The sequence below is a fragment of the Niabella terrae genome (assembly GCF_054783135.1).
In genome coordinates this window covers 1-57671 of the sequence record NZ_BAAGRD010000004.1, presented here as the reverse complement: position 1 = coordinate 57671, position 57671 = coordinate 1, and the positions used below count along the sequence as shown (strand labels likewise).

The 57671-nt window shown below is 48.1% G+C and carries 45 protein-coding genes (1 of these 45 running past the window's edge); 8 read left to right on the top strand and 37 right to left on the bottom strand.

Annotated features, from left to right (window positions below):
• From ACYVI9_RS05665 to ACYVI9_RS05580, 18 genes are all read right to left on the bottom strand, one after another.
• Positions 1-63, bottom strand: the 5' portion of a protein-coding gene (locus ACYVI9_RS05665) for a RagB/SusD family nutrient uptake outer membrane protein (protein WP_460761820.1). The gene continues 1638 nt to the left of window position 1, outside the view; only the first 63 of its 1701 coding nucleotides appear in the window; the start codon lies at positions 61-63; the stop codon falls past the left edge of the window.
• A 94-nt stretch (positions 64-157) separates the two neighbouring features.
• The gene (locus tag ACYVI9_RS05660; protein WP_460761818.1) at positions 158-3190 is read right to left on the bottom strand and encodes a SusC/RagA family TonB-linked outer membrane protein; all 3033 of its coding nucleotides are present in this window, start codon (positions 3188-3190) and stop codon (positions 158-160) included.
• Between the two features lie 213 nt (positions 3191-3403).
• Positions 3404-4717, bottom strand: coding sequence for a BNR repeat-containing protein (locus ACYVI9_RS05655; protein WP_460761815.1), 1314 nt, complete (start codon positions 4715-4717; stop codon positions 3404-3406).
• A gap of 157 nt (positions 4718-4874) precedes the next feature.
• Positions 4875-7358, bottom strand: coding sequence for an alpha-L-arabinofuranosidase C-terminal domain-containing protein (locus ACYVI9_RS05650; protein WP_460761813.1), 2484 nt, complete (start codon positions 7356-7358; stop codon positions 4875-4877).
• A gap of 73 nt (positions 7359-7431) precedes the next feature.
• A complete protein-coding gene (locus ACYVI9_RS05645; protein WP_460761811.1) occupies positions 7432-9627 on the bottom strand; it encodes a family 43 glycosylhydrolase in 2196 nt (731 codons plus the stop codon).
• Positions 9628-9677: 50 nt separating this feature from the next.
• Positions 9678-10736 carry a glycoside hydrolase family 43 protein gene (locus ACYVI9_RS05640; protein ID WP_460761808.1) on the bottom strand — a complete coding sequence of 353 codons (1059 nt, stop codon included), beginning with the start codon at positions 10734-10736 and terminating at the stop codon, positions 9678-9680.
• A complete protein-coding gene (locus ACYVI9_RS05635) occupies positions 10733-12691 on the bottom strand; it encodes a glycoside hydrolase family 97 protein (RefSeq protein ID WP_460761806.1) in 1959 nt (652 codons plus the stop codon). The genes ACYVI9_RS05640 and ACYVI9_RS05635 overlap by 4 nt, the downstream gene beginning before the upstream one ends.
• A gap of 167 nt (positions 12692-12858) precedes the next feature.
• Complete coding sequence (locus tag ACYVI9_RS05630) at positions 12859-14100, bottom strand: DUF4998 domain-containing protein (protein ID WP_460761803.1); 1242 nt, start codon at positions 14098-14100, stop codon at positions 12859-12861.
• A 102-nt stretch (positions 14101-14202) separates the two neighbouring features.
• Entirely contained in the window at positions 14203-15399 is a 1197-nt protein-coding gene (locus tag ACYVI9_RS05625) for a DUF5000 domain-containing lipoprotein (RefSeq protein ID WP_460761801.1), read from the bottom strand.
• Between the two features lie 26 nt (positions 15400-15425).
• Positions 15426-17390, bottom strand: coding sequence for a RagB/SusD family nutrient uptake outer membrane protein (locus ACYVI9_RS05620; RefSeq protein WP_460761799.1), 1965 nt, complete (start codon positions 17388-17390; stop codon positions 15426-15428).
• Between the two features lie 89 nt (positions 17391-17479).
• Positions 17480-20704 (bottom strand): SusC/RagA family TonB-linked outer membrane protein, encoded by a 3225-nt coding sequence (locus ACYVI9_RS05615; RefSeq protein WP_460761796.1) that lies wholly within the window; start codon positions 20702-20704, stop codon positions 17480-17482.
• Between the two features lie 503 nt (positions 20705-21207).
• Positions 21208-23238, bottom strand: coding sequence for an alpha-L-arabinofuranosidase C-terminal domain-containing protein (locus tag ACYVI9_RS05610; RefSeq protein WP_460761793.1), 2031 nt, complete (start codon positions 23236-23238; stop codon positions 21208-21210).
• Positions 23239-23450: 212 nt separating this feature from the next.
• The gene (locus ACYVI9_RS05605) at positions 23451-27644 is read right to left on the bottom strand and encodes a hybrid sensor histidine kinase/response regulator transcription factor (protein WP_460761790.1); all 4194 of its coding nucleotides are present in this window, start codon (positions 27642-27644) and stop codon (positions 23451-23453) included.
• A 75-nt stretch (positions 27645-27719) separates the two neighbouring features.
• Positions 27720-28880 (bottom strand): glycosyltransferase, encoded by a 1161-nt coding sequence (locus ACYVI9_RS05600; RefSeq protein ID WP_460761787.1) that lies wholly within the window; start codon positions 28878-28880, stop codon positions 27720-27722.
• Positions 28881-28884: 4 nt separating this feature from the next.
• Positions 28885-29646 carry a triose-phosphate isomerase gene (tpiA, locus tag ACYVI9_RS05595; protein ID WP_460761784.1) on the bottom strand — a complete coding sequence of 254 codons (762 nt, stop codon included), beginning with the start codon at positions 29644-29646 and terminating at the stop codon, positions 28885-28887.
• Positions 29643-30770: a putative sugar nucleotidyl transferase gene (locus ACYVI9_RS05590; RefSeq protein WP_460761781.1), complete on the bottom strand. Its 1128-nt coding sequence runs from the start codon at positions 30768-30770 to the stop codon at positions 29643-29645. Before ACYVI9_RS05590 ends, tpiA begins: the two co-directional genes overlap by 4 nt.
• Before the next feature lie 125 nt (positions 30771-30895).
• Positions 30896-31144, bottom strand: coding sequence for a type B 50S ribosomal protein L31 (locus ACYVI9_RS05585; protein ID WP_460761778.1), 249 nt, complete (start codon positions 31142-31144; stop codon positions 30896-30898).
• A 186-nt stretch (positions 31145-31330) separates the two neighbouring features.
• Positions 31331-31822 (bottom strand): YajQ family cyclic di-GMP-binding protein, encoded by a 492-nt coding sequence (locus ACYVI9_RS05580; protein ID WP_460761775.1) that lies wholly within the window; start codon positions 31820-31822, stop codon positions 31331-31333.
• 183 nt (positions 31823-32005) lie between these two features.
• Here ACYVI9_RS05580 and ACYVI9_RS05575 point away from each other — a divergent pair, with 183 nt between their 5' ends.
• Genes ACYVI9_RS05575 through ACYVI9_RS05560 form a run of 4 tightly spaced genes read left to right on the top strand, consistent with a single transcriptional unit; the run spans position 32006 to position 34903 of the window.
• Positions 32006-33025 carry a threonine aldolase family protein gene (locus ACYVI9_RS05575; RefSeq protein ID WP_460761772.1) on the top strand — a complete coding sequence of 340 codons (1020 nt, stop codon included), beginning with the start codon at positions 32006-32008 and terminating at the stop codon, positions 33023-33025.
• A gap of 4 nt (positions 33026-33029) precedes the next feature.
• Positions 33030-33404 (top strand): DoxX-like family protein, encoded by a 375-nt coding sequence (locus tag ACYVI9_RS05570; protein ID WP_460761771.1) that lies wholly within the window; start codon positions 33030-33032, stop codon positions 33402-33404.
• Positions 33405-33419: 15 nt separating this feature from the next.
• A complete protein-coding gene (locus ACYVI9_RS05565; protein ID WP_460761768.1) occupies positions 33420-34166 on the top strand; it encodes a DUF2071 domain-containing protein in 747 nt (248 codons plus the stop codon).
• Positions 34154-34903, top strand: coding sequence for a methyltransferase (locus ACYVI9_RS05560; RefSeq protein WP_460761765.1), 750 nt, complete (start codon positions 34154-34156; stop codon positions 34901-34903). Before ACYVI9_RS05565 ends, ACYVI9_RS05560 begins: the two co-directional genes overlap by 13 nt.
• 98 nt (positions 34904-35001) lie before the next feature.
• Here the strand turns inward: ACYVI9_RS05560 and ACYVI9_RS05555 are convergent, their stop codons facing one another.
• A complete protein-coding gene (locus ACYVI9_RS05555) occupies positions 35002-35175 on the bottom strand; it encodes a hypothetical protein (RefSeq protein ID WP_460761762.1) in 174 nt (57 codons plus the stop codon).
• A 142-nt stretch (positions 35176-35317) separates the two neighbouring features.
• On the opposite strand from ACYVI9_RS05555, the gene pgi reads away from it, so the two are divergent.
• The 3 genes from pgi (at position 35318) to ACYVI9_RS05540 (ending at position 37982) form a co-directional block, all read left to right on the top strand.
• The gene (gene pgi, locus ACYVI9_RS05550) at positions 35318-36973 is read left to right on the top strand and encodes a glucose-6-phosphate isomerase (protein ID WP_460761760.1); all 1656 of its coding nucleotides are present in this window, start codon (positions 35318-35320) and stop codon (positions 36971-36973) included.
• A 34-nt stretch (positions 36974-37007) separates the two neighbouring features.
• Complete coding sequence (locus tag ACYVI9_RS05545; protein WP_460761757.1) at positions 37008-37448, top strand: RDD family protein; 441 nt, start codon at positions 37008-37010, stop codon at positions 37446-37448.
• A gap of 102 nt (positions 37449-37550) precedes the next feature.
• Positions 37551-37982: a hypothetical protein gene (locus tag ACYVI9_RS05540; protein ID WP_460761754.1), complete on the top strand. Its 432-nt coding sequence runs from the start codon at positions 37551-37553 to the stop codon at positions 37980-37982.
• Here ACYVI9_RS05540 and ACYVI9_RS05535 read toward each other — a convergent pair.
• The 11 genes from ACYVI9_RS05535 to hppD form a co-directional block, all read right to left on the bottom strand.
• Positions 37948-38643, bottom strand: coding sequence for an SIR2 family NAD-dependent protein deacylase (locus ACYVI9_RS05535; protein WP_460761752.1), 696 nt, complete (start codon positions 38641-38643; stop codon positions 37948-37950). The genes ACYVI9_RS05540 and ACYVI9_RS05535 overlap by 35 nt on opposite strands.
• Before the next feature lie 157 nt (positions 38644-38800).
• Positions 38801-39283: a methyltransferase family protein gene (locus ACYVI9_RS05530; RefSeq protein ID WP_460761750.1), complete on the bottom strand. Its 483-nt coding sequence runs from the start codon at positions 39281-39283 to the stop codon at positions 38801-38803.
• A 202-nt stretch (positions 39284-39485) separates the two neighbouring features.
• On the bottom strand, positions 39486-40367 hold the full coding sequence (locus tag ACYVI9_RS05525) for a DUF4349 domain-containing protein (protein WP_460761747.1): 882 nt from the start codon (positions 40365-40367) through the stop codon (positions 39486-39488).
• A gap of 172 nt (positions 40368-40539) precedes the next feature.
• The gene (locus tag ACYVI9_RS05520; RefSeq protein ID WP_460761745.1) at positions 40540-41466 is read right to left on the bottom strand and encodes a formimidoylglutamase; all 927 of its coding nucleotides are present in this window, start codon (positions 41464-41466) and stop codon (positions 40540-40542) included.
• A gap of 43 nt (positions 41467-41509) precedes the next feature.
• A complete protein-coding gene (gene hutI, locus ACYVI9_RS05515; RefSeq protein ID WP_460761742.1) occupies positions 41510-42742 on the bottom strand; it encodes an imidazolonepropionase in 1233 nt (410 codons plus the stop codon).
• Between the two features lie 37 nt (positions 42743-42779).
• Positions 42780-44444 carry a urocanate hydratase gene (gene hutU / locus ACYVI9_RS05510; protein ID WP_460761740.1) on the bottom strand — a complete coding sequence of 555 codons (1665 nt, stop codon included), beginning with the start codon at positions 44442-44444 and terminating at the stop codon, positions 42780-42782.
• Between the two features lie 3 nt (positions 44445-44447).
• On the bottom strand, positions 44448-46016 hold the full coding sequence (gene hutH / locus ACYVI9_RS05505) for a histidine ammonia-lyase (RefSeq protein WP_460761738.1): 1569 nt from the start codon (positions 46014-46016) through the stop codon (positions 44448-44450).
• 21 nt (positions 46017-46037) lie between these two features.
• Positions 46038-46898: a flavin reductase family protein gene (locus ACYVI9_RS05500; RefSeq protein WP_460761735.1), complete on the bottom strand. Its 861-nt coding sequence runs from the start codon at positions 46896-46898 to the stop codon at positions 46038-46040.
• A gap of 72 nt (positions 46899-46970) precedes the next feature.
• The gene (locus ACYVI9_RS05495; protein WP_460761733.1) at positions 46971-48008 is read right to left on the bottom strand and encodes a fumarylacetoacetate hydrolase family protein; all 1038 of its coding nucleotides are present in this window, start codon (positions 48006-48008) and stop codon (positions 46971-46973) included.
• A gap of 92 nt (positions 48009-48100) precedes the next feature.
• Positions 48101-49336 carry a pyridoxal phosphate-dependent aminotransferase gene (locus ACYVI9_RS05490; protein WP_460761730.1) on the bottom strand — a complete coding sequence of 412 codons (1236 nt, stop codon included), beginning with the start codon at positions 49334-49336 and terminating at the stop codon, positions 48101-48103.
• 108 nt (positions 49337-49444) lie between these two features.
• Positions 49445-50572: a 4-hydroxyphenylpyruvate dioxygenase gene (hppD, locus tag ACYVI9_RS05485; protein WP_460761728.1), complete on the bottom strand. Its 1128-nt coding sequence runs from the start codon at positions 50570-50572 to the stop codon at positions 49445-49447.
• Between the two features lie 436 nt (positions 50573-51008).
• Between hppD and ACYVI9_RS05480 the strand changes: the two genes are divergently transcribed.
• Positions 51009-52166, top strand: coding sequence for a homogentisate 1,2-dioxygenase (locus ACYVI9_RS05480; protein ID WP_460761726.1), 1158 nt, complete (start codon positions 51009-51011; stop codon positions 52164-52166).
• A gap of 17 nt (positions 52167-52183) precedes the next feature.
• Here ACYVI9_RS05480 and ACYVI9_RS05475 read toward each other — a convergent pair whose 3' ends face one another.
• The 7 genes from ACYVI9_RS05475 to ACYVI9_RS05445 all read right to left on the bottom strand — a co-directional run.
• Positions 52184-52786: a phosphorylase family protein gene (locus ACYVI9_RS05475; RefSeq protein ID WP_460761723.1), complete on the bottom strand. Its 603-nt coding sequence runs from the start codon at positions 52784-52786 to the stop codon at positions 52184-52186.
• Between the two features lie 42 nt (positions 52787-52828).
• Positions 52829-54676, bottom strand: coding sequence for an outer membrane protein assembly factor BamB family protein (locus ACYVI9_RS05470; protein ID WP_460761721.1), 1848 nt, complete (start codon positions 54674-54676; stop codon positions 52829-52831).
• A gap of 750 nt (positions 54677-55426) precedes the next feature.
• A complete protein-coding gene (locus tag ACYVI9_RS05465; RefSeq protein WP_460761718.1) occupies positions 55427-55744 on the bottom strand; it encodes a DUF3817 domain-containing protein in 318 nt (105 codons plus the stop codon).
• A 2-nt stretch (positions 55745-55746) separates the two neighbouring features.
• Positions 55747-56211 (bottom strand): hypothetical protein, encoded by a 465-nt coding sequence (locus ACYVI9_RS05460; protein WP_460761717.1) that lies wholly within the window; start codon positions 56209-56211, stop codon positions 55747-55749.
• A gap of 76 nt (positions 56212-56287) precedes the next feature.
• Positions 56288-56878, bottom strand: coding sequence for a TetR/AcrR family transcriptional regulator (locus tag ACYVI9_RS05455; protein WP_460761714.1), 591 nt, complete (start codon positions 56876-56878; stop codon positions 56288-56290).
• A gap of 90 nt (positions 56879-56968) precedes the next feature.
• Positions 56969-57115 carry a transposase domain-containing protein gene (locus ACYVI9_RS05450; protein ID WP_460761711.1) on the bottom strand — a complete coding sequence of 49 codons (147 nt, stop codon included), beginning with the start codon at positions 57113-57115 and terminating at the stop codon, positions 56969-56971.
• A gap of 185 nt (positions 57116-57300) precedes the next feature.
• Positions 57301-57671: IS66 family transposase (locus ACYVI9_RS05445; protein ID WP_460761709.1), on the bottom strand; the 371-nt coding region annotated here is incomplete at its 5' end.

The following is a 57671-nucleotide window of genomic DNA, read 5'->3' as shown; positions in this document are numbered from 1 at the left end:
ACAGGAAATACTTGCTGTCAAAGCAAGTATCACAATCATAATTTTATATATTGAATATTTCATTTGTCGATTTTTTATGGTTCTTTACTTATTCGGTAACAACCTTCACATCAACAGAACTGTAAAAAGCTGTCATAGATGTTCAGTCAGGTCGCTGTTACAAAGTCAGGTTCAGTCCTACTATATAACTACGTACCATCGGGTAATTTAAATTATCGTTGTTGGAACCGCGGGTAATATCACGTGCTTCCGGATCCCATCCGAACCAGTTCGTCCAGGTATAAAGGTTTCTTCCACTGGCATAAATCAGCAGGCCATTGATACCAATTTTTTCGGTAAGGGCTTTGGGTAGGTTATAGCTCAGTGTAATGTCCTTCAGGCGGGTAAAACTGGCGTTGGAAGGAAAACCGTAACCATGGGAATTGGAATGATTGCCCAGGGACCGCCATTCATTGCTTTGATTCTCTGGTGACCAGAAGCCGAGTGCAGCAGGCGTACTACGGCGGCCCATTTCATCGGAAGCACCGCCAATCTGCGGATTATTTCTCAATGCTCCCTGAACCGTATTGACAAAAATGCTTAGTGAAAAATCTTTGTAGGTAAAACTGTTGGTAAGACCCGCTGTCCATTTCGGTGCGGTTTGTCCCAAGATCGAGCGGTCATTATCATCCACATTTCCATCGGGCACTCCCTCGGGACCGCTGATATCGGCCAGTTTGAGGTCACCTGCCAAGGCCACATCATCCCATCCCTGATTGGCGCCGGATTCAATTTCAGCTTCCTGCCAGATTCCCACTTTGGTATAATCATAAATCACACCAACGGGATGACCTATAAACCAACGGTTGCCAATATCATCCTTTCCGTTACCATAGACATCAACGATCTTATTTTTATTACTAGCAAATACAGCCATCGTATTCCAGCTAAAATTGGTCGTCCGGATATTGCGGGAATTTAAAGTGAACTCGATTCCTGTATTGGCTACTTCCCCGATATTGGTCCAGACATCCGCATAACCGGTGATGCGTGGTATCCTTTGTAAAAGCAGCATATCGAAAGTATTGGTCTTATAAAAGTCTACGGAACCGCTAATCCGGTTGTCCCAAAGTCCAAAATCGATACCAGCGTTCAATCCTGAAGTCCGTTCCCATTTCAGGTCATCATTCCCCATTCGGGTTTGTACCTTAAGGGCCGTTAGGGATTGTCCCCCCATGGCCAGTGAACTGGAATTCATCAGTGCAAGGGTCTGATATATACCGATGGCTTCATTTCCGGAAATACCATAAGAGAGCCGCAGTTTCAGGTTGGACAACGTGGGTCGGTAGGCTTCCATAAAAGCTTCATTATGGAGGTTCCAGGCGAAGGCCGCCGAAGGAAATGTACCGTATTTATTGTTCTTGCCAAAGACAGATGCACCATCACGACGGACCGTAAATGTAAACAGGTAGCGGCTGTCGTAACCATAGTTCAATCGGCCCATCTGGGAAATAGACCGGTACAGGTCGGCCTGTGAAGACACCGTCTGCGTGGCGGCAGACTCCAGATTGCCCCATTCCAAATCATCATTGGGGAAAATCTGTCCCGTCGCTACAGCCTGCTGCCAGTATTTCTGTTTGGAGGCATAGAGGCCGGTAAAATCCAGGTGATGAAGTCCTATATCCCTGGTATAAGTCAGGATATTCTCGAAAGTTTTTGTCTGGGATTCACTGTTGGAAATCTGTCCCCAGCCATTTTGATTGTATACCGATGCACCCTCATATTCATTGGTACGTGTCGGTACATAGGAAAAGCCTGCATTAAAACGGTATTTCAAACCCTGAAGGGGCTTCAGGATATTACCAAAATCAACTTCCCCATAACCATTCAACGACAGGTTGAACTGCCGGCGTTGCGGATCCAGTGTCGTCGGCAATAAAGGATTGGCCCATAATTGCTCTGAATACATCGGATACTGTGTCAGACTGCCGTCTTCGTTATACATTTCCGCCCAGGGCGTCATGGCTGCAGCCTGCAACAGACTGGCCCGTCCCCCGTCGCGGTTATGGCCTACGATAAAGGCCGAAGTCCCCACGGTAATATATTTGGTCGCTTTCACATCCGTATTAATACGGAAGGAGTAGCGTTTGTAATTATAACCCAGCAATATCCCTTTCTGATCCAGGTAATCTCCGGAAATATAATACTTAGCCGTTGCACTACCTCCGGAGACACTGATATTATGATTCTGTATCCGGCCTTTCTGCATGACGGCGTCCAGCCAGTCCGTAGTAATCCCATTCTGATAATTATCTGATTCAAACTGATTCCGGACAGGTCCGCCATTGTAGAGGCTGGTTTTGGTTATCCTCGCGTATTCCGCATAACGCTCCAACATCTGCTCCGGACTGGCCGGTTCCAGAATATGGGCCGCTTCCTCCCGACCGGTATAACCGCTGTAGCGGATCTGGGGTTTGCCGTTGGCGCCCCGTTTTGTAGTAATCAGCAGTACGCCGTTGGAGCCGTTTACACCATAAATCGCAACGGCAGAGGGATCTTTCAGTATTTCTACCGATTCAATATCATTGGGATTAATGTCATTGATAGACCCGTCGGTACGGGATAAAGGAATACCGTCGACAACTACATAGGGCTCTGATGATGCATTGATGGAATTACGTCCCCTGACCTGGGTTGAAGGCGCATCTCCCGGGATGGACGAAGCCTGTGAAACGGTGACATTGGCCACAGCCCCCTGAATCGCCTGTAATACATTATTCACCGGCAGCTTCGAAAGTCTTTCCTTGGGGACGGAGGCGACGGCGCCCGTCAGGTCCGCTCTTTTTCTACTACCATAACCTACAACCACCACTTCATCCAGATTCGTGGGTGCCGAAGGTTCCAATACGATATCCGCCAGGTCCGCATCACCGACAAGATATTCCTGGGTCGCATAGCCGACTCCGGAGAACTGAAGACGGGCGCCTTTACTCGCCGTTATCGAATAACGCCCCTGAACGTCCGTAGTGGTTCCGACACCGCCGGGAATTACCGTTACAGAAATACCTTCAATACCCGCACCCTCGGAATTCCGTACCGTTCCGGTAATCGGACCCTGTGCCCAAACCACCATACAAAGGGGTAGCAGCAAGCCCAGCAAACAACCTTTCCGCCAGAAAGCCGGCAGCCATGATTTTGATTTTTCACGCATAAACAATCGCTTTAATAAATTAAATGAAGTAAAAAAAGCACGCAGGCAAAGCCTCCGTTGATAGCGTGAAATTAGCAGCGCCCCCAGCCGAAACGGGTTATAAATTGGTATAAAAAGAGGGAGAAATTAGTATTTTTTAGGGAGAAATTCGGCAAGCGGGCAACACAAACTAAGTACAATAAACTAAATATCAATTATTTATCTTTTTGCTCGCTACCGGTAGATGGAATCGGGACATTCCAGTACCATTACCGGTTGGGGTGGCATATTGGAAGTTCCTTCCTGATCGGCCTGATCGGTACGTTGCACAAAGAGTTGTAGTTTCCGTGATTTTTCCCAAAGCTGACTGTCATAAAGCGGCTCATAGGAACCGCAATCTGATGCCAACAGGTCGGTCAACTGCCACTGGTTCTGCTCCAGATTTCGGTTTACCGCCATTGAAATATAATTTTGTCTTTCCTCGTCCCGAAAAATCAGGCCTGCGGCCGTCTTACCCCGATGTTGCCAGGTGATCACCTGGGGACGGGAAATCGGAATTCTTTTGGTGCCGCCTCCGCTGAGACTGAATGCGGTCTTTCTGAAACCCAGTGTCTGTGATTGCCAGCCCCTGCCGGCATTAAAGACCAGGTGATACTGGGGTACGGAATCGCCCTGCTGGCGCCAGTAAGTGGCAATCAGGGGAAGACCTGCTTCGGTGGTAGTCATCGATGTCTGATTGATCAGCTCGGCACCCTGGGATATGCGACAGGCATACTCGGCGTTTGCAGCAGTTATGGGCAATCGGTACCGGGCGCCGGTTGATTTTTCCCAGGTCCTGCCCCCGTCACGGGATCGCGCATAACAAAGATCATGATTAGAAGCCACGTCCGGGGATTCGCGCCATACCCAGGAAATATGAATCCTCCCCTTCCGGTCCACAACAGCCTGCCAGTAGGCATTACGCTGTCCCTCTCCGTCAATCAGGTTTTGTTGTATCTGACTCCAGGTACGGACACGCTTATCATAGCGATTGATGATGAGGGAGCCATTGCCGGAAGCGCCGTCCCGGTATAAAAACAGTAAGCCACCGTCCGGAAGATTGTAAAATTCGGGATAAGTCACTCGCTGCTCATTCTTACCTGTCATCGATTCGGGTGCTCCCATCTCGAGCGACAGGGGCCTGAGACTGCGGGCGTAATTCAGTTTTGAATCATGATGATCCCAGCTCACGTGTAGATAACCATCACCATCTACGGCAAGGCTGATGGAACGATGTGCATCGCTTACCTGTCCTTTGAACCGGGTCTTAAGCACTTTCCAATCGCGGTCGGTCAGCAACCGCTTGGCCAGGACCACCGCACCTGTGCTGTCATAATAAGCGGTAAATTGGTAACCACTTCTACTGGTCAGGGCATTTTTCCGGAACACTACGGTATTCACAGAATTCGCGGCCCAGCCGGTTCCTACCGGTGATAACTGTTGGGCGGAACCCACCAGTGGCAATAGCAGCAGCAGCAATACCCATCCTTTCCATGAGACCCCTTTCATTTAAAGTGCATTGAAGTTTACGAACTTATGATCAACTGAAAAATTGGCGGGCCTTAATGTCCCTGCAGTGGTTGCTGAATATTATTCACACGCCTGCGGCAGGCAACAAAACCCACTCCCGAATTTTAACCCAACCACAAATATAGTACGGGAGACTTTACTGCGCCTCCTGCAGGCTTAAAACCGTAAGTGAATAGGGCGGCAACTGGGTATCACCCAGCGCACTGAGGGGCAGGGTATCCGTCAGGGGCTGGAGCTGCTGATCCCTCGGTGCGCCCTTCAGTACGGTTCTTGTAACAGTTTCCGCTGCATTGTTTTCCCACCAGCTGTCTTTCAGTTGCAAATCGACCGGCACCGGCAGTAAATTGACGAGTTTCACCGTCAGCGTATGGCTGCTGCTGTCCCGAACAACAGACCAGGCAATCCGCTTGGTAATTTTTTCGTTTTTTTCAGAAAATTCTGCGGTTGCCGGAATATAGATATCACCGCTATGGATGCTGAACAATTGCTGAACATAATAACCTGGTCGGGGGGATATGGAAGTGTTATTGAAATATATCATATCCGGGTTCCACTGGGTATGCCCCTGTTTGGCCAGCAAAGGTGCGTAAGAAGACATTTTTACGATATCGGCATTGCGCTCAAGCGCCGTAAGATGTATCGCTTCGGCCAGCGCGGTTTCCAGATTATTCGGTCTACCGGGTAAATGAGCAGCATATTCGCCCAGGTAGACTGCTGATTTATTCCGGTCGTATTTATCATAGTAATCCTGGTTATAAATAAACCAGCCCGGAGCGACATAATAATGTTCGTCTACCATGGGCAGCCGGAGCGCGTCGGCAAACTGCCATCCCGCCTGATAATCCGATCCTTCGAAAAATGGCCCTACCGTACCGATCACCGTAATCTCCGGATGATGCTTTTTGACGGCCTGATAAATCATGGCAAATCTTTCTTTAAATACATCAGAAATCAGGTCTTCGTTTCCGATGCCGATGTATTCTAAATGAAAAGGCCGGGGATGCCCCGCAGCGGCCCGGACCCGCCCCCATTTACTATCTGCAGGTCCATTGGCCCACTCGATCAGGTCCAGAATATCCTGAATATAGCTGTCCATGTCTTCCATGGGTATGCCACCCTGCTGTCCCCCGAGGGGATGGCCATGTTGGCCAGAATTCTGACAGGGCACACCGGCGGCCACGACAGGCAGGGGGCGCGCGCCAATGTCTTCACAAAACTGAAAATATTCAAAATAACCCAGGCCGGCCGTCTGGTGATAGCCCCATAAATTGCGTTGGGGCTTTCTGGCTTCCAGGGGACCGACTGTATTTTTCCAATGATATATATTTTCGAGTCCGTCCCCGTGCGCCACACAGCCGCCGGGGAATCGTATAAACTTTGGTTTCATATCCGCAATCACTTTGGCCAGATCGGCTCTTAAACCATTCTTCCGGTTCTTGAAGGTCTGTGCAGGAAACAGGGAGATCATATCCAGGGCCACCCGTCCCCTGCCCTCCGGCCGGATTTCGAGGCTGGCGGAATCTACCGTCCGGCTGACCTTCAGGGCCACTTCCAGCTTTTTCCAGTTTGGGCTGATGCCCCTGACGTTAGCAGCGGCGACCAGTTTTCCTTCCCTGTCTACCAGGCAGATGCGTAGTTGCCTGACCCCACCCGCCAGGGACCGGGCAAAAATTGAAAAATCATATTGCTGGCCGGCCTTTAAAGGGATCCCGTCAAAACCTTCATTCGCCAGTGTTATTTGCTGATCGGTGGTTTCCAGCACCGCATAATGTTTATTATTTGGGTGGATGGCCTGTTGGGTATCAATTTGCAGCTGCTCACCCTGTCCTTTCAGGTGCCAGGCTTTCATGGCACCCCAGGAACTGTCGCGCCCCTGTCTGTCGGCAGGATCATACTCAAAATCCCGGTTCTGTACCAGTTCGCCGTAGAGTCCGCCGTCTGCGGCATAATTGATATCTTCAAAAAAAGCGCCGACCATCATATTGCTGATTTTTTTGGCTGCGCCGGATTCGGGATGAAGTGCCATTTGCACCCGCTTCAGCCCTTCAAACCTGACCGGATCCTGTTGGGTAGTTTCCTGCCAGAGCGAATGGTAATAATCCGCTGCGGCCAGTTTATCCCGGAGTGCCTGGACAAGCTGATAGTCCACGACATGAATGGTTCCGGTTTGTATGAGGCCGTCAATTTGCAACTCGCTGCGTTTGCTGCGCCAGGATTGAACCTCCTTCCAGGGCAGGTGGGAAGGCGCGTCAGCCGCGGTGTAATAGGATTGCGGCGCCCATGAAATAAGATCCTTACTTTGGGCAAGCGCTACAGCAAGTTGTCCGGGGTTCAAGTCCCAGACACAGCTCCAGCCTCCCTTATCTGAAGGAAAGAGTACCGGATTGATCATTCTCTTTTCACTACCCCATCGCCCGTAATCTGAATGAAGAAATCCCCGCTGACGACCTATCGACTGCCAATGTACCCGGTCCTGGCTCCAGGCAAAACAAAGCCCGCTCCGACCCTGGTCCTTTGTGGTCGCATAGGCAAACAGATAGACCGAGTCGGGGTCGGCTGCCTGCACTTCGATCCAGGCCGACAATAGTAATAAACAACAGCTAATACAAAATCCTTTCATTTGAAATTTTATTTTTCCGATACAATTGTCCTTCAATGCGCTTCCCGGCTAGTCCGCCGGCGGGTCCACCCGCTTATTGCCGGGGTAAAAGTACCGGCTCAATTCCTTTGTGCGTAGGTCGTACCGGCCGAATGCTGCCATCCGCATTAAAATATAAAGGATCAATGCAGGTCTCCCGGTTGTATCCGGCCTGCTCACCCATATTGATCCCATTTGGATAATTGAACCGGTGATAAATCAGGTACCATTGTTCACTGCCTGGCAATTGCAGGACTGAATTATGACCCGTGCCGTAGATTCCATTGCTGGTATCTTTTTGAATGACAATATTATTTGCGGGGACGGTAATTTTCCCCAGCGGGCTGGTAGCTGTTCCATATCGCACACGGTAATCGGGACTACGGGTATCATTCTCACTCCACATAAAATAATAAATACCCTCCCGGTAAAATACATAAGTGCCTTCCCGGAAACTGCCGTCCGGCTTCATCTGGGTAATGGTTTCCGGCTTTATCGAAATCATATCGGAATTGAGTTCTGCACCGGCCAGATAGCCATTGCCCCAATAGAGGTAGGACTTTCCGGTACGGGGATCGGTAAATACATCGGGATCGATTTCCTGACCATTCCGAATTCCGGCTGGCTTCTCCGCTATCAGGGGCCGCCCGCTGTCCTTAAAGGGTCCGGTGGGATGATCAGCAACCGCTACGCCTATTTTCTGCGCTGCGGTGAAATAATAATAATACTGGTAGACGCCGTTTACCTGCTTTTCGATAATGCAGGGCGCCCAGGCATTACGATTGGCCCAGCTGACCTGGGTAGGCAGGTCCAACATCCGACCTTCATCTTTCCAGTTGACCAGATCATCAGAAGAAAAAACTTTAAAATAATTGCCGCTCCACTGCCGGTAACCATCACTGGTGGGATAGAGATAAAACTTATTGGTTTTTCGGGCATACAATATTTCAGGATCGGCATAAAAACCGTTCAGCACCGGATTGTGATTGTCCAGTACCTGCAGGGAAAAGGTCTGCGGAGACCTGCCTTTGATACTGACTTTATACCGGACCGATCCCCTGGAAAAATCCCGGGCACCCGAAGGACGTATTTTTACGCCGGGCCACTGCGGATAGCCCGGATTAAAATGCTTCAGGTCGGTACCGGGAAGTACGGGAATCTCAATACGCTCCTGTGTTGCAGGCGCAGCCAGATTCTGCTTCCTGATAGCAGCAGCACCTGGATTCATCAGTAGAGACCGGGGCTGCATCCAATGCTTTATCAGCCTTTGGGCTTCGCTGGTCGTTATGGGCATAACCGTTCCATGACGGGGATGAAAGTCCATAGAGATTTCATCATCGACTACCTTAAAATGCGTCAGATCAGCAGACTTGGTAAACTGATATTTTCCTTTGGTGTACACATCATACATTAAAATATAACCGCTGCCGTCATTCAGAGGGAAGACCCCCGCACCTTCCACCGGGTCCCGGGTCTGTTGTACATAGTCGGGACGCAGCTTATAGCCTTCCGTCAACTGATCAGAGACCGCTACTTTAATACCTTTCCCACTGCCTTCGGTCTTAAAGAATAAATGGTAGAGACCGTCCTTAAAAATGATTTCTCCATCAATGCAGGCGCTTTGTGTAGGACTGAAAAACAATTGACGGGGTTCAGTTTCAAATCCTGTAAAATCCTTATTGGCATAAGCATAATAAATGACATCCGGATCCGTACCGGCCCGCATGGACCAATAGATCATGTATTGCTTTTTGCGGGCATCATAAATGGTTTGCGGTGCCCAAACCCGGTTTACCTTTTCAAATGCCTTGAAAGTTTCAGGGATATTGATGGCCGTAGAAGTCCAATTTAAGAGATCTTCCGATTTTAACAGCACCATACCCCTGTTGGAATCCCAGCCCTTGCCAGAGACCATATCGGTCACGACCATATAAAAAGTCTTTCCATCAGCTGCTCTGAGAATATGCGGATCCCTTACCCCGCCACTTTTACTTATCTTATCTGAAGCAATGACCGGTTGATTGCCATTTAAAGCGACATAATGAAAACCGTCCATACTGAGGGCAAAATGGATCGACTCATCGACCTTGGCATTTCCGGTAAAATAGGCGAACAGATAGGCTGTATAAGGCTTTTTTACTTTTTGTGCCATCAACCCGAGTAAGGGCATTGCAATCATCAGGATCAGTGCGCTCATTCTTCTGATACCATTCCGGTTCTTCAGGTACCTGCTTTTTAATCTTTTCACCATGTCTTTTTTAATAACCCGCATTATTATAAGTTACCGCTCAAAATTAGCCTTTATCTGAAATCCATTTTCAATCCCCAGAAGTCCGCCAATTGCCGGGCTTCCGGCGCGGTAAGGTGGATCACAGATCCATGTTTGGGTGACGAAAAATTACGGGCACGCATCCGGCCCTCGTTAAAATGGCCGATATCGGTAAAATGTACAAAATCGGTCGTTTCACTAAATCCAAAATTATGGGGGTTGATTCCGTAAATATCATACATCAATACCCATTTGTCCTCACCAATCCGCTTCCACAGGTTGGGTGCTTCACAAGACCTTGGTTCCGGATCGACCCAACCCTCCTGGTATTGAAAACCTTCCGATAGCTGGTCAGAAACAGCCTGCTTGATACCAGGTGTTCCGTCATGTGCCACATAAAACAGCCGGTACTTTCCATTGACAAAACTGATATCCCCGTCAATATAGCTTTTGTTCAGCTTTGGATAATTAAACAGCAGCCGGGGTTCGGTCTCCAAACCCGTAAAATCTTTGTTCGCATACGCATACACCAGGCGGGTCAGGCCATTGCCGAAACGGAGTGAAAAGTAAATCATGATCCTTTGTCTGGCGGTATCATAGATCAGTTCCGGTGCCCAGGCGGCACCGATCTGTTCCCAGCCTTCGAAAAGGGTGTCGATGCGCAGCACCTGGTGGGACCAGTGCAGCAGATCCTGCGATTTCATGAGCACCAGGGCCCGGTTATTACCCCAGCCGAACGATTTGCCATCCCGCTGCCATTCCGTACTGCGGTATCCTGCCTTCTGTGCAAAAATATGCAGATCCGTCATCGCCATGTAGAACCAGCCATCAGGTCCCCGCATGATATAAGGATCCCGGATGCCTTTCTGTTCCGCAATGGTATCGCCGCTGATCACCGGCGCTCCCTCATTCAGTGCGGTAAACGAATAGCCATCGGGACTCAGGGCAAAATGCAACCCATGGGTATCATCTTTAAAATAGACCAGCAAATAAGCCGACATATCCTTCTCCGAAGGCAGTTTTTTCTGGGACCAGCCGCAAGTGCAGCCGAGTACCATCAACAATACGGTGATTTGTGTACGCAATTTCATTTCTGGGGATTATTTTCGGAAGAATCTGGATAGATTAAAAATCCTCCCTGTGGCTGCAGGATTACCTGTAATTTATTTCTATTCGCAGCAGGCAATCGTTTTACTGACAGCTGCGGATGATCTGTCATCTGCAATAGTTCCTGTCCCTGCAAGAACGCCAGGTCCAGGGCAAGCGGGATGGGCGCCGTTGTTGCATTAATTCCAGCCAGGTACCATTGTTGGCCATGACGTCTGGCCAGCACCACATAGCGTCCGGGATAACCGGAAATAAATTTCGTTTCCTCCCAGCTGACAGGAACCTGCCGCATAAAATTCAGACAGTCGGCAGGTGCATCAGCCAGGTTATTGGGGGCCAGCGCAAAAAACTGTACCGGATTTTGAAACAATACGGCGGTAGCCAGTTCAAAAACATCGGTGGTTCTTCTTATCGATCCGCCATTATTGCCTTTATTGAGTCGCTTGTTCAGAAAACTTCCACCGAATTCCATACTGCCTGCCGTATTGCGGATAAAGGGATGCAGGCAGGCATTAAATGCTTCCCGGTCACAGGCTTCCTGTGTAAAAACCATATTTTCCGAAGCCAGCACTGCCTCAGAACCCATAAAATTGGGATACATTCTTTCCCATCCCCGTGGCAGGGTGGCGCCGTGAAAAACTACCATCAGGCCATGATCATCTGCGTCGCTGAGTATCGCCTCGTAAAGTCGGATGGTTTCCTGTTTGTCACCACCGAAAAAATCGACCTTGATTCCTTTCACCCCCATGGACTGTAACCAACGCATTTCCTTTTTGCGTATAATCGGATTATCCATCCGGTTCACCGGCCCCTGTTCTATATCATTCCAGTAACCACTGGAGCTGTACCATAGAAAAACATCCACCCCTTTTCGTTGCGCCTCCTGTATAAGCGAGGACATTCTTTCTTTGCCGATCCGGGTATCCCACCAGTTATCGATCAGGATATAATCATAACCCATGGCCACGGCCAGATCGATATAGCGCAATTGATCTTCATAGTTGATGCTTCCATCCTGCCAGAGTATCCAGCTCCAGACACCTTTGCCGCCGGCATAGGTATACCTGGATTTATACAGGGGTTCCACCAGGTCCCAGGCCACCGTGGTTTCTACAATGGGACCTAAACTATTGCTGATGGTAAGCGTGCGCCAGGGTGTCCGACCCGGCAACGCGAATGCCGGTGCGACTGTTCCGTTTCCGTCATTTTCCGCAGCCATCGGAAAAGCGATCCTGTACAAACCATCTGACTGGTATTCACTCAGACGGGAACCACAATACCGGCTGTCCACACCCGTTTCACTGACCAATACCCAGCCATCGGTACCAATGCGGAACAAGGCAGGAAAGGTATAGCCTTTACCATATTTCGATGGTTGGTCCATGGGCTGGTCTGCCTGATAAGGCTCTTCATAGCTGGGTTTGGTCCTTTTCCAGCCTATCATGGCATCGCTTTGCGGTGTGAGAAAAGTCGTTGTCGCCGAAGGAAACCTGAAGCCGGAAACTTCTTCGGTGACGGCCAGCGAAGTGCGGCCACTTTGCCGGGGTATCTGATAACAATAAGCCAGGTCATGATTACCGATCCGAAACAGGATATCAAACTGCTGCTTCTCAGCATTCAAAAAGGTAAGTTTCAGTTCCAGCGCCTGATAATGCACTTCCGCCTGTTTCGAATGCTCCAGAGTATAATGGGTATCGATTTGGCGGCTACTGTCTTTAACCAATGTCAGTTGCTCAGAAAAGTCGCCCATCGTGGTTTTTAGTCCCAATGGTGCTTTATCGATCATCAGCTTCCCTTCATAGCGGGCGGAATATAAAGGCCTTCCCGACTGCACTTCCAGCCGGAGCTCCAGTTTTCCATCAGGCCCCGAATACCGACGTTGCTGGGCTGTTCCCGAAATGGCAATCTGTAATAAGAATATTCCGATAATAAATTTCATTCCGTCATGCTTTTGACCCTGAAATGTAACGCCTTTCAATGAAATGCCGCTGACCTATTTTCCGGATTGGACCATTAAGGTCGGCGCCTAAAAGGAGGGCCGGTTGGACACCTCGGAATTAAGGAAACAGTCCTTCCGTTCCTGGTAACCGGCCCTGTCCGCCAACATTAATTCTGTATCAGCTGTATGTACTTCACTTCAAAATAACTTCCCGGATTACCGCTGCCAACAATATTGCCCAAAAATCCAAGTGATATATACTGCGGACTGTCGAGGGTGAAGCTGAAACTTCTGGTCTCGTTAATATTCGGTGAAGTAGCACCTATATTGCTGCCATTAAATAGGGCCATATATCCCAGTGAATTCGAAATATCGTCGAGTGAAGGAATACCTGCATCGCCGGCAGCAGCGATACAGTAGACACTGGAATTCTGTTGGATCTCAGAATAATAATTAAAAGATACCGTATAATTGCCTGCAGGCAGGGGTTTGGCACTTACCTGATAGACTTTGCCATCCGTAACCGGCGTATCACCCCAGGTTTCCCAGGTAATCACACCCGCAGGCTGCCAGGCGGCATGTTGATACCCCCCATAACTGCCGCCTCCTTTATTGCGTGCACCGGCATTGGTGATCCAAGGCGCACCCAGATTACCAAAGCGGTTGTCTCCACCCAGGGTGCCCTGGAAGTCAGGCCCGTAATTGGACAAATAAAATTGGGTAACATCTGCAATGACATTATGGGGGGTAAACGCCGTTGCAAAAGTGTCAATAGCTGTTTCATCGGGCAGGAAAACAGTCCGATACTCAATAGGCGGCGGCACGCTGACGCCTTCTATAACGGTCACACCATCGTTAATCGGCGTTATTATGGTACGGTCCTGTTCCCCGTCGTTATACTTAATTTCAGTATACTGCGGGCCGGCACCCAGATCCATCTGATCCCAGTTGATGGTGGTTCCGGCGGTGGAATAGCTTACAGAGACGATGGGCCGGTCGGACATCCGCTTTCTGAAATTCGCACCATAGGAAACGCCCACGGCATTCACATCCACCGATTTATTACCGGCAGCATCGTACGTAATGATCCTGAAACTTTTCACCCCCTCGCCTACCGGAAATATCCTGGAAAAACTGTCGATCCCCGGATTTTGCTTAACATAGTCAAAGATGACAGAATCGGCACCATTGTCCCAGGAAACAACAATCTTATCCAGCTTGGGATCTGATTTCAATAGTCCGGTCAGCATAACCCGTTCTTTCCCGGAATAAACTTTCACGGAATCCATCTTCCCCGTATACAGGATTTCGCCGTCACTGACATACTTCTTGAAATCGTCCCATTTGGAACAGGAATATGCGAGCATGCTTACCAGCACTATGGTTATGAGTGATTGCATACTTTTCATGCGTTCTTATTTTTTTGTTTAGTATTCAGAAGCTCCCTGTTTACCTACTGTCTGCTGACAGACAAATACTGGCTTCTTTTTAAATTTTACGAAAGCCGGCGATTACCGGTTGTCGCCAAACACACTGAGTTCATTGATACTTTGCGCGGTACCACCTGCAAAATTCTCCAGGCAACGGATCCTGAGGTACCGCACCGGTGGTGCGTTCAGGTCGATATCCCAGTTAAAACCTGCCGCTGCGGCTTCCTGATCCAGCGTATTGTCCGTTCCATAAGCCAGTCCCGAAGGTTTTTCCACGACATAGGAACCCAGCAATGTCCAGCTGTCATCGAATGCCCCCGTTAAACTAGGATTGGCCGAGCCCCAGATTTCAAATCGTTTCATCGTGGTCAGGAAATAATAACGACTGCCTTCCGGGTAAGGACGGATCCAGACCCGGCTGAGTTTGGCGGTAACACCGATATCGAAACTGATCGTGTGAGGACCGGTACCGCCCGTAGTCTGTAAGGTAAAGCTGGTGTAAGGCCATCCTAAACGATTGTCCCAGGCATATTCCAGCCGGGCGCCATTGGTTACCTGCGGTGCATCCCCCGGCAGCACAAAGGCGCGGAAAAGGGACTTGGAAAATTCCGCTTCATACATCGGTGTAACCTTATTGAAAACCGTATCAGTCGTATTACCCCATCGATCACGGACGACCACAGGGAACACATGCTCGGAGGTATCCAGTGCGCGGATTTTTGACAATACCGAATCCAGGTTGGTGTAGATACTCTTGTTATTGTCAATAGCCCATTCATTAAACTCATTCTTCCTCAGGATCAGGATCGCTACATCCGACTTGGTGGGATTCTCCGCCGTAAGGTTGTAACCTCCGAAAGCATTGACCATTTTTACGGTTCGAAGTACCTGCCAGATCGGCGCTTCCAGGGGCTGCACTTTAACTGTGACGGGACTGGATTCCAGTCCTGCCCGGCTGACGGTATACAACTGAACGGCATATTCATCCGTATCAGAAAAGCCGTCTACTTCGAGTTGATTGGAATAGTAGGCCGATTTAACCTCCGCCTGCTGGCCATTGCTCATAATATAACGGGCCGCCACGTACAGCAGATTGGGATCCTTGGGCAGGGTGTAACTGATCTGCGCCTTGCCATTCAGATTTGTTACAACAGGATCTGAAACCGGCAATGGTAAGGACTGGTCCTCGCCGATGGGTTCCCGCCAACCCAGGTCCTCTTTACAGGCACCCAGGCTCAATAGCGCGGTAAACAAAATTAAATTACATATTTTCTTCATGTGCATAGTGTTGTCTGTTGAATAATTTACCATCCTGGATTTTCCACCAACTGCGGATTTCTTCTGGTATCATAGTCGCCGATCGGCCAGAAATAATCCCGGGGGGTAATAAATGTCTGACTGAAAACAAATCGCTCCTGATAAAATGATTCAGCTGTCTTGCCGAAAATATTCCAGCCCTTAATGTCCTGGTTGAGCTCTTCAGCAGCTAATTTCCAACGCTTCAGATCCCAGAGCCTTTCGCCTTCAAAAACCATTTCGATGGACCTTTCTCTTTGAATAATTTCTCTGAGTCCCGCCTGAGTGGTATATTTAGTAGGGTTACTGGAATAAGATGACCAGGACTCAACCACGCCTTTCAGGCCGGCCCGGGTTCTGATTTTATCCACATAAGCAATTGCCTCAACAGATCCCGGCTGCACTTCATTGAGGGTTTCCGCATACAGCAGGTAAAGGTCCGCCAGCCGGATCATTGGCCAGGGATAACCTTTCCAGGTTGGATTGGTCTGTCCCCGGGTCGTGCTTTCCCAGTTCGCCAGTTTCTTGACAAAATAACCGGTTTCACTATAATTCTGAAAATGCCCGTATCCTGCATTTTCCACGTTCTTGGCTTTCAGAAAATAAGTGTTCTCGTCACTACCGCTGGGACTGTCTTTCATATACCAGATACCACCGTCAAAACCAATATCCGCATAGAAACGGGGTTCCCGGTCATAGTGGAGCCGGGCGGTTGCAAAATTAGGTTCAATGTAATACTTATCTGCAGCGGTCGCCGTCCGCAGTTGACTGTAATTCGTAAAATTCAGGGTCCTATCTTCTTCAATAGGCACGCCGTTACTGGTATAAAACATTTTTACAATCTTCATCGGAGGTGCCCATACGCCCTGCAGGCTGAACCGATCAAAATTAGATCCCCGTTCCAGTGGCGGCACACATAAAGCTTCATTAATAAAATAGCTGTTGGAATGCCCCCAGACAATCTCAGGATTCCACCAGGTCGTAAACGCATTGCGGATACTCATCTGGGTCTTCAGGGTGTCGCTCAGGTTATAGGTATCATTCTTATAAGTATAGAGTGCGCCACCATTACTTTCGACCATATCAATGGCCTCTTTGACCGCATCTCTGGCCCGCTCCCATTTGGCAGGATCATAAGTTGCATTGAACAGATGAAGCCCTTCCTTATCCACAAAGGAAGCAAAATCGGGATTACCGTTAAACAGCGGACTGGCCGCCATCACCAGCAATTTAGCTTTTATTGATAACGCGATGGGTTGGGTAATACGCCCCAGTTCGTTGTTCTCGTCCTGGATGGTCATCGGTAACTTATAGACCGCACTGTCCAGCAGGGTCGCAATATAATTGACGCAATCATCCACCGGCTGCCTCCTGGTAAATATATTCTCCGCGTCGACATCTACCGACTTATCCATAATGGGAATCGGGCCATACATACGCAGCATATAATAATGATAATAGGCTTTTAGAAACTCGGCTTCTCCAATCCAGCGCTGCCTTTCATACCGGTCAATATCACGCACTTTATTCAGGTCACTTACATTTTCGATAAAAATGTTGCATTGATTGATCCCCCTCCAGATTTTAAGTGGCACCCGGCGGGTATCCCCCGTCCCACCTTTTCGTTCACCTGCCCACTCATCAAAATAAGGGGCACTTTTATTCTGCTGCCCCTGCGCGATCCGAAACGCCGCATGCCAGGTTGCCTGGTCGCTCTGGGGATACCAGATTTCGTCCGCTGTGGTCAAAGAAGGATTGAACCATCCATCGCCACTTTCCGGCAGATAGGAATACAGGGTAAACAGGTACTTTTCCGCTTCCTTACGCAACTTAAAAGCACTTTCAATGGTCGCCACATTATCCGGCACAATATCCAGAAATTTCTTGCAGGAATAACTAAGCGTGAGCAGAATGCCAACACCTGTCAGCAGCAACAGATATCTGGCGTTCCTATATGTTTTTAAAAATTTCATGACTCTCTGTTTTAAATGTTTTTAATAGCAGCCTGAGGGACTGCCTGACTTTTGCTCCAGATATAATTTTCTAAATTCATTGTGTTTGATTAAAAATTTACCTGAAGACCCAGACTGTATACGGATTGAATCGGATATCCCAGTCCATTGCCACCCATTTCCACATCCCACATTTTAAAATTGCTCCAGAGCGCCAGATTGGTGGCCGTAAAATAAAGCCGGGCGCCGTTGATTCCGAACCGCTTCCATTCGTCAAAAGAATATCCTGCATCCAGACTTTTCAGGCGCAGAAAATTACCCTTCCGCATCCACCAGGTGGACGTTTTGTTATTGGGTCCCACACTCCAGGTACTGAGGCGGGGCCAGAATGCATAGAGATCCGGATTATCTTCAGACCAATGGCTTTTCGCAATCACATCCAACAGTCCATTCTCAAAGCCGCCGTTCCGGTAAAAGGGTTGAATATTCTCTGAATTAATAAAGAAAGAAGACCGGGCTGATCCCTGGAAATAAAAACTAAAATCTGCTTGCTTATACCGTAAGGAGGCGCCGAAACCGTAAATAATTTCCGGCACAGTCGGTAATCCAATGGGCACCATATCATCATCATTTATTACGCCGTCCCTGTTTACGTCCCTGTATTTGATATCTCCCGCCAGCAGCCCGGCATCTCCATATTGCAGGGGCGAGTTCGCGACCTCATTATTATCGACAAACAATCTTTCTGCAATCAGGCCCCAACGCTGCGATATCGAATGCCCGATCAGTGATTTGTAAGCCAGTGTGCTGTCATACTGGAGTTCATCCACCACCGTTCTTTTGTTGGTGGCATAGGTGAATGTCCCCCGGGCATTAATATTCCAGTCGGGTGAAACCTGCTTGTTGTAAGACAGGGCAATATCCGCGCCCTTACTTTCGGCTTTTCCGTAATTGGAAATAGGTGTTGCCATAAAGCCTGCCGCATTCTCCACATAAGTCCGGGGCATCAGTATATTGGTACGGAACTGTCTGAAAACGTCAACGGTCAGGTCGAGGGCATCAAACATACGCAGATCCATCCCCAGGTTAATCTGCCGCGAGCGTTCCCAGCTGATTTTATTGTTGGCGTACCGGTAAATGGCGATACCCGGCAGGGACTGCGTCGCGGTTCCTTCATTACGTCCGAAACTGGCTCCATATACCGGATCCGTCAGGTTGAGGTTGGACAGATAAAAAAAGCGGTCATTCACATTACCGATCTGATCATTCCCCACAACGCCATAAGTGAACCGGAACTTCAGGTCATTGATCGTACTGAGTAGGGGTTCGAAAAACTTTTCGTTGGATATGCGGTAAGCTACACCTCCCGAAGGAAAGAAACCCCAACGGTTATGGGTTTCAAACCGTTCAGATGCATTATACCCGAAATTAAATTCCGCCATATACCGATCATCATAGCCATAAGTAAACCGGCCGGACACACCCACATTCCGCTGTGGCAGCGATGCTGTCACGTCTCCGCCGTTGCCGCTTTCATAACTGGACAGATAACTGATCAGCATACCTCCGACATCATGTTTCTGATTAAACCGGTGTGCATAATCCAATGCACCCTGCGCCCAGATCATCGAATTCACTGTTTTTTGAGATTCCGCATAACCCAGGGTCTCGGAGCCTTCTGGTCCTACAGATCCTGAGGTCCCGTCATTGAGGACCGATAAGCGGTAGGTCTGATCTAACGGATTGACAACCGGCTCATAATAGAAAGGACTGTAACTCCGGTCTACTGAAAAATAAGAGGTTCTTCTGACATATGCCATACCGCGGGCGGAAAGGCCCGGCGTGATAAATTTCAGGTTTTGTTTCAATTCCAGCTGCGGCATCAGGTTAGAAGATTTATAGACCGTGTACCCCTTGACCATTTCCGCATACGGATTGACATACAGGGTACTGGTAGGCGTGCCGTCTGAAGAAAATGTACGGGAAGAGCCAAACAGCGGGTGTTCAATATAAGGCAACATGTCCGCCGGATAAACCGCAGGAAACATCACCGGGTTACTCCAGATGGCATAATTATAAATCTGTGCACCACCACTGCTGTACTGGCTTCGGTTAAATACCGGACCTTTATAATCATCGAACTGACCATAAAGCCGAACCACCAGCTCCGTCGTGCTTGTCAGGTTCAGGTTTACATTGGAGCGCAGGGAATAACTCTGTAATTTGATATTATTATTGAAATCATTGACCGGATCAACTTTCAGGTTTCCGTTATTCAACTGATACCAGCCGGCTACATAGTACCGGGCCTTCCCGCTGCCGCCGGAGAGCGCCAGGTTGTAACTCTGATTGATGGTATGTTTCTTGATCAGCTGGTCGATCCAGTTATTGCTGGGATACAGATAGGGATCGTCGCCTGCAATGGTATGATTGATTTTATTGACTGAATAGGGTAAAACGGCATTCGGGGAACGGGTAAGCGTCGCCTCGTTAGCCAGATTCATATAGGTTATATTATCCGCAAAATTGAAATTTTTGGTATTCGTGGACAGCCGGGTTTCTGCCCTGAGATCAAATTTGGTAACACCTGACTTTCCCGACTTGGTATTGATGAGCACGACCCCATTCGCGCCCCGGGCACCGTATACCGCAGCCGCAGCTGCGTCCTTCAACACGGAGAAATCGGAGATATCATCAGGCTGTATACGCGCCATGTCAGTGGGTGTAGATTCCACACCGTCAATCAAAATCAGGGGATCCTGTTTACCGGTACCAAAAGTGGAAAGGCCGCGGATAAAAAACTGGGAATTATCCGTACCCAGTCCCGGCTCACCGCTGGTCTGAAACGAAATCATACCCGCGACACGTCCGGCAAGCGCATTGGTGATATTACCTGTTGGTACGCGCAATTCTTCTACGTTGACGGAAGTCACCGAACTGACCATACTTTTCTTCCGCTGGGTACCGAAACCTACAACGACTATTTCGTCCATAGCAACGGTTTCCCGGAATAACATTTCGCGTATAGAAATGATTCCCTGCGCATCGGGTGAATAATCTGAAACTTTCACCTGTGAAGTCCTGAATCCTACGGAACTGAATTCCAGCACTTCTGTAGGTGTCACGGTTAATTGAAAGCTGCCCGTCGAGTCCGATCGTACCACCTGGTTGCTGTTAATGGCCCGGATGGTGACATCGCCCATTCCGCTGCCGGTGCTGTCTAATACATTACCTTTTACGGTTACCGACTGCTGCGAAAAGCCGGTGAGACCGATACAAAGACAAACCAACAGTAACAAATACCTCTGTGGGGTTTTACTTAAATGTCTCCTCATAATGAATGGTTGATAATTGTTTATGTAGCATGTTAAATCGTTATTGATTTTTATTTGTCATTTTAACTTTTATAAAAGAAGTTAAAAAAATGCATCGCTCACTCAGTCACTGAGTGAAGGACCCCGTTGGCGGACATCAATCTCCCGCAAAAACAATAAAACCCTAATGGCATAGCAAGCCAATCAATGCAATCAGTATGCTTCACCAACCCGAAACCTCCCTGACGCCTACCCCGTCTGATTATGGCACAGGCGGGGCTAAAACTGCCGGTTCTAAAAATTGCAGAAAAAATTCATACTATATACTATCTAATATTTTCGGTTTCGCTATTCATGAAACAATTCCGATGCAAGTCGTCTGTTAGTTCCGCTCCTCAAAAAATGCTGCTTTTGGTTTATGCAAGCAATCCTATTGCGAATATACTGAAATAATATTTATTTGTCAAATGTACATTTATTTATTTTTTCGAGCAGGCTGTCAGCTTTTAACAGCCTTATTCCTATTAGCTGCCCTTCATTTGCTTTACCTTTTGATAGGGTATCCGTAACACCAGAAAGGAGTAAGCTTCCATATTCAGAACCGGCGTTGCGCCCTTCAGCGCGATCTCAGAACTGACAGGTTCCAGCCGATCTGTTGCATCCGGTCCATTAAATGTGGAAAGCTGGTCATGCTGCATCAGGATCTGTTGGACCCGTTCCCCCTTCCGGCTGATCCCCCGGATGTCTAAACGGATCTGACGGTTCCCGGCCTGCGCATTCACAATTTTTACGACAAGTTCCCCGGTTGCTTCGTCAAGAACAGATGAAGCGTACAGACTGTCCTGGCCGGCTACCGGTTTCCCGTTCCAGGTCAGTGGAACTACCCGTGTGCCTTTATGAAGTGAATATAATTGCTGCACATAGTAATCCGGCGTGGGATATACATGTAGGTTGTCCACCCAGATAAGATCCGGCGTCCATTGCCAGCCATCATAATGTGCAAATAAGGGCGCATAGGAAGCCATTTCGACGACATCCGCATTGCGTTCCAGTCCGGTCAGAAATGCCGCTTCCGAAAGTGCAGCCAGCCAGTTATTACGGTGTTCTGATTTTTTCACACCGGACACATGCGAAGCATATTCACCGGCAAAAACCTTCGATCCGGTTCTGGGGTAATCATCGTAGCGGGCTGCATTACCAAAAAACCACTCGGGTGGCCGGTAATAATGCTCATCCACAAAATCTATCTTCATACGCCGCAGCCGCTCGTTTAAATACTCAAAACGTTCACCGTCAGGTCCGGTGCCGGAACTGGCAATAATTTTTATATCAGGATATTTTTCCTGCAAGGCTTTCTGAAATACCGCCAGACGTTCCAGATATTGGGGACCCCAGTTTTCATTACCGATACCGATCATGTTCATATGAAAAGGTTCCGGATGACCCATTTCGGCCCTCTTTCTACCCCAGGTGGAATTTACCGGTCCATTGGCAAACTCGATCAGGTCCAGGGCATCCTGTACATAGGGATCCAACTGGTCCAGCGGCGCCAGTTCCGCTGAATTGAACTGGCAGGCCATTCCACAGTTCAGTATCGGCAGCGGTGCTGCGCCAATATCTTCGGCCAGTTGAAAATATTCGAAGAAGCCCAGTCCAAAGGACTGAAAATAATCAGGCGTCGCCCGATGGGGAAACTCAAAATTCCAGCGGTTAATGATTAATTGCCGCTCTTCGAGGGGACCGATGGTTTTCTTCCACTGGTACCGTTGGGACAGGTCAAAGCCTTCCACAATACAGCCACCCGGAAAACGAATAAAGCCAGGCTTCATATCAGCCAGCGCCTGTACCATATCGGCCCGCATGCCTCCTTTCCTACCCTTCCAGGTATCAGCAGGAAACAGGGATATCATATCCAGGTCAATCGTTCCTTTTCCGACAAAGCGGATTTCCAGACTTCCTTTAGGCGTCGTTTTGGTCGCGATAAGAGCAGCTTCCGCTTTTTTCCAGCTGTCCCCTGACCGAGGGGCAGCAACCCTTACAGAACCGATCGCATTCCCACTGGAATCCAGCAATGTAACCGTTAAAGCCAAATCATCGGCCTGCGTCCGGTACATGAAAGAAAAATCATAGCGAAGTCCTTTTTTGATCCCCATCCCCCGAAATCCTTCATTGACAAGTCCTAAAGCCGGCGTACCCGGATTCAGTAATATCCTTAAAAAACGGGGATTGGCCGTATGCGAACTGCCCCGGTTCAATACCGTAGCAGTACCTTCTTTATAAGGCTGCTGCAGCAATTTCCAACCCATCAGCGGCCGGGAAAACTCGAAGGATCTGTTTTTGACCATTTCTGCATATAGCCCGCCATCGGCGCCCATATTAATATCCTCGAAAAACACCCCGTACATGGTAGGTTGTACAACCGCCCGGGGTTGATTCGCCTGAATGACAAAGACCGGTGCATTCCCTTTTCCGGAAACAACAGATGGCTGCCCCATGGCTGTGTTAGCCAGCAGGGCCGATAATAAAAAAGGAATGATCAGTCGAATAGTATACATACAGCAAACTTTTAGCAAACTAGGCGGTGATGACAAAAATCGTTATCTACCTGTACATTTTTACTATGTAAATATAAATTGTTGTAATGACAATTAAAAATATTTATTAGTTTTTTTCCGAAAAAAATACCGCAGGCTGCATGATCAGGATAAAAATGCGGGATACCGGCTGCCCGGATAACAGTTCCGAATCCGCTTTCAACGGAGGTGCGCTAGCGGGTCCCCTGGTTATCGATGCGTAATTCGGGCGCCAGTTTTCCCCGGTACAGGCGCATATATTCGTTAGGTTTCATTTTAAAAAGCCGGCTAAACTGTTCCCGGAAATACTTTACATCATTGAATCCGACTTTATAGGCAATATCAGTCACGGATTCATTGGTAGCCACCAGCAATTCCGCAGCCTTTCTTAATCGGATAAAGCGGATAAAGGCCGTAACCGACTGACCTGAAATCTGTTTAATCTTCTTGTATAAATTGGAATGACTCATGGCCAGTTCCCGCGATAATTGCTCAATATTGAATGCCGGATCGTCCAAATGCGCCTCCACAATATGTATACAGCGCTCCAGCAGGTCCTTGTATTCTGCCGGCACGGTGGGTTCCTTCAACGGATTGGACTGCAGGGTAACTTTCTGATAAAAGTATTGCCGGAGACTGTCCCGGCTTCGGAAAAGATTGCTGACCCTGGCCAGCAACAGTTCCTTACTGAAAGGTTTGGTAATATAATAATCGGCGCCTTCTTCGGTACCTTTCAATTCGATTTCCTGTGACCGGTAAGCCGTCAGCAGGATCACAGGTAAATGACTGAGGACCGGGTCATTCTTAATCATCCGGCAGAGCTCGATTCCATCCATCTCCGGCATACTCACGTCAGATATAATCAAATCCGGACGATACCGGGTCGCCAGCTCCAGCCCCTCCCGACCATTGGCAGCCTTATAGACCACACATTGATGTACAAATACGGATTCCACATAATGCAGCATTTCCTCATCATCGTCTACTACCAGGATGGCTTTGCCCTTAGTCAGTTCCGGCATTTTGGGCATATAAGGCCTCCCGATTTCCTGCTGTTCAAACTTCTCCGGCAGGATCATGGTTTCCGCGTAGTCATCTGAAATTTCCTGTATCGGTATCTGTCCCCAATGGGCTTTACCCAGCGGCAATTCCAGCATAAAAACAGTTCCCTGTCCGGGCGTACTTTCATACTGAATGGTTCCCTGATGCATTTCCGTGAACTGTTTCACCAGATAAAGACCAATCCCGAAACCCAGTTTTACGGATCCACCGGCCGCCTGGTAAAATCGCTCAAAGATCGCTTCACCGGTTCCTTCCGGGATGCCGGAGCCTTTATCACTGAAACTGGTATGAATCCGTCCCTGTTTCACTTCTACATGTATTTGAATGCAGCCATCATCGGAACTGTATTTAAAGGCATTGCCGATTAAATTGTATAATATAATCTCAATTTTGGCCTTGTCACCGTACAGAAACAGCGGCTGATTGATGCCCTCGATTTCAAAGCGAATATGACGGGTCTTGGCTTCATAACGAAAATAATGGAATACCGTATCACAAAGTTTACAGAAATCGAACCGGCTTACCTGTAGTCCTTCTACCCCTTCTTCGATCTTTCGAAATAACAGTAGCTGATCCGTCAGATTGAGTAAGCGGGTAGCATTCAGCCCAATTATCCGAAGGTCTTCCTTCTCCTGCGCACCGTATTTTTTCATTAAATCCATCACAGGATTAATGATCATCGTTAGCGGCGTCCGAAATTCATGTGAGATATTGGTAAAAAAAGACAGCCTTTTTTTGTTGATCTCTTTTTCCTGTTCATTCAACACCCTGTCGGTTTCCCGTTCGGCTTTCTCTCTTTCAAATTCTGCATGGGTTCTTTCCAGCTCCGCCCTTTGTACTTCTTTTTCCATGCGCGCACTTTCCAGCTCTGCAAGACGCATTTCCTCATTCAGCCGGGCCAGTTGCAAGTCATATTGCATCCGGGCCTGGTTGGTTTTATACCGCATATAGAGAAAAAGTAGGCCGCCCACAGCCAACAGATAAAAACTATAGGCCCACCAGGTACGATACCAGGGTGGCAGGATGCGGATATTTACCAGGGTCTCTTTCGGATTCCATACCCCTTCCGCATTAGTGGATTTGATATGAAGGGTATACTGCCCTTCTCGGATATTATTATAGGTTACAGTTTTGATCGATCCGTTCTGGTTCCAGTCTTTGTCCCAACCTTCCAGATAATATGCATATTGGATTTTATCAGGGACGGTATATTCGAGCGCCGCAAACTGAATCGAGAAAGTTCCTTCACGGAAAGGAAGCGTCAACTGGGAAATATTGCCCAGCGAATCGGTACGGTAGCGATGTTGCTCTGCAATGAGCTGGTTATTGATCTTGATTGAACTGATGACCACTGACGGCATATAACTTCTGGCGACAATACGGGCAGGATCGAAGATATTAAACCCGTTATTTCCGCCGAATACAAGGGATCCGGAATGCAACTTCAGTGCAGCCCGGTAAGCAAACTGATTGCCTTGCAGACCGTCTGATTCATAAAACCGGTTGAATTGTTCGGTCACCGGATCGAATTTATTCAGGCCGTTGGAACTACTGATCCAAAGGTTGCCGTTATTGTCTTCCAACAGGTTCAGTAAAGTATTACTGCTAAGGCCATTGGCTTCGGTATATCTTTTTTGTATGCGTCCGGTTGCACGATCAAAAAGGATCAGTCCCCCGCCTTCTGCGGCAATCCAGAAATTGCCCCGCCGGTCTTCCCGAATGGCCCGCACCGTTTTACCGATATTGTAATACCGATGCCGCCGATGCTGTCGGTCTACCTGGATGAGCTGCTGCGTACCGATCCAGAGCCTTCCGTTTCGGTCCTCATAAATGGACATGGCGTCGCCCTGTATATTCGGATCAAATACCCTGAAACGTTGTGCAATGCTGTCCAGCAGGTAGAGCCTGCCATTTTCATAACTAGTGGCCCAAATCCGGTGTTCCCGGTCTTCAAAAACATAAATGGCAATTTTATTTTCCTGCCCGTTGGCATCATTAATCAGCGGGTAATGGGTCCAGCGACCGTCCGGGGACCTTCGGTTAACGCCCCCGCCAAAAGTCGTTACCCAGATATTCTTCCGATAATCGGCTATAATACTGCTGACCGTATTACTACTCAGAACCGGTGTCTGGAATTTGCGGATCACACGCCCGGTTGAGTCACATACAATCAGGCCGGAGCCTTCGGTGCCAACCCAGAGATTACCGGTTTCTTCCTGGTAAAAGGAAGTAATAAAGTTACTGCTGAAATCGGGGTGGCGATTATCTTTTCGGATGGCAGTGAACTTACTACCTGCCGGATCCAGTATATCCACGCCCCCTTTCAGTGTACCGATCCATTTTCTGTTTTCCCTGTCAATATACAGGGATAATACCGATTGGCTGGAGAGGCCCCCCATCGGAATTTTCTGGTCGACATTGATACTGCTGCCCGTCCTGATATCGATAATGTCCACCCCACCCCCGTCTGTACCAACCCATAGTTGATCTCTGTTGCGAAACAATGCGGTGACGTAGTTGGCCGTGAGATTGCCGGTCCCGGTATGGTATTGCCGCACAATCCTGTTACCGGCTATCTCATAACGCAGCAGTCCCGAGGAAGTACCCATCCAGATATAGCCCTGCTGATCTGCCTTCATCACATTGACCGCCAGGCGGCCCAGATTCCGGTTCACGGGTTCCAGTTTTCTGTGGTCCGGCAGATAGCGGTATAATCCCCCACCGGAAATAAATACCCAGACCCGACCGAAAGAATCAATAGTGATAGAAGGGATGGCAGTCTGCGCTATCTCCGCATTATTCGCTGCTGCAAGTTCGGGCCTGATCGCCAGTTCCTGCCCCTGTGGCACCATCAGCACGCCTTTGTCCCCCGTCCCAATCCAAATATTCCCGCGGGGGTCGATTTTAATATCGGTAATATAACTGGTGATCTTTATTTTAGTTCCGGAAGCTGATTCCTCGTAAAAAGCCGGTGTAAAAGTCTGCGTAATAGCATTATACCTGACCAGGCCCTGTCCGGTTCCCACCCATAAATTATGGGAAACATCTTCCTGAATGGCACAGATATAATTATGGGGGATCGAGGCAGAATCTTCGATCCTGTTGCGAAAAATGGTAAAATTGGAACCGTCATACCGGTTGAGTCCGTCATAGGTGCCGAACCATAAGACGCCCCGCTGGTCCTGAAATATACATTTCACGGAACTATTGGAAAGTCCCTGACTGCTGCCCAGGTACCTGATGCCTGCAGGCGACTGCCCGAAAAGCGGGGTGATCGCTATTACAGCAGTCAGTAGTAAAATCAATCGCCGGCAGCACTCCATCATAATACAAATTAAAGAAAAATCGCGGTACCCTATCAAAGTACCAGACTGATTCTTAAAATTTCAGTTCCAAAAAAATTACGAACGCAGCTGCTCCTGCAGTCGGCTGCGGTACCATTGATCCAGCGAAAGACCAATTGTCTCATAGGAAAAGCGCGCGGCTGCCTGGGCTGCCATCAGCGAACTGTCAAATTTTGTGTAAGTAGCCTTCATTGTTTCAATCGCTTCTTTTAAAGCTACGATATCCCCCGGTGCAATCAGGATGCTGTTGGCAGCATCTCCAAGTTCGGGGATACCACCCACGTTGGGCGCAATGACCGGTTTACCGCAGCAAAATGCCTCCCCTATGACACAGGGTGAATTTTCCATATGACTGAACAGGAGGAGGATATCGCAGTGTTGCAGCGTGGCGGCTACCTGCCGGTAAGGCTGGATGCCTGTGAATGTAATTTCGGGATGCGCTTCGCTGAGTCGCCGGTTATCCGCTTCCTGCAGGCCGACGACCGTTAAGGAAAACTGTTCCGGATCCAGTAACTGGAACGCTGCTATAATGCCTGGCAGGTTTTTAACAGCAGCCCCATTGGAGATATGCAATAGCCGGCATTTACTACTGCCATCCGTCGATCGGTTTTCCGGTTGGAACAGGGATGTATCTACAACATTGGGAATGACAGTATAATTTCGTTGACCAATATACCGGTTCACCTGTTCGCCCAGATACTGACTCACGGTATGAAAACCCACTGCTTTCGCAAAAGTCTGCCGGGTAATCCATTTGAATAAAAAGCCTTTGGTTGTATAATTTCCGGCCACCACGGTATTATAACCGCCCCAGTGTTCGGTGACCACAAAGGGAAGCCGATAACGTTTCCGGAGCCATAGTGCGATCAGACCGGCCTTAAAGGGTATATGCACATGTACGAGGTCCGGTCTGCCATTGACACGGATGTATTCCCTTATGGCATGCTGATACAGTTTCCACCAGCGGTAAAACGAAACCAGTTGGCCGATTCGACCTTTGTTCCAGGGATAATAAACCCGTTGTTCCTGCAGTCGGGGATAATGCGGATCAGTGCGCTGCTCAATAGAAACGCCGGAAGCTTGCGCATCCGGCGTTACCTTAATTACATGTACCTGATGATACAGAGACGCTGCCTGCGCATGACGCTGAATAAAATCTCCGTTATCAGGCATAACCTGATCCGGGTACCAGCTGCACAACCAAAGCAGTTTCAACATCACATTATTTCAGGGCCTTGATGATTTCAATAAAATCTACAGCCACCAAAGAGGCACCTCCCACCAGGCCGCCGTCCACATCGGGGCAGGCAAAAATTTCCTGGGCATTTCCGGCCTTTACACTTCCACCGTAAAGAATAGATATCTTATCTGCCACTTCTGCTCCGTACTTTCCTGCCAGCAGAGAACGGATATGTGCATGCATTTCCTGAGCCTGCGCGGTAGTCGCGGTTTTTCCGGTGCCGATCGCCCAAATGGGCTCATAGGCAATCACCACCTTTTGGAGGTCATCTGCACTTAGATGAAACAGGGACTCGGCCAATTGCTTGGCGACATAATCATTCTGTTGATTTTGCTCCCGTATACTCAGGGGCTCGCCGCAACAAAAAATGGGTTTGATATCGGCACCCAGCAACAGATCGATTTTCTCAGCAATTTGCTGGTTGGTTTCGTTAAAATATTCCCTGCGTTCACTATGTCCGACTACACAGTACTGGATATGGATAGACTGCAACATTTTTGCAGACACTTCACCGGTATAGGCACCGGAAGCCTGGTTACTGCAATTCTGTGCGGCAATAAAATAATTCTTCAGCGGAGTGGTTTTCTCCTTGGCCATAATCAGGTAGGGAAAAGGCACTGCAAAAATCACTTCATGGTGCTCTTTACTACCCAGATCTTTATCCAAAATATCTGCCAGTAATTGCTGTCCTTCCAGATAAGTTAAATTCATTTTCCAGTTTGCAGCCGCAATTTGCTTTCTCATTTTACTCTGATTTTTGTTTTATTTTGATAAATATTTTTCAATAATTGTTTTTCGGGATCTGTCAGTACCGCTCCCTTGAGCGCTTTCCAGGCGGCGGCATCCTGCAGCGCCTTGTCGAGTTCGTACCTGATGCGGCCATCGAATCCCCAGCTGAAAGAAGGAATGGACCTGGGCGTCAGTCCTGTACCAAAAACATTGGCGCTTACGCCGATAACCGTACCGGTATTAACCGAAGTATTGATGGCGGTTCTGGAATAATCACCCATGAACATCCCGCATTTCTGACCTGCCAGATAATCCTTATCCTGCAAAGATACGTTAACCGCTCCGGCATTGTTTTTCAGGTTGCTATTCGTAGTTCCTGCTCCCAGATTGCACCAGGCACCTATGACTGCATCACCCAAATAACCGTCATGGGCCTTATTGGAATTTTCCAGCAAAACGGCATTCTTCAGTTCGCCGCCCACCGTGCAGCCGGGACCGATACTAGTCCCACCATATATTTTCGTGCCCATTTTAACGACCGAACCTGCACCGATATATACCGGTCCCCTGATCAGGGTGCCTTCCATTACCAGGGCGTCCTTTTCAATAAACACGGGCCCTTCAGTGGCATTAATAATCACATGACGGACTTCACAGCCCTTTTCCAGGAAGACCTTACGACGTTGAATGAGTTGCACCGAAGCATGCGGGGAAGCCCCTTTCCGGCCGGTCCGCGCCAGGTCAAAATCCCGGGTCATCTCCTGACCGCTCAATCGAAAAATATCCCAGGGAAATTCAATTCGTTCAACGCCTGCCACCTCAATTACTTTATTGTCACTGCCCAAAGCATGTCGGACCAGAATTTTTCCTTTTTCATCACAGATTTTCTCTCCCTTCCCCAGTTCCCTGGTTCGGGCAATCAGTTCATCATTGGGCAGTACATTGGAAGTGATAACAAAACCCCTGTCTGAAGTTTCTCCCAGGTCAGAGTTGTCGTCAATCGCAGTAGCACCCAGACGGCGAATCCATTTTTCCCGAATGGTAAAAATACCCACCCGTATATCCTCCACATTGCGGGTTAAGGCAAAAGGATACAGCTGCTGTATGTGCAAATACCGGTCCGAGAAAATCACCTGCATAACGAGCCCCCGAAGATAATAAATGCGTACTGTATTCCTCAAATCTTCGGAGGCTAAAAAATGCAACCCATAAAAAACCCCGCAATGCGGGGTTACAATTAATATTGGCTTTCAACGAATGAAGTTTATTTTTTTGCGTATTTCCTTTTAAACTTATCGATACGGCCCGCTGTATCTACCAGCATATTCTTACCTGTAAAGAAAGGATGTGAGGTACTGGAAATTTCCAGTTTAATCAGCGGATATTCATTACCGTCTTCCCACTGGATGGTTTCTTTGGAAGCTGCTGTAGAGCGGCTCAGGAAAGTATCACCGTTACTCATGTCTTTGAAAACTACCAGACGGTAATTTTCAGGATGGATACCTTGTTTCATAACTATATGATTTTTAAGGTTGTACGGATTTTGCCGTACGATTATTAATAAATATTATTCGATATCCTCTTTTCAGAGAGCGGCAAAGGTAATGCATTTTTATCGTAATCAGGAAGCGCGGCGGGCTTTCCTCGCTGCAAATCCTATGAGCCATTATAAATCAACTGATTACCCCATTAATCACACCTAACTCCGCATATTTTCCACCTGCAGCGGTAAACCAAGATCCCAGCTCTTGGAAGCCTGAATCACTGACTGGAGGTCATCGATCTTTTTTCCTGTTACCCGTACCAGGTCATCATTAATGGATGCCTGAACTTTGAGACCGGCGTCTTTGATCAGTTTCACGATCTTTTTGGCATCTTCCTGGCGAAGCCCGTTACGTACGGTAATTTCCTTTTTCCAGGCTTTGCCGATCATACCGCCTTCCTTGCTCAGGTCAAAAGCTTCCGGCGGGATACCCTGCTTATGTGCCCGGCTGACCAATACATCAATCAGCTGCTTCATTTTCATATCGTCTTCGGTTTCCACCTTCAACAGATAGGTTTTCTTATCCAGGTCAATCACCAGATGGGATCCTTTAAAGTCAAAACGATTGGCTAATTCTTTGGATACCACATTGACTGCGTTATCCAGTGCCTGGGCATCTACTTTACTGACAAAATCAAATGACGGCATAATAATTCCAGTTTTTCTTGATCAATTATTTTTCTGAGCTTAAGACTATGGGTTCGAGCGTTGCTTTCTGATGAGACCGATGTCCGCTACCTAATATACCTACACTGGCCCAAAACTTTAAAGGTAAAACAATGCCGGAATATATGCGCCCATTTACATTAAATTTGGGCAATTAATAAGACAATGGAACCATTTATTGATTTTCGCTCCGATACTGTTACCCTGCCGACAGAAGCCATGCAGGATGCGATGCGGTCAGCCCGGTTGGGCGATGATGTATTTGGAGAAGATCCCAGTGTCAATGAACTCGAGGCATTGGCATCCGGAATGTTTGGAAAGCAGGCTGCCTTATTTTGCCCCAGCGGCACCATGACCAACCAGATTGCCATCAAATGCCACACCCAGCCTGGCGATGAACTGATCTGTGATGCTGACGCGCATATTTACCAGTATGAAGGCGGTGGCATTGCATTTAATTCAGGTTGTTCGGTAAAATTACTGCCCGGAGACCGGGGCCGAATCCGGGCGGCTCAGGTGCTGGAAGCCATACAACCGGATGATGTTCACCGGCCGCATACCAGCCTGGTCTGTGTAGAAAATACCAGTAACCGGGGCGGAGGCAGTTGCTATGCAATCAGCGATCTTGAGGAAATCCGGCAAATCTGCACCGAAAAACAACTGGCTTTTCATATAGACGGAGCAAGGCTATTCAATGCCCTGGTAGCGAAAAACCAGACAGCGCAGGTATATGGCCGTATTTTCGACAGCCTTTCGATTTGTCTTTCGAAGAGCCTGGGATGCCCCGTAGGCAGCCTCTTGCTGGGCGACCATGCATTCATTAAAAAAGCGAGGAGGGTTCGCAAAGTATGGGGCGGTGGGATGCGACAGGCAGGCATATTGGCAGCAGCCGGTATTTACGCACTGCAACATCATATTGAAAGACTGGCGACAGATCATATGCATGCCAAAGCCCTTGCTGATGCCCTGTCCACCTGTCCTTTCGTCGCGGATATTCTGCCAGTCGCAACGAATATCATCCTGTTTGATACCCATCAGATTACCGCAGCAGCCCTGGTGGAAAAGCTAAAAACGCACCGGATACTGGCCCATGCCACTGGACCGCAGCGGGTACGGCTGGTGCTGCATCTGGATATCACAGCAGCCAAGGTGGACCGGACGATTGATATTCTGAAAAAAATTTAGTGCCTTGTCCCGCCGACCGGTATACAGATTCCTGAGCTATAGTATAGCGGCTGTCTGGCTGATCAATGGCCTTTTTTGTAAATTGCTGCACCTGGTACCACGGCACGAAGCCATTGTTGCAGCGATTCTGGGCCAAACATATGCCGGTCAGTTAACTGCATCGATCGGCCTGGCTGAAATTGGTATGGCTGCATGGATTATTAGCGGTATCTGGTCCCGGCTCAATGCCTGGGTACAGATAATAATTATCGGGTGTATGAATCTTCTTGAATTCCTGCTGGTACCTGAACTGTTGTTATGGGGACGATGGAATCTGTTATTTGCCTTATTGCTGATGGGCATCATCTGGTATAATGAGTTTCGGCTGAAGATGCAGTAACTGCCAACCAACGATATGTTTAATTTTCTGAAAAACCATCCTTTTGCCGTGGAGGCATTCTTTGAGCGTTCCATTGTGCTCAGTTTTGCCATTCCTAAAGCGGAAGCTGCGGCACTGATTCCCGAATGTCTTTTGCCTGATTGCCTGGAGGACCAATGGGCTTTTATCGCAGTGGCGCTGGTACAGACCCGCAATTTGCGGCCCAGGGGCTTCCCCAGGTGGACGGGACAGGACTTTCACTTAACGGGATATCGTGTATTCGTCCGTTACACCAACCCCGCAGGTAAAAGACTTCGGGGACTCTATATTCTAAAATCTGAAACCAACAGGAGACGAATGGAAATTGCCGGCAACCTGTTCACCCATTATAAATATACAACTACCGATATTCAGACGACCACCCACCCTGATGGCAGCTTCCATATAGATTCAGCAGGGTCCGGATTTCGACTATCCGTGTCACCGGAAGGTAATGAACCACCCGCACTACCCGAGGGTTCGCCCTTCCCCGACTGGAAAACGGCCCGACGGTTTGCGGGACCGCTGCCCTTTACATTTTCCTATGACAAAGTTTCGCGAAAAGTGCTGATCATAGAAGGTGTTCGTCAGCACTGGCGACCGGAACCCATCGGCATAAAAGATTATCATTTTCCATTTTTAACAGGCCTGCCGATCTCATCGCCCCGGCTGGCCAATGCATTTGTCGTTCGTTCCATACCCTATTATTGGAAAAAAGGAAAAAAAGAAATATGGCACCCGTGAGAAAACCATTCCAGGGCAGTTGGAATATCATTCGGTTTAACTGGCATTTTTATATACTGGCGGCGGCTGGTATCCTACTGCTGTTTCTGATCGCGGTGCTGGCGCCGGACTTTCAGTTCTACTGCCTGATGCTGGTAGTTCTGGTAGGGCTGGCCATTGCCGGGTCCCTGGCGATCTCCTGGTATATATACGACCATTCAGACCTCTATGATTTGCCATGGATTCGATCCGTTTCCAGCCAACCAAACGCTACGCTGATCAATATTCATGCAGGATTCGACGAGACTTCCGAAATCCTCCGCGCACAGATACTTCATGACCGTTTTTTAATATTTGATTTTTATGATCCGCTTCTCCATACCGAAATTTCGATAAAACGAGCGAGGAATGCCTACCCCCCGCATCCTGAAACCCGTTCGATCAGTACCCGTCGGATCCCTATGGAGGATAAAACAGCTGACCTGATTTTCATAATATTCACCGCACATGAAATCAGAAATCAAAAGGAACGTATCCTGTTTTTCAGTGAGCTTCGCCGCATCATGAAATCTGATGCACAGATATTTGTCACCGAGCATTTGCGGGATCTTCCTAACTTTCTGGCCTATCAGATCGGCTTCCTTCATTTTTACTCCCGCCGGAACTGGATGGATGTATTCAGGCGGGCCGGTCTGAAAATATCCAAAGAATTTAAAACAACCCCATTTGTAACTACTTATATGCTAACGCCGCTATGAAAATTTATCTTGAGATTGCAGGAATATTAATGTTATTACTCGCATTATTTCATATTGGCTTTCCGGGATATTTCCGATGGAAGCAACAATTGAAACACCTAAGTCTGATCAACCGCCAAATGATGTATGCGCATGCTTTCTTCATCGGCCTGGTGATCTTGCTGATGGGATTGCTCTGCATCTACTGCGCGGATGATCTTGCCCATACCCCGCTGGGTAAGCAGGTCTGTCTGGGATTGGGCCTGTTCTGGATTTGCCGGCTGATATTTCAAATATTTGGCTACTCCACTTTACTTTGGAAAGGAAAATTATTTGAAACTGCAGTACATATTGTGTTTACACTGTTTTGGACTTATCTTAGCGCCATATTCTTATTTACTTTTTTTGCAACAAACTCATCATAAAAGATATCTTATGTTTCCATCGATTAATCCTGAAAAAACAAAGGCCTGGAAAAAACTGTTAAAACACGCCGATGCGGCACAGCAATGGCAGATGCGCCAACTCTTTGCAAATGACAGTCGTCGTGCGGATAATTTTTCCCTGCAACATGAAGATATTTATTTCGACTATTCAAAAAACCGTATTACCGCCGAAACTATGGACCTGCTGCAGTCGTTGGCTCAGGAAACAAGGGTCACGCAGGCCATTAAGGCTATGTTCCGCGGCGAAGCGATCAATCAGACAGAAGGCCGTTCCGTACTGCATATCGCATTGCGCCATTTTGGCAAGAACCCGGTAGCTGCCGGAGGAAAAAATGTGATGCCCGAGGTCAGAAAAGTACAGCGCAAAATGAAATCTTTTTGTGCCGCTGTTCATGAAGGAAAATTTCTGGGTTATACGGGTAAAAAAATAAAATCGATAGTCAATATCGGAATTGGTGGCAGTGATCTCGGCCCATTGATGGTTACCGAAGCATTAAAACCCTATACGGTCAAAGGCATCCGGGCTTATTTTGTGTCCAATGTAGACGGGACCCATCTGGCGGAAACCCTGAAACTGGTGGATCCGGAAACCACCCTTTTTCTGATTGCCTCCAAAACATTCACCACCCAGGAAACCATGACCAATGCACATTCTGCCCGGGAATGGTTCCTCAAAAAAGCCAAAGACGAAAAACATATTGCCAAACATTTTGTGGCTCTCAGCACCAACGCAAGGGCGGTGAAAGCTTTTGGAATTGATACCCGCAATATGTTTGAATTCTGGGACTGGGTTGGCGGCCGTTATTCCCTCTGGAGCGCCATCGGCCTGTCGATTGCCCTGACCATCGGTTATGATCATTTTGAAACCCTGTTGAAAGGTGCATACAATATTGACGAGCATTTTAAAAACACCCCCTTTAAAAAGAACATACCGGTAACAATGGCACTGGTAGGTTTATGGAATACAAATTTCTTCGGTGCACAAACCGAAGCCATTCTCCCTTATGATCAGTACCTGCACCGTTTCGCCGCTTATTTCCAGCAGGGCAATATGGAAAGTAATGGTAAAAGCGTCGACCGCAATGGTAAAAAAGTCCGCTACCAGACCGGCCCGATTATCTGGGGGGAACCGGGAACCAATGGTCAACATGCTTTCTATCAGTTGATCCACCAGGGCACGGAACTGATTCCCTGCGATTTTATTGCCCCGGCACAAAGCCATAATCCTATCGGCGACCACCACCAGAAACTGCTCAGTAATTTCTTTGCACAGACAGAAGCGCTGATGAACGGTAAAACCCGGGCAGAAGTTAATGCAGCATTAAAAAAGCAGGGGCTTTCACAGGCGGCGATCCGTAAACTCGCACCCTTCAAAGTATTTGCAGGTAACAAACCCACAAATTCCTTTCTGTTAAAGAAAATCACCCCCTATACCCTAGGCCAGCTCATTGCGCTGTACGAGCATAAAATCTTTGTACAGGGTGTCATATTTAATATCTTCAGTTTTGACCAATGGGGCGTGGAACTCGGCAAACAGCTGGCTGGTAAAATTCTTCCGGAATTGCAGCATAACGAGCCCGTCACCGGTCATGATAGCAGTACCAATGCACTGATCGACCGCTATAAAATCTGGCGAGACCAGTAAAAATTCAGATATAGTTGAACCAAAACAAAAAACCATGGAAGAAACAACAGACCTGTTACAGGACCTGGAACCCCAATTTACGGAAGCGTCAAAAGGTATCCGTCTGGGGAATTATCTCATTGATCTGGTCCTGATCTACCTATTGATATTTTTCGCCGCATATGGAATGGCCCTGCTGGCACCCTCGCTGATGCTCGATCCGGATACCGGCGAAGTCATCAATTTCACTTCTTATTTGATTACGATTGCCATTCTGGTTGGTTACTATTTCCTTTTTGAATTGTATTCCGGTGGCCGGACAATTGGTAAGTTGATTACCGGAACTGCAGCCCGTCGGTCGGATGGCAAAGCACTGACCCCAAAAGACGCCCTGCTCCGGAGTCTTATCCGGCTGATACCTTTTGAGGTTCTGAGCGGTTTAGGCGTACGGCCCTGGCACGACAGCTGGTCTCATACCACAGTGGTTGTTCTATGAAAGACCCCCTGCCTGTAGTTTTCAGTTGTCCGGTGAAGTATTAAAAAAAAGTATCCCATTATGTAATCCGGTCTTTCGGCGCATCATGCCTTAAAGCGCATTATGAAATACCTCTTCCTGGGATTTATTATTTCCCTTCCCATGATGATGGCGGCACAAACGCAGCCGGACCATCCCTCCCTGATAAGTACCAAACCCGCCATCGTTTCAGACATACTGGATACCAGTCATATGTATGCAAGCCGTTATGGACAGGTGGCGCGGCTGACCCTGGATAATATGCCCTGCATCCTGCCGTATAAGAACCAAACCAGGATACCGAACGCAGTGGAAGGCAAGTCTGTTCCCAGAGATATTCCCAATGCCTGGAATATCCCCGAAAAATCCCTGCATTCCGGGGACCTCGATTGCGATTATAAAAAGCCCTTTCAACGGTTGCAATGGAAAAATGGTCTGCCATTCATCTATGGCCGCGACAGCCTGGCGCGCCTGATCCTACCTATTGATGGAGCATCGCAAGGAGTTGCTCGGTAAGTAATGCGACCCCTTCTGTTGCAGGCTTTTCAATGGTGACCAGGTTTCGCATGGGCTTTACTTCGGGTATTTTCCTGTCTATGACAAATTTCGGGTGATGCACGGCAACCAGGTCCAGCAATCCCGCTGCGGGGTAGACCACCAGCGAAGTGCCTACGACCACAAAAATATCGGCATCCATGGCCAGTTGAGCTGCGGGCTCAATCATTGGTACGGCCTCCCCGAACCATACGATATCCGGACGCAGCTGCCCTCCGTCCGGGGCCCTGTCCCCCAGTCTGATGTCCTCCCTGATGTCAAGGGAAGGCCCCTGCGTTAATTCACTGCGCATTTTAAAAATCTCTCCATGGAGGTGAATCACCCTGCTGGAGCCGCCTCTTTCATGAAGGTCATCAATATTCTGGGTGATCACCGTTACCTCAAAATACGGCTCCAGTGCCGCCAGACCGGTATGTGCCGCATTCGGTTGCGCTTCCAGTGCCTGTCGCCGCCGCATATTGTAAAAGTCCAGCACCAGACCGGGGTTTTTCCGCCAGCCTTCCGGTGAGGCAACTTCGGAGACATCATAGCCCTCCCAGAGGCCATCGCTGTCTCTAAATGTTTTGATACCACTCTCTGCACTGATACCGGCACCGGTAAGAATGACAAGTTTTTGTTTCATTGATACGAAATTCTTTTAAGGCTTTATCAACTGACAACAGCATAGGTTCTCAGGATACAATTCTAAATTACCATAAAATTATTTAGAACATCTATGCGGCAATGTACCCTAATTACATATGCAGCCTGTGTCCTGTCCCGATGTTTGTACTTCAATATCAAAACCAGCGTCTCACTTTCGTTCTGTAGGCATTATAGACAGCCCCGAACTCGGCTTCCAGATATCTTTCTTCACTTTTGATAACATACTCCTGAACAATAAGCACCAGGATCGGTAACAGGATGATATGCCACCAATTGCCCCAAAAACAGGTAACCGCAAGGTAAGCGATGACCAGCCCCAGATACATTGGATTACGGGTCAATTGGTAAATGCCGGTTGTCTGCAGTGACCTGGCCGGTTTAATCAGGACCACCGTATTTTTAGTTATAAAAAACTGGCGCAGGCTTCGGAACAAAAGCAGTAGTGCTATTAAGGTTAATAATCCACCCAGTATTTTGATAATTATTACTTCGAATAATGCGGTAGGTAAAGGAAATCTCTTTTGCAGAAAATTAGCCAGCAGAAAAAACAAAACATATAACAGCGGTGGCGGTACATACACACGGGGGCCTTTTGATGTGTCCATTGCAGCGTTCATGATCGATTATTTTGAGGTGATATATGCGCTTGATCATTCCAGGATTCGGTGCAGCATTTCTTTCTTTCGATTCTTTGTCTACAGCATCGCAATTTACACCTGCAAAAATAACACAATTCATCCGAAACCATCTTTTATGCGTCCACCGGGCAGGGTGACAGGCACCACAAAAATTTTCGGAGCATTCTACTGGCTATGGGATTTAACTTGTCTTTATCCGTAAAGGCTTTTTCTTTTTGAAAAAGAAGCGCAACAGCAACAATAAGGTCAATAAGCCCAGCCAGACGGGCCATAAAGTGATTAAGCCGACCAGTATATCAGCGAAAAGGGCTCCACCGTTCCTGACGGCTTTGCCGATTCGCATGCCCAGTCCGGCCTGCCTGGAGAAGCTACTATAGCCACTTCGTGGTTCGAAATAAGTCAGTTGCAGGCTACTGTAGCTTGCAGCACCCGAAAGTTGTTGTAAGCGCGCCTGGGCGGCTTCGATGTCCTCCTGAATATTATTGAGTTCCTGGCGTATCTTCAATACATCATCTACCTGCGTTGCCTTTTGCAACAAAGAAATGTACTGATCCCTGGTAGCTTGTCGGGTTTTCAGCCGCGCCCGGGTGTCTATATACCCAGCGGTTACATCATCGGCATGCATACTACTCCGGACCGTTTTAACATCAAGCGCTTTGACTTCTATCAGAAAAGCATCAAAAGCATCAACCGGGATTTTCACAACCAAATGATGCTGTTCCCAGTTATCAGTCGCCGTCGCCGTTTCTTCTGAAATATAAGCAGCTTTCTGCTCCAGCAGTTGTTGCAGGCTTTTCTTAAAACCTGCATTGTTTTTTACTTCCAGCTCCAACTCCGCTTTCTTAACCATCATCTGGCCAACAGGCTTTTCCGGGTCCGGTAAGTCCTTCGAAAAAAGTGCGATGGGTTGGGCATCCTTGTCAAGTGCTTCTTCTTCCTTGACTAATTCGGACGAGGCAGGGGCAATACCATCTATGGCCATTTCCTGAACCGGTTCCCCGTCATGATGGCAAGCCATAAGTAGCCAGGGCAATAAAACTATTGCAAAAAAAATCCGTTTCATAATATGTTTTTTAATTGATTGTTGCGGAATATTTCCCGAATGGCAAACATCAATTGTTCAGGTCCGGATCCATTACAATTGTTACTTCGCAAACATGCTTGTTAATTAGATACTTCTTGATGCGGATTTCCACAAAAGGTAATCCGGAACGAATGTTAAAAAATGGAAAATATCAATAATCTGCCGGGGCTAAAAAATTCGCTATCACCTGAGCCAGCAATTTTCCGACACGGGAACTACGGGTGCCATCTGCCCGATGGGGGGTTCCCTCTGCAATATGGATATAAGCGATATGCCGATGCTTTTTTACAACGGCAATAAAATTCAATAATTGCTGGACCGAAAATCCGACCGGTGAACAGGCGCTGGACAATACGTTCTCGACGGCGTCCATATCGATTTCAATGCCCAGTGGCGACTGACTGACAGGTTCGGTAATCTGCTGCACCTGTTGTATGAACTGGTCTGGAGAAAGTCGGATCAGGTTATTCAGGACATGTATTTCAATATTCGGCCGATCTGAAATCCGCTGGAGCATTTTTTCAGGTGCATAATTGGGTTGCAGACCAAAGACAATGTATTTTTCAAGAAAACCTTCTTCCATGGCATAAGTAAATCCATTGCCCGAATGGCGCCCCTCCAGTCTCCGAAAATCTGCATGTGCATCAAAATTGATCACCGCCACCGGCCGACCCAAGGCCTGGGCTGCGCCTTTGATATTTCCATAGGCATTGTTATGACCACCCCCGATAATAAGCGGCAACCGTTGTTGCCGGATGCTGCGCTCAATATGCGCAGCCACCTGTTGGTCAATCAGCTTTACCTCCTCCCGAAGCTTTTCAGGTGACAGGTCGGGAAACTCCGGAAACTGATAATAGCCTGATAGAAAGATTCTTTCCCCCTGTAAAAATCGGTTCTGCTGAAAATTCAAAAAAGCAGTCAGGAAGGCCTGCCAGGCATGTTCTGCGCCGCCGATACCGAAGTTGGCGCGTACGCCAATGGATTCACAAATCCCCAACAGTTCATAAGCAATGCCCTTTCCCGCAGATTGTCGAATGGTCTGGCCTATCCGGGTCTCCCCGGTCCTTTGCTGCACCATTGACAAAATTTCAGTTGAGTCATATGTATGAAAATTATGCATCTTAGGTTCTAAAAAACGCCCCGTTAATAATCATTCTTTCTACCAGGTTCTCCCCAAAACTATACGGCAGATAGGCTAATGAAGGCAGCGGCCGGGTCAGTATCAGATTGGCTTTTTTACCAAGGGTAACGGTGCCGAGTTCCGCTTCCAGTCCCATGGCCCAGGCGCCATTACAGGTTGCCGCATTGATGGCTTCCTCAGGCAGTAACCGCGATTGAATGCAGGCCAGGGCCACCACCAGCTGCATATTACCTGATGGTGAGGATCCAGGATTGTAATCACTGGCTAGTGCCAGGGCGGCATTGGCGTCGATCAGTGCCCGGGCCGGTGCCTGAGGCATCCGCAGAAAAAAAGCGGCAGAAGGCAACAGGGTGGCAATCGGTGCATCCGGCCTGCCCAGGAGCCGGCATTCCGCTTCGCCGATGGCTTCGAGGTGGTCGACGGAAAGGGCTTCCGCCTGCAGCCCCGCCTCCACTCCCCCGGAATTACTCAACTGATTGGCATGAATTTTTGCCCGAAGTCCCCGACGGGCACCGGCTTCACAAAGGATCTCGGTTTCCTGTCGGGTAAAGAAACCCTGCTCACAAAAAACATCGATATAATCGGCCAGCCCTTCAGACGCAATCTGTGGCAGCATCTCCTCGATTATCAGCCGGATATAGGCCGCACGGTCCTCCTTGTAGGCAACCGGGATCGCATGGGCGCCCAGAAAACTGGCTTTCACCGGAATAATACTGGCCGCTTTTAGCCTGCGGATAACACGCAGCATCTTAAGTTCCCCTGCCAGACTGAGTCCGTAACCCGATTTTATTTCTATAGCGCCGGTACCACTGCACACGACCGCCCGCAACCGCTCCAGGGACCGTTCATATAGTGCATCTTCAGAAATAGCCGCAATATCGGCTGCGGAACGAAGGATACCGCCACCACGGGCGGCAATTGCTGCATAACTCAGGCCGCGGATCTTATCGACAAATTCCGCTTCCCGACTCGCTGCAAATACCAGATGGGTATGGCTATCGCACCAGGCGGGTAGTAGGGCGCGTCCGCTGGCTTCCACTACCTGCCCCGCATAGGCGGGAACCTGATCCATAGGACCGTAAGCCTGTATGCGTCCTTCTTCGATCTGCAGATAGGCGTTCTCCAGAACGGGTAATGTTGCCAGTGCTGCTCCTCTTAATTTCTGAGAAGTTTCGCGGATATTCACCAGGTATTTGATATGCGTAATCAGCATTTCTTATGTTTTCTGATGTCGGCCATATCGATTGTAATTATAGACCATATTTATTTTTTAAATCCAATGCGTCTTCATATCCGGCATCCGCATGGCGGTAGATGCCCATTGCCGGATCATTGAACAATACCCGACGTAAACAAGTCGCTGCTCGGTCACTGCCATCGGCCAACACGACCATGCCGGCATGTTGGGAATAGCCCATGCCCACGCCACCACCATGATGAAAGCTCACCCAGGTAGCGCCACCCGCTGCATTGGCCAGTAGGTTCAGCAAAGCCCAGTCACTCACGGCATCCGAGCCATCTTTCATCGCTTCTGTCTCCCTGTTAGGGGAAGCTACGCTGCCACAATCCAGATGATCCCGACCAATAACGACCGGGGCTTTTAACAGCCCATCGCGCACCATCTCATTGAACCTGAGGCCTGCCTGCTCCCTTTCACCCAGTCCCAGCCAGCAGATCCTTGCAGGCAAGCCCTGGAAAGCAATTTTTTCCCGGGCAGATCGAAGCCAGTGATGCAATGCCTTATGCTCAGGAAATAGTTCCATCAATGCTTCATCGGTTTTATAAATATCTTCAGGATCGCCACTCAGTGCTACCCAGCGAAAAGGTCCCTTGCCCTCACAAAATAAGGGCCGGATATAAGCGGGAATAAATCCGGGTATATCAAATGCATGCGGCTCACCACCTTCGACTGCATAGGCCCGGATATTATTACCATAATCGAAGGTAATGGCGCCGCGACGTTGGTGTTCGAGCATTAAGGACACATGCCTTGCCATGCTTCGAATGGCCCGCTGCTGGTATTGCTCCGGATCCGATTGTCGCAATACCAATGCCTGGGCATAATCCAGCTGATGGGGGATATAACCGTTCAGGGGATCATGAGCCGAAGTCTGATCGGTCAGCATATCCGGGATAATTCCGTCCTGCAACAGGCGCTCCAGCAAATCACCCGCATCCATCAATACGCCGATGGATACCGGCTTTGCTAAAGCCATATGTTTTAATGCCAGATCCCGGGCTTCCTCATAAGAACCGGCCTGCAGATCCAGGTAATTCGTCTGTAAACGTTTCTGAATACTGTCGGGGTTGACATCTGCGCCCAGAAAAACAGCACCCGCCATCGTGGCAGCCAGCGGCTGGGCACCTCCCATACCGCCGAGACCTGCACTGACCAGGAGTCGCCCCCCCAGATCGCCTTTAAAATGCCTGCGGCCGCAAGCCATGAAAGTTTCGTAGGTTCCCTGAACAATACCCTGACTGCCGATGTAGATCCAGGAACCCGCCGTCATCTGTCCAAACATCATCAACCCCTTCTCCCGTAGTGAATTGAAATGTTCCCAGGTGGCCCAATGGGGTACGAGATTGGAATTGGCAATCAGCACCCGAGGCGCCTCAGGATGACTACGCACCCGCCCTACCGGTTTTCCACTCTGAATCAGGAGCGACTGATCTTCTTCCAGCAGGTAGAGCTGTCTGATGATTTCCAGCAGGGCTTCCCGGTTGCGTGCCGCCTGTCCGATCCCGCCATAAACGACCAGTTGTTCCGGGTTTTCGGCCACCTGCGCATCGAGATTATTAAGCAACATGCGCAGGGGTGCTTCCGTCTGCCAGGACTTTGCATGGAGCCGGTCGCCCCGGGGAGACCGGTATTGCGGATGGCTGGCATAGGTCTGTATAAAAGTTTCGAAGTCCATGGCTCATATATTTAAGGTCAGAGATGGGAAACCCCGGTTTAAATCAATTCCAGTTTCCTGACTTAGCTGTCGCATAAACCGGGTAAAGGAAAAATCCTGGATCATATCACGTATCTGTTGTATATCCTGAGCAAATACCCGATCCTCATCTGCGAAGGATATTTTTCTGCGAACGAAATGGTGCGCGGCCTCCAGCAACCGGGAACTCTTCAATGGCCGTCTGAATTCAATGGCCTGACAGGCACTCATCAATTCAATGGCCAGTATATATTCCAGGTTATCCAGGACCCGGGAAAGTTTGCGACCACTGATACTGCCCATAGAGACATGGTCTTCCTGCCCCAGGGAAGTGGGTACACTGTCGGCACTGGCCGGGAAACAGAGGGTTTTATTTTCGGTTACCAGCGCAGCCGTCGTATATTGGGGTATCATAAACCCCGAGTTCAGACCCACATCGCGCATCAATAACAGGGGCAGCCCGAATTTCCCTTCCAATAGCAGGTAACATCGACGGTCAGAAATATTGCCCAGTTCGGCCGCTGCAAAACAACAGTAATCCATCGGCAGCGCCAGGGGTTGCCCGTGAAAATTGCCACCGCTGATGGTATCCCGGCTATCGAAAATAATAGGGTTATCAGTAACAGCATTCAATTCTATTTCCGTCAGCTCCTTCAGATGCAGCCAGCTGCTGCGGGTCGCCCCGTGTACCTGGGGCATGCAGCGGAGACTGTAGGGATCCTGTACCCGTCCACAATCAGCATGGCTCTGCATAATCTGCGAGCCGTCCAGTAGCAACCGCAATCGCTGTGCCACCAACTGGTTGCCCGCAAACGGCCGCAAGGCATGCAAACGGGCATCAAATGGTGCACGGGTGCCTTGTAGTGATTCCAGGCTCATTGCTCCGATGATGTCTGCTACTTCCAGACAATTATACAGTCGCTCAAGCCCCTGTACGGCATAGGCCAGCATAAACTGCGTCCCGTTGATCAGCGCCAGCCCTTCCTTGGCACCCAGCTGCAGCGGTTGCCTGCCTTCTTCCTGCAATACCTGTGCCGTATCGGTGAGTTGCCCCCTGTAATAGAGCTGCCCCAGCCCAATCAGGGGCAGGAACAAATGGGCCAGAGGAGCCAGATCACCGCTGGCGCCCACACTGCCCTGTTCCGGTACAGCAGGAATTATATCCTGGTCCAGGTGCCACTGGATGCGTTCCAGGGTTTCCGGACGAACCCCGGAATAGCCCTGTGCCAGGGCCTGAATCTTGGTAATCAGCATCAGACGGGCAATCTGCGGGGATACCAGGGCGCCAACACCCACACTATGCGATTGCAAAATCTTATGTTGCAGGGTCAGCGTGTCGGCCTCAGAAATGCGTTTATTGGACAAAGCCCCAAAGCCGGTATTGATACCATAGACGCTACGACCCGCTGTAACGATGTCCGCTACTGCTGAAGCAGCCGCCTGCACCCGGTGCAGGGCCTCCCTGCCCATCACTGCCTTTAGCCTTCCTGAAGCAATATCAATCGCCTGTTGCAACTGCATGCGGTCATTTCCATATTGAAAAACAGCGTCCATACTAAAGTATTTAATGTCTCTCTAATATACCGTCCGGAGCAATACCTGCCAGGCCTGTTCCAGTTTCCCGGCATCGATCAGCACAGCTGCATGCTGATGTGCCGCCAGCGGATCAGTCTTGAAGCCGGTTATGGCATCTTCCGCAAATGCCGGATCCAGGTCGGGCAGGGTTTCGGCATTGGCCAGTTGGGCCAATTGATTTCCTGTAAGCACTTTGCTGTACCGGATGGCATCCGGTAACTGATCAAAACCGATGCCCAGTTTCACATTGGGTTTCTCCACTTCAAACAGATTACTGCGGTCCACTTTGCAATACCAGTTGCCCCCCAACCGGGCTACATGGTGGATCCTTCGCTGGTCCAGCCTGCGATCGGAATCCAGCAGGTCATCATCGATATGCATTACCAGAACCTCGCAGATGACCAGATTGCCCGCTCCCGGACTGTCGCCAAGCGATTTTATCTCCCGTACCGAACATTCAAATTTTGCCTTACTCTCCCCTACCAGCGGCGGTCGGATGCTGCGGGAAGGCCGCATCGAAAGCCCGGCTTTTTCAAACTCATTGACATCGCGGGGATATTCACAGCTACTCAAGGAGGTCTGATGTAGTATATCATAGGTGACGACATTAATAGCCACTTCAGGCACCAGGTTGAGATTCTCCAGTGTATGTTTGATGGAATTATCCCGCATGCGCCGGGAAGGTGAAAAGACCAGTATCGGAGGTTGCGTCGAGAACAAATTGAAAAAACTGAACGGACTCAGATTCACCCGGCCCTGCAGGTCGACGGTACTGGCAAAACAAATCGGCCTTGGACCTATCAGATGCTGGAGATAGTATTGCTTGTCAAAGGGAGAAAGAGTTTCAATATCAATTGTCATGGGTGGTTTTTTGATGAAAAGGCTCCGGCGTTTCCCGCGTAAATGAATGCCGCCTGCCGCCGGTAAGCTGCCTTAGAATCTCCGGGCAGACGGTACGTCCGGAGACAGCGACTGCAGTTCTAAGATAGAAAATTTACAGTCATCGGCAATAAGCTTGTTTTCCAGAACGCCCAAACCCGCCATTTCCATCCGGATATGGTCGCCCGCAGCAAGCCATTGATCTTTAAACCCTGGATCTGCCAAACGAGCGGTTCCGTTCAGCTCCAGAAAGCATCCTGTACCAACTGTACCGCTGCCGATAATATCCCCCGGGTAAATGTCTACTCCGTAGGAAACTCTTTCAATAATTTCAGCAAATGTCCAGCTCATTTGAGAGAGATTGCCCTGACTGACCAGCTCCCCGTTTACCCAGCAATGCATGTTCAGGTTCCACGACTTACCCCGGTGCCCTTTCGGTGGTGCTGTTTCAAAGGCTTCCAGTTCATCCAGCGTGACCAGCCAGGGACCGGTTGCCGTCGCAAAATCTTTGCCTTTCGCCGGGCCGAGGTTTAGTTTCATTTCTTCCATCTGCAGCTTTCTGGCGCTCATGTCATTCATGATCATCAGCCCTCCGATATATTCGTCGGCCTTGTCGGCGGTGATATTGCGCCCCTTTCGACAGATTACAATAGCCGCTTCCAGCTCAAAATCCAGCTGTCTGAAATGATCGGGCATACAAAGAATATCCCCTGGGCCAGTTATACTGTTATGGTTCGTAAAATAAAATACCGGGAACTGATCGAATTCCGGAATCATCGGCAGGCCACGATTACGGCGGGCAGTGGCTACATGTTGCCGGAAAGCATATCCATCCCTGCAGGATGTCGGATGTGGAACCGGTGCCAGCAATGTTACTTCTCCCGGGTCAATACCATAATGCCGATCCAGGTCTCCCTGTTGCAACCCGGTCCATAATTTTTTCAAATCCCCGATCCAGGTGTCCCATTGCTTCAGCAGGACTGCCATCGTAACCGGCAATTTTTCATACAGATGGGCAAAAGGAAAAATACGGTCCTTTAAATAAAAGCCTGCGTTTTCATGACCATGCTGTAAATAAGAAACGATTTTCATATACGTCGTTTTAAGTTAAATTCTCGATTTTAAAGATGGCCGCAGGCTTACAGATAAGCCCACGACCGTTTTCATATAGCAAAAATTTTCGGCTACCGTCCCGCGGCGCCTGTTAACTGATATTCAATTACCGCTTCGATTCTTTCAAGGACCAGCGGAATAGATTCCAGCCGGCAGGTGCCCACGCTGATGCGGTACCAATGGGGTGCGTGCGCAGCACCAAAAAGCGGAAAAGCCAATACGGCAATACCTGCCTGCTCCAGCAATAATCTCGACATATCCATCGGAACGTCAATATTAATACTCAGGTAGAGGGAAGCCTGGGGGGCGATGGCATCGACAGGTAAACCGGCAGCCTTCATTTTCATAAACCCTTCATAGAACTTTTGCAACCGCAGGAGCAACTCATATCTGAATCCCTTTAAAAATCGATCCACTGCCGGGGTATTGCTCAAAAATGCCGCCAATCCGGATTGTGCGGGTCTGGGCGCCCAGGCACCCATATGACTCAACACTACTTTCATTTTATCCATAAACCCGGTGGGGCCATATGCCCAGCCTACCCTGAGGCCGGTTGCCGCAAAAGACTTACTGATGGCTTCAATATAAATAGTATAGGGCTGCATTTGCGGACAAACACCAACTGGATGCACATGAACACTGTCCTGATAGGTGAGCAAGTGGTAGATCTGATCGTACAGGATATACAGCTTTTTTTCTTCCCGTCCGCGGCGCTGGTTTTCTGCCAGCACCAGCTCACAGATATCTTTCAGTTGTTCTGCCTGAAAGCAGGTACCAGTAGGGTTCTGAGGTGAACAGAGCGCGAGAAGTACGGCGCCCCTGATATGCGGTGCCAGATCAGCAGCTGTAGGCATAAATCCATCCGCCGCCCGGGTTTCAACGGTAATGGTATTCGCCTGGGTGAAACAGGCATAATACTGGTTATTCCAGGAAGGCACCGGATACACCACTGAATCGCCCGGGTCCACCAATACCTGGTAGGTGGCATAGATCAGGGGACGTCCCCCGGCGGCCACCAGGATATCTGAAGGAGCGCAATCCAGTCCCAGACGGTCTGCCGCAAATCCGGAGACCGCCTGGCGTAATTCCGGTAAACCGGCTGCCATGGGATAATTTGTCTGATGGCTTTGATAGGCCTGAATGATGCCTTCTTCCAATTCCTCCGGTATGGGGAAGATTTCGGGGTCAAAATCACCGATGGTAAAATTATACAGGGACTCACCTGCATCCACACGGGATTTCACCTGGTTATTGAAAGCCAGTATCTGGTTCACGGGTAAGTTGGATGCTAAAGTAGAATATTGCATATGAATCTGATCAGATTTCGCCTGACCGGAATGGGTCAGTCACGAACTATTTTATATAAAAATGCGGTTATTGATTTCTTAACTTTTCAGCCTGCGCTGCCGGTTACCTTACAAATTACCACGGGCATCCTGTTCCCGTTCTATCGCTTCAAACAAAGCTTTGAAATTACCTTTACCAAAGCTTTTGGCGCCCTTGCGCTGTATGATTTCAAAAAATAGTGTGGGTCGGTCTTCGACCGGTTTGGAAAAAATTTGCAAAAGATAACCTTCTTCATCACGATCCACCAATATACCTAACCGGCGTAATTCGTTCAGTTCTTCATCGATAGCTCCCACCCGGTCCAGCAGGGTATCATAGTAAGATCCAGGAACTTTTAAAAATTCAATTCCCCGGCTTTGCAGGGCCGTTACGGTTTCGATGATATTATATGTGGTCAGTGCCACATGTTGTACGCCCTCGCCCTTATAGAAGTCCAGATATTCCTCTATCTGTGATTTCTTCTTTCCCTCTGCGGGTTCGTTGATCGGAAATTTTACAAACCCGTTGCCACTACTCATCACTTTACTCATCAGGGCGGAGTACTCCGTGGAAATATCCGCATCATCAAACGAAATAATATTCTTAAATCCCATGACATCCGCATAAAATTCGACCCATTTGTTCATCTGGTTCCAGCCGACATTGCCGACACAGTGATCCACATACTGCAGCCCCGTTTCAACAGGATTGTATTCAGATTTCCAGGGTTGGTAGCCAGGAAGAAAGGCGCCCTGATAATCTTTTCTTTCGACAAATACATGAACCGTATCCCCATAAGTATGAATACCACTCAGGACCACTTGTCCGCCGGCATCAGTCGCTATTTCAGGTTCCATAAATCTTTTCGCGCCACGGCGGGTGGTTTGCTCCCAGGCGTCCCGCGCATCCGGCACCCGCAATGCGAGCACCCGCACGCCATCGCCGTGCATGGCAATATGCTGCTGGATCTCAGGCTCGTCTTTTAAAGGTGTGGTAAATACAAAACAGAGCTTGTTCTGTTTCAGCACATAACTGGCTCTGGTCATCACCCCGGTTTCGGGTCCGGCATAGGCATGTGACTGAAACCCAAATGCTGTTTTATAGAAATGTGCGGCCTGACGGGCATTGCCCACATAGAATTCGATATAATCTGTACCCTCCAGCGGTAAAAAATCTGTGGTAGCATCAGTAGCTGCTGATTGCGTAGCAATAGACATGGCAAATAAATTAAACGTTGTAAAAAATAGAAATATCTGACGCAGACAGCGTCTTTAGGTTCAATCGGTTAGGCTCGGGGGTGATCGGTAGCAAGTGCTTCAATCAGAAGCACATAATTGACGCGTTTATCAGTAAAAAGTTTATATGGATAATCCGGTCGCATTTTTAATTCGCTGAATCAAAGGTACTGATTTTTGAGGAATATGGTACTTTTGCACTGAGGCCGTTCATAAATACCACACTTAATGGTAGGGTAAGACTGGCCGTAAACACCATGCCATACTATAGAAATTTTACATATTGGATTGATAAACGCAACTGGAAGTTTTACTTTCTGATGGCCTCCCTCGCGATGGGTGCGGCAGCCGCCTGACAACACTGGCTGTTACCAAGTCGACGGCCGCTCAATTTTATTTTCAATTAAAAAATCCAATCATGTCTCATTATTATACCCTGGGAAAAATCCCCCATAAACGGCATACGCAATTTCGCAAACCCGACGGTCAGCTTTATAGTGAACAACTCTTCTCTACTGAAGGGTTCAGCAATGATTATGCCTTGCTATATCATTGCCATCCGCCCACCCAAATCATTAAAACAGAACCACAGCGGGAGCTGCGTCCCCGGATCGCCGAAGAAAAAATGCTTCGGCACCGCAGCTTTGAAGGATTTAAGATTCTTCCTGCAGATGATTTTCTGGAAAGCCGGCTGCCAGTACTCGTTAACAATGATTGTCATATCGTTCTGGCGGCCCCGAAGCAAAGTATGGAGACTTATTTTTATAAAAATACAGACGCCGATGAGTTGATTTTTGTACACCAGGGCACCGGCTCCGTATTGACCCAGTACGGGCAACTTCCCTTCTCCCCCGGCGACTATATCATATTACCCCGTGGCTGTATTTATCAGATCCATTTTAACGATGCCGAGAATCGGCTATTCATAGTAGAGTCCTTCAGTCCGATCCGCTATCCCAAAAGATACCTGAGTCCCTTTGGTCAGTTGATGGAGCACGCACCATACTGTGAACGGGATATCCGGCCACCGGAGGATCTGAAAACTTATGACGAGAAAGGTGATTTTTTAATCAAAGCCAAAAAATCAGGAATGCTTTATGGATTGCATTACGGTACGCATCCCTTTGACGTCGTGGGCTGGGATGGCTGTTGTTATCCATTTATATTTTCCATTCATGATTTCGAACCCATTACCGGCCGGGTCCACCAGCCGCCGCCTGTTCACCAAACATTTGAAACCAACGCTTTTGTCGTCTGTTCTTTTGTACCGCGCTTATTTGATTACCATCCTCAGGCGATCCCGGCACCCTATAATCACAGTAATATAGACAGTGATGAAGTGATTTATTATGTTGACGGTGATTTCATGAGTCGCAAAAATGTGAATAAGGGCATGATCACACTTCATCCGGCAGGCATTCCACATGGCCCTCATCCAGGTGCGGTTGCCAAAAGTATCGGGGCCCGGGAAACCAAGGAACTGGCTGTGATGATCGACACATTCCGGCCCTTGATGCTCACACAGGCTGCCATCGAGATCGAGAATGCGGACTACACAATGAGTTGGGTGGAGTAAGTCCCGCCTCTCCCGGTTCAAACCAGCGAACCGGGCGCACTAATATGGAGGAGCCGGCCGAAGGCAGCAGCGGCCCGGTGTACCTCTACTGTCCAGTCATCTGCAGCGCTGCCATCCGCTCCGTCGGAAATATACTTGAGACTTAGAAAAGGAATTTGCTCTTTCATGGCAATCATGGCCAGGGCATAGGCTTCCATGTCTACAACATCGTATAGATCGGACTGATGCCCCATTTCAAAATTGTCACCCGTTCCACAGGTAGCTTCAGGCAAGCCGTCCATTTTCAAGCCATATTCGAGCACTACGGGCAGATTGGACAAAGGCGTCTCATACCGGGCATAACCCAGTCCCTGCACATCCATATCCCGTTGAACAAAGCGGGTGCAGCACACAACCGAGCCTCTCTCAAAACGATCACTGCCGGCAGAACCCAGGTTCACAATAAGTCCCGGTCTTCGGTGTTGGATGCTTTTGGTTAGTTCGTAAGCCGCATTCACTTTCCCGATACCGGTAATCAGCTGCGGCTGTCCTTCAAAAACTTCTGCAGCTTCACTGGCGAGGGCAAAACAAAAAATGGCATCAGAAACAGCAATTTTAAAGTCTGCATTCACTATGATCATCTTCAATATTTATTAACGTCTGGTTTACATTGACCCTTCATTTCAGGGAATCTGCAATACTACAATTTTTCCATCCATGGTAGTGACCACCATTTGTTTGTCGGACAGAAACTGCAGATCCTGTACCAGGCAATTAGCCAGTTTATGTATCCAAAGGGTCTGACCGGTCCGCCGGTCAAACGCAGCGACCACCCCCTTATCGCTCATGGCGTAGACTTTCCCCTTGTGCTCCACAATGCGCGATGGGTTGAGCTCATAATTAAATACATTTTCCGTCTGCCATTCTATACGGGCGGTGTCTGAAACGGTCGACACCCCGATCAAATGTCCCTGCATGCATTTGGCAAAAACCAACTTCCCATCATTGGATAGACCCATTGATTCACGGACCCAGTGTTCAGGCCAGCGTTTTTTCCAGATGAGCTGGCCAGTCCGACTGTCCAGCGCAGTCATATAGCGATCAGGCGCAACGATAAATATCCGCCCTTTGATGCCGACCGGCGTACAGGAAGCGGGGGACAGCATACGGTTCGAATAGCCATCCTGATAAACCCATCTGGGCCGGCCGCTCTCCAGATCCAGGCAATAGAGTTCATTGCCCCAACTTCCAAAAATCACCCCACCCTGGTAAACCAGCGGGGATGTCTTTACAAAGTTATTTACCTGGTCGTATTGCCAGACCAGCTCGCCAGTAATCAGGTCCAGGCAACGAAATATACCTTCCGAGGAGCCCAACAGCACTTTACTACCTTCAATCACCGGAGTAGCTACAATGGCTTTGTCCGTGCCGTATTTCCATAACAGCTGACCGTCACTTTCATTCAAACAATAAACAAAACCATCGGTGCTTGCTATCAGCACCCTGCCGCGGGCCAGGGCCGGTGTCGCATAAATCTTTCCATGACTCCTAAAACGCCAGACAGGCTTAGCCGTCTTCAGATCGATGGCCTGAACCAGGCCCTGGGTATTGGGCGTTATAATCCGGGTACCTGACAGCACAAATCCGTTCCCAATATCTGATGGCAGCTGTATGCGGCCCTTCTCAATTACTTGCGGATACCGATCGTTGATGGCATAGGACGGTCGCGGCCATTGGTGATTTGCTGTTTTAAACTGGTGATCCACCAGCGGTATGCGGGCCCATACAGGACCGGCAGCCTCTGTAGGACGACGTTGCCTATAAGTCAATTCTCCATTTTCGATGCGAACAACATTATAGCCACCAAGGGTATCCTTTGCCCTTAGATTGGAACGGCCCATAATAGCCGGTATGCCTTCAAAGTTCAATTGCTGGTTCTGATGGCCGTGTCCACAGAGATAGAGCTGAATATTACGTTTTTTCAACCTGTCGGCTAGTTCATACCAGTTATTCAGTCCGGAGTCCAAAGGATAATGATCTACAAAAATCAGTGGGGCCTCCTTCGGAATGGTCAACAGCATGGAATCCAGCCAAACAATATTTTCATAAGGGACCTGGCCGGGGCTCATCTTCATATTGGGGCCGCAATTGGCGCCTAGAAAATAATACCCGCCATATTCAAAACTAAAAACATCCGCACCAAATATCCTATTGAAACTATTGGCACCACTCTCCGACCAGTTATCATCATGATTTCCTGGAATAATATACCAGGGTTTGTTTAGAGAATCCAGTATTTGTTTGGCCAGTTCCAGTTCGAGATCCGCTCCAAACTCAGTGATATCACCGGAAGCAATCACAAATTGAATAGCAGTATCTTTATTAATGTCAGCCACCGTCAGACGCAGATCGGTTGCGCCCGTGGCAGAACCCACATGCAAGTCAGAAATATGTGCAAATTCAAAAGCAGGCTGTGCATGCAGTAGTCCGCCTATTGTCAAGCTTATTGCCAGCCATAAAAAACGTCTCATCATTCAAAGATAGGTCACCTCGGGTAATACGGACAACTCCTAAAAATAAAGAATCTCTAATAATAACAAGTTTTCCGCCTTTTAAAACCTTTCACGCTTGTCTAACAAACGCTCCGCCAAAATTTCCGTTTTCGAGTTTAATAGTCAAGGAGTCTCCTTGTTCAAAAACGGTTTGGCGAACTATTTTCCTATTATATGATCTCGATTTTGGTTTTTCTGTTTTGAAGTCCGCAAGAAATTATTCAATAACTACTTTACGTATTATAATTTGCTGTTCGTCAGCGTCAAGTCGTCTCTTAACTTCAAGGCCCGCTCCTGTTTTAACAATTGTATTTACTCGATCAAAAACATCTTTGTTGCGTTACTAGCATTCTCATAGTGCTTTTGCCAACGCAAACTAAAAAATACTACAATCATCGTTATAATTGAGGATTTCTTAATTGTCAGCAATCAACTAGTTCGAAGTTTTTGCCAGGTCAAGTCAATCATTATACAAGGAGAAAAAACTAACTGGGAATATCAGCATAACTGTCGTTAGATAATATTGTTGTTCACCATACCCCCATATTTTCTATGTCGTGTCTGTCATTTAAACTTACCTATAAGGTTATCGGGCTTGGCATAGTAGAGGTACTCAGCAGTGAATATGATACGAAACCAAAAAGTTCAAAATTAGCACAAACTTTTATACGAAGAACGCCCGCCCCCGTTACCCCAAACCCTTACTACCAGCAGCCATTTTCCACTCGGTTAATTTTCTTCAGTCGGTATATTACGAAGAATTTTGTAGTCAATATAGAATGTCCCGAATGGAATGATACAGGCAACAAGAACTTTCCAAGTTGTCTCTTTAAATTTCCATTGTTGTTCAACGCCTACACGCAAAGCGTTAAATACAAATAACAAAAACAATGCACCGTGAATTGGTCCAAGATTTTTCGATATTGAAGGATTGTCAAAATAATACTTCAAAGGAACGGCTATAAAAACCAAAACAAGTAATGAAATTCCCTCTAAAAATGCTAATATTCGTAACCGTCCGATCGTTGTTGTGAAATACTTTTTCATAATTAAAATGTTCTAAAATATGGTCGGCTTGATAATGGTGAAAATGTCCATGGAATTGCAATAAAAATGATGATTAGAGCAACAGAAAACCAAATTAACATTGTCTTAAACTTTTCTTTGTCAGTTGGTTTTCGTTTGGCTAATGCAGAGCCAATTGTCAATACTACAATGGCGGTCAACATTAAGAAAATATGAATTACACCATAGAAAGTTAAGTCCAAATTCTGCACACCGATTTCGGTTTCTTTCCAAAAGTATTTTACGATCGGACTTTGTGTGTAGATTATTATTCCTATCATTAACTGAATGTGGGCAATGGTCGCAGTCCAATGTCTGAAATTGTTGTCTGTTTTGGAAAATGTTTTATTACTGATGTAACCAACAAATGCCCTATAAATAGAATACAGCAAAAAAGCTAAAACAAGCCAACGAACTAAAGAGTGAAAGACTAATAAAGTTGAATACATTATATGTCGGAATTTTTTATTTCCGCACAAAGATAGAATAATAACATACTACTTAGTATGTTTTGAAGAAAAAAAATTATTTCAAACAATCTAAATAGTTTCTAAGTTGCTTTAAATAGGGTAAATATGCATTTTTATGATTCTCCAATTTTCCAAAATTTCGTATGCCCCAATAGCCGGCCATTACGAACATTGTTACTTGTTTTGCGTTTACGTCTTTGCGGACATAACCGCTTTTCTTTCCCTTTTCAATAGTGGCGGTCATTAGTTTTATCCATTGTTTTGTCAGTTCGTTTAATGCGTTGTTAAAGTCAGCGTTCCAAGGTGTCATTTCTTGCGTAAAGTTTGAGGCCGGACAACCATACTCAACTTTCAAAAATTCATTTTTCATTAAAAGATCGTCCATTAGGTTGTAAATGGCGTCTAAAGGATTTAGTTCATTTTGCAGCGGTTCAGTGAAAATGCTTGTAAGTGTCGGTTTAAGAATTTCGTTAATGATTGCAAGTCCCATTTCGTCTTTGGTCTTGAAATGGTAATAAAACGCACCTTTTGTAACTTTTGTCGTGGCGATAATCTCGTCAATGCTTGTAGTCTGATAGCCTTTAACGTAAATCAGTTCAAATGCCTTTTGCAATATTGTCAACCGAGTCACCTCTGCTTTCTTCATAAAAGATACTGTTTAGTACTTTCACAAAGAAAAGAAAAATTGTCGGACTGTTAGCGGTAATTCGTATGCTGTTGGCGAACCCCTGCAATGTTATTTGACGGGATTCTCGTAGTTCTGCGGCAACAGCTTATGCAGTTCGGTCATTTTGGTTTGATTGATATTCTCAAATAAATGAGTGAGCCATTTTTCCGGATTGACATTATGCAGTCTGCAAGTAGCAAACAGACTGTAGATCATCGCGGCGTCCTGCGCACGTTTGTATATTCCGTTGATGATACCCCCTTATTCCGCTGCATGGTAACCCCTCTGTAAGGAGACCCAAAAAACAAAGAGCTTAATGTGTTAGTAAAGATACTAATCTGGTTTGGATTTTTATTTATTTGCCACGTCTCATGGTATGCTGTCGACGAACCCCTACAATGTTATTTGACGGGATTCTCGTAGTTCTGCGGTAACAGCTTATGCAGTTCGGTCATTTTGGTTTGATTGATATTCTCAAATAAATGAGTGAGCCATTTTTCCGGATTGACATTATGCAGTCTGCAAGTAGCAAACAGACTGTAGATCATCGCGGCGTCCTGCGCGCGTTCATGTGATCCGGCGAACAGGTAGTTCTTTCTGCCAAGAGACACTGGCCTCAGGGAATTTTCAATGAGATTATTATCCTGTTGCAATATTCCGTTGGTGGTATATACACATAACTTATCCCAACGCTTTAGCGTATAGCTGATCGCCTTACCCAGAGGGCTTTTGGGCAGTACTTGTATTATTAGATTATTTAATGTGTTTTTAA

Excerpts from the sequence above, each read along its gene's own strand:
- ACYVI9_RS05660 (WP_460761818.1), bottom strand. The coding sequence starts at position 3,190 with ATGCGTGAAAAATCAAAATCATGGCTGCCGGCTTTCTGGCGGAAAGGT.
- ACYVI9_RS05655 (WP_460761815.1), bottom strand. The coding sequence starts at position 4,717 with ATGAAAGGGGTCTCATGGAAAGGATGGGTATTGCTGCTGCTGCTATTG.
- ACYVI9_RS05650 (WP_460761813.1), bottom strand. The coding sequence starts at position 7,358 with ATGAAAGGATTTTGTATTAGCTGTTGTTTATTACTATTGTCGGCCTGG.
- ACYVI9_RS05645 (WP_460761811.1), bottom strand. The coding sequence starts at position 9,627 with ATGGTGAAAAGATTAAAAAGCAGGTACCTGAAGAACCGGAATGGTATC.
- ACYVI9_RS05640 (WP_460761808.1), bottom strand. The coding sequence starts at position 10,736 with ATGAAATTGCGTACACAAATCACCGTATTGTTGATGGTACTCGGCTGC.
- ACYVI9_RS05635 (WP_460761806.1), bottom strand. The coding sequence starts at position 12,691 with ATGAAATTTATTATCGGAATATTCTTATTACAGATTGCCATTTCGGGA.
- ACYVI9_RS05630 (WP_460761803.1), bottom strand. The coding sequence starts at position 14,100 with ATGAAAAGTATGCAATCACTCATAACCATAGTGCTGGTAAGCATGCTC.
- ACYVI9_RS05625 (WP_460761801.1), bottom strand. The coding sequence starts at position 15,399 with ATGAAGAAAATATGTAATTTAATTTTGTTTACCGCGCTATTGAGCCTG.
- ACYVI9_RS05620 (WP_460761799.1), bottom strand. The coding sequence starts at position 17,390 with ATGAAATTTTTAAAAACATATAGGAACGCCAGATATCTGTTGCTGCTG.
- ACYVI9_RS05615 (WP_460761796.1), bottom strand. The coding sequence starts at position 20,704 with ATGAGGAGACATTTAAGTAAAACCCCACAGAGGTATTTGTTACTGTTG.
- ACYVI9_RS05610 (WP_460761793.1), bottom strand. The coding sequence starts at position 23,238 with ATGTATACTATTCGACTGATCATTCCTTTTTTATTATCGGCCCTGCTG.
- ACYVI9_RS05605 (WP_460761790.1), bottom strand. The coding sequence starts at position 27,644 with ATGATGGAGTGCTGCCGGCGATTGATTTTACTACTGACTGCTGTAATA.
- ACYVI9_RS05600 (WP_460761787.1), bottom strand. The coding sequence starts at position 28,880 with ATGTTGAAACTGCTTTGGTTGTGCAGCTGGTACCCGGATCAGGTTATG.
- tpiA (WP_460761784.1), bottom strand. The coding sequence starts at position 29,646 with ATGAGAAAGCAAATTGCGGCTGCAAACTGGAAAATGAATTTAACTTAT.
- ACYVI9_RS05590 (WP_460761781.1), bottom strand. The coding sequence starts at position 30,770 with ATGCAGGTGATTTTCTCGGACCGGTATTTGCACATACAGCAGCTGTAT.
- ACYVI9_RS05585 (WP_460761778.1), bottom strand. The coding sequence starts at position 31,144 with ATGAAACAAGGTATCCATCCTGAAAATTACCGTCTGGTAGTTTTCAAA.
- ACYVI9_RS05580 (WP_460761775.1), bottom strand. The coding sequence starts at position 31,822 with ATGCCGTCATTTGATTTTGTCAGTAAAGTAGATGCCCAGGCACTGGAT.
- ACYVI9_RS05575 (WP_460761772.1), top strand. The coding sequence starts at position 32,006 with ATGGAACCATTTATTGATTTTCGCTCCGATACTGTTACCCTGCCGACA.
- ACYVI9_RS05565 (WP_460761768.1), top strand. The coding sequence starts at position 33,420 with ATGTTTAATTTTCTGAAAAACCATCCTTTTGCCGTGGAGGCATTCTTT.
- ACYVI9_RS05560 (WP_460761765.1), top strand. The coding sequence starts at position 34,154 with ATGGCACCCGTGAGAAAACCATTCCAGGGCAGTTGGAATATCATTCGG.
- pgi (WP_460761760.1), top strand. The coding sequence starts at position 35,318 with ATGTTTCCATCGATTAATCCTGAAAAAACAAAGGCCTGGAAAAAACTG.
- ACYVI9_RS05545 (WP_460761757.1), top strand. The coding sequence starts at position 37,008 with ATGGAAGAAACAACAGACCTGTTACAGGACCTGGAACCCCAATTTACG.
- ACYVI9_RS05540 (WP_460761754.1), top strand. The coding sequence starts at position 37,551 with ATGAAATACCTCTTCCTGGGATTTATTATTTCCCTTCCCATGATGATG.
- ACYVI9_RS05535 (WP_460761752.1), bottom strand. The coding sequence starts at position 38,643 with ATGAAACAAAAACTTGTCATTCTTACCGGTGCCGGTATCAGTGCAGAG.
- ACYVI9_RS05530 (WP_460761750.1), bottom strand. The coding sequence starts at position 39,283 with ATGAACGCTGCAATGGACACATCAAAAGGCCCCCGTGTGTATGTACCG.
- ACYVI9_RS05525 (WP_460761747.1), bottom strand. The coding sequence starts at position 40,367 with ATGAAACGGATTTTTTTTGCAATAGTTTTATTGCCCTGGCTACTTATG.
- ACYVI9_RS05520 (WP_460761745.1), bottom strand. The coding sequence starts at position 41,466 with ATGGTGCAGCAAAGGACCGGGGAGACCCGGATAGGCCAGACCATTCGA.
- hutI (WP_460761742.1), bottom strand. The coding sequence starts at position 42,742 with ATGCTGATTACGCATATCAAATACCTGGTGAATATCCGCGAAACTTCT.
- hutU (WP_460761740.1), bottom strand. The coding sequence starts at position 44,444 with ATGGACTTCGAAACTTTTATACAGACCTATGCCAGCCATCCGCAATAC.
- hutH (WP_460761738.1), bottom strand. The coding sequence starts at position 46,016 with ATGGACGCTGTTTTTCAATATGGAAATGACCGCATGCAGTTGCAACAG.
- ACYVI9_RS05500 (WP_460761735.1), bottom strand. The coding sequence starts at position 46,898 with ATGACAATTGATATTGAAACTCTTTCTCCCTTTGACAAGCAATACTAT.
- ACYVI9_RS05495 (WP_460761733.1), bottom strand. The coding sequence starts at position 48,008 with ATGAAAATCGTTTCTTATTTACAGCATGGTCATGAAAACGCAGGCTTT.
- ACYVI9_RS05490 (WP_460761730.1), bottom strand. The coding sequence starts at position 49,336 with ATGCAATATTCTACTTTAGCATCCAACTTACCCGTGAACCAGATACTG.
- hppD (WP_460761728.1), bottom strand. The coding sequence starts at position 50,572 with ATGTCTATTGCTACGCAATCAGCAGCTACTGATGCTACCACAGATTTT.
- ACYVI9_RS05480 (WP_460761726.1), top strand. The coding sequence starts at position 51,009 with ATGTCTCATTATTATACCCTGGGAAAAATCCCCCATAAACGGCATACG.
- ACYVI9_RS05475 (WP_460761723.1), bottom strand. The coding sequence starts at position 52,786 with ATGATCATAGTGAATGCAGACTTTAAAATTGCTGTTTCTGATGCCATT.
- ACYVI9_RS05470 (WP_460761721.1), bottom strand. The coding sequence starts at position 54,676 with ATGAGACGTTTTTTATGGCTGGCAATAAGCTTGACAATAGGCGGACTA.
- ACYVI9_RS05465 (WP_460761718.1), bottom strand. The coding sequence starts at position 55,744 with ATGAAAAAGTATTTCACAACAACGATCGGACGGTTACGAATATTAGCA.
- ACYVI9_RS05460 (WP_460761717.1), bottom strand. The coding sequence starts at position 56,211 with ATGTATTCAACTTTATTAGTCTTTCACTCTTTAGTTCGTTGGCTTGTT.
- ACYVI9_RS05455 (WP_460761714.1), bottom strand. The coding sequence starts at position 56,878 with ATGAAGAAAGCAGAGGTGACTCGGTTGACAATATTGCAAAAGGCATTT.
- ACYVI9_RS05450 (WP_460761711.1), bottom strand. The coding sequence starts at position 57,115 with ATGATCTACAGTCTGTTTGCTACTTGCAGACTGCATAATGTCAATCCG.